60 protein-coding genes and 1 riboswitch (2 of these 61 cut by a window edge) are annotated in these 55,372 nt (G+C 59.7%); of the genes, 38 read left to right on the plus strand and 22 right to left on the minus strand.

The window, feature by feature from the left end; genetic code table 11:
- Positions 1-802, plus strand: the 3' portion of a protein-coding gene (locus tag PHF15_RS01200; RefSeq protein ID WP_300118089.1) for a DUF5723 family protein. 524 nt of this gene lie to the left of the window's left edge; 802 of the gene's 1,326 nt are visible here — the last part of the coding sequence; its start codon lies beyond the left edge, outside the window; the stop codon is at positions 800-802.
- A gap of 79 nt (positions 803-881) precedes the next feature.
- Here PHF15_RS01200 and PHF15_RS01205 read toward each other — a convergent pair whose 3' ends face one another.
- Positions 882-1,295 carry a DsrE family protein gene (locus PHF15_RS01205; RefSeq protein WP_300118091.1) on the minus strand — a complete coding sequence of 138 codons (414 nt, stop codon included), beginning with the start codon at positions 1,293-1,295 and terminating at the stop codon, positions 882-884.
- A gap of 236 nt (positions 1,296-1,531) precedes the next feature.
- Here PHF15_RS01205 and PHF15_RS01210 point away from each other — a divergent pair, with 236 nt between their 5' ends.
- The 15 genes from PHF15_RS01210 (at position 1,532) to PHF15_RS01280 (ending at position 13,770) form a co-directional block, all read left to right on the plus strand.
- Entirely contained in the window at positions 1,532-1,834 is a 303-nt protein-coding gene (locus tag PHF15_RS01210; RefSeq protein WP_300118093.1) for a c-type cytochrome, read from the plus strand.
- A gap of 10 nt (positions 1,835-1,844) precedes the next feature.
- Positions 1,845-3,137 (plus strand): NAD(P)/FAD-dependent oxidoreductase, encoded by a 1,293-nt coding sequence (locus PHF15_RS01215; RefSeq protein WP_300118095.1) that lies wholly within the window; start codon positions 1,845-1,847, stop codon positions 3,135-3,137.
- Between the two features lie 30 nt (positions 3,138-3,167).
- A complete protein-coding gene (locus PHF15_RS01220; RefSeq protein ID WP_366520568.1) occupies positions 3,168-4,118 on the plus strand; it encodes an MBL fold metallo-hydrolase in 951 nt (316 codons plus the stop codon).
- On the plus strand, positions 4,118-4,600 hold the full coding sequence (locus PHF15_RS01225) for a hypothetical protein (RefSeq protein WP_300118097.1): 483 nt from the start codon (positions 4,118-4,120) through the stop codon (positions 4,598-4,600). The genes PHF15_RS01220 and PHF15_RS01225 overlap by 1 nt, the downstream gene beginning before the upstream one ends.
- A 10-nt stretch (positions 4,601-4,610) precedes the next feature.
- Positions 4,611-5,315, plus strand: coding sequence for a Crp/Fnr family transcriptional regulator (locus PHF15_RS01230; protein WP_300118099.1), 705 nt, complete (start codon positions 4,611-4,613; stop codon positions 5,313-5,315).
- A gap of 49 nt (positions 5,316-5,364) precedes the next feature.
- Positions 5,365-5,682: a hypothetical protein gene (locus PHF15_RS01235; RefSeq protein WP_300118101.1), complete on the plus strand. Its 318-nt coding sequence runs from the start codon at positions 5,365-5,367 to the stop codon at positions 5,680-5,682.
- A gap of 186 nt (positions 5,683-5,868) precedes the next feature.
- Positions 5,869-7,221, plus strand: coding sequence for a sulfite dehydrogenase (gene soxC, locus PHF15_RS01240; protein WP_300118103.1), 1,353 nt, complete (start codon positions 5,869-5,871; stop codon positions 7,219-7,221).
- Positions 7,205-8,056 carry a cytochrome c gene (locus tag PHF15_RS01245; RefSeq protein ID WP_300118105.1) on the plus strand — a complete coding sequence of 284 codons (852 nt, stop codon included), beginning with the start codon at positions 7,205-7,207 and terminating at the stop codon, positions 8,054-8,056. The genes soxC and PHF15_RS01245 overlap by 17 nt, the downstream gene beginning before the upstream one ends.
- A 61-nt stretch (positions 8,057-8,117) precedes the next feature.
- Positions 8,118-8,573 (plus strand): thiosulfate oxidation carrier protein SoxY, encoded by a 456-nt coding sequence (gene soxY, locus PHF15_RS01250; protein WP_300118107.1) that lies wholly within the window; start codon positions 8,118-8,120, stop codon positions 8,571-8,573.
- A gap of 48 nt (positions 8,574-8,621) precedes the next feature.
- Complete coding sequence (soxZ, locus tag PHF15_RS01255) at positions 8,622-8,933, plus strand: thiosulfate oxidation carrier complex protein SoxZ (protein WP_300118109.1); 312 nt, start codon at positions 8,622-8,624, stop codon at positions 8,931-8,933.
- Positions 8,934-8,982: 49 nt separating this feature from the next.
- On the plus strand, positions 8,983-9,783 hold the full coding sequence (gene soxA / locus PHF15_RS01260; RefSeq protein WP_300118612.1) for a sulfur oxidation c-type cytochrome SoxA: 801 nt from the start codon (positions 8,983-8,985) through the stop codon (positions 9,781-9,783).
- A gap of 17 nt (positions 9,784-9,800) precedes the next feature.
- Positions 9,801-10,454: a sulfur oxidation c-type cytochrome SoxX gene (soxX, locus tag PHF15_RS01265; RefSeq protein WP_300118111.1), complete on the plus strand. Its 654-nt coding sequence runs from the start codon at positions 9,801-9,803 to the stop codon at positions 10,452-10,454.
- Positions 10,455-10,522: 68 nt separating this feature from the next.
- Positions 10,523-12,256: a thiosulfohydrolase SoxB gene (gene soxB, locus PHF15_RS01270; protein WP_300118113.1), complete on the plus strand. Its 1,734-nt coding sequence runs from the start codon at positions 10,523-10,525 to the stop codon at positions 12,254-12,256.
- A 24-nt stretch (positions 12,257-12,280) separates the two neighbouring features.
- The gene (locus PHF15_RS01275) at positions 12,281-13,258 is read left to right on the plus strand and encodes an MBL fold metallo-hydrolase (protein ID WP_300118115.1); all 978 of its coding nucleotides are present in this window, start codon (positions 12,281-12,283) and stop codon (positions 13,256-13,258) included.
- 179 nt (positions 13,259-13,437) lie between these two features.
- A complete protein-coding gene (locus tag PHF15_RS01280) occupies positions 13,438-13,770 on the plus strand; it encodes a hypothetical protein (RefSeq protein WP_300118117.1) in 333 nt (110 codons plus the stop codon).
- Here PHF15_RS01280 and PHF15_RS01285 read toward each other — a convergent pair.
- The 3 genes from PHF15_RS01285 to PHF15_RS01295 all read right to left on the minus strand — a co-directional run bounded on the left by PHF15_RS01285 (position 13,751) and on the right by PHF15_RS01295 (position 18,325).
- The gene (locus tag PHF15_RS01285; RefSeq protein ID WP_300118119.1) at positions 13,751-16,033 is read right to left on the minus strand and encodes a VWA domain-containing protein; all 2,283 of its coding nucleotides are present in this window, start codon (positions 16,031-16,033) and stop codon (positions 13,751-13,753) included. The genes PHF15_RS01280 and PHF15_RS01285 overlap by 20 nt on opposite strands.
- A 29-nt stretch (positions 16,034-16,062) precedes the next feature.
- On the minus strand, positions 16,063-16,869 hold the full coding sequence (locus PHF15_RS01290; RefSeq protein WP_300118121.1) for a CbbQ/NirQ/NorQ/GpvN family protein: 807 nt from the start codon (positions 16,867-16,869) through the stop codon (positions 16,063-16,065).
- Positions 16,870-16,945: 76 nt separating this feature from the next.
- Positions 16,946-18,325 (minus strand): ribulose-bisphosphate carboxylase, encoded by a 1,380-nt coding sequence (locus tag PHF15_RS01295; protein WP_300118122.1) that lies wholly within the window; start codon positions 18,323-18,325, stop codon positions 16,946-16,948.
- 206 nt (positions 18,326-18,531) lie between these two features.
- On the opposite strand from PHF15_RS01295, the gene PHF15_RS01300 reads away from it, so the two are divergent.
- Positions 18,532-19,299 (plus strand): ParA family protein, encoded by a 768-nt coding sequence (locus PHF15_RS01300; RefSeq protein WP_300118124.1) that lies wholly within the window; start codon positions 18,532-18,534, stop codon positions 19,297-19,299.
- Between the two features lie 73 nt (positions 19,300-19,372).
- Here the strand turns inward: PHF15_RS01300 and PHF15_RS01305 are convergent, their stop codons facing one another.
- Both PHF15_RS01305 and PHF15_RS01310 read right to left on the minus strand, forming a co-directional pair.
- Positions 19,373-20,212 carry a DUF3883 domain-containing protein gene (locus PHF15_RS01305; RefSeq protein WP_300118126.1) on the minus strand — a complete coding sequence of 280 codons (840 nt, stop codon included), beginning with the start codon at positions 20,210-20,212 and terminating at the stop codon, positions 19,373-19,375.
- A gap of 128 nt (positions 20,213-20,340) precedes the next feature.
- Positions 20,341-21,252, minus strand: coding sequence for a LysR family transcriptional regulator (locus tag PHF15_RS01310; RefSeq protein ID WP_300118128.1), 912 nt, complete (start codon positions 21,250-21,252; stop codon positions 20,341-20,343).
- A 120-nt stretch (positions 21,253-21,372) separates the two neighbouring features.
- On the opposite strand from PHF15_RS01310, the gene PHF15_RS01315 reads away from it, so the two are divergent.
- Genes PHF15_RS01315 through fba form a run of 8 tightly spaced genes read left to right on the plus strand, consistent with a single transcriptional unit; the run spans position 21,373 to position 29,986 of the window.
- Positions 21,373-22,110 (plus strand): HAD-IA family hydrolase, encoded by a 738-nt coding sequence (locus PHF15_RS01315; protein WP_300118130.1) that lies wholly within the window; start codon positions 21,373-21,375, stop codon positions 22,108-22,110.
- A gap of 55 nt (positions 22,111-22,165) precedes the next feature.
- A complete protein-coding gene (gene rpe, locus PHF15_RS01320; protein ID WP_300118132.1) occupies positions 22,166-22,864 on the plus strand; it encodes a ribulose-phosphate 3-epimerase in 699 nt (232 codons plus the stop codon).
- A gap of 45 nt (positions 22,865-22,909) precedes the next feature.
- Positions 22,910-24,013: a class 1 fructose-bisphosphatase gene (locus tag PHF15_RS01325; protein ID WP_300118134.1), complete on the plus strand. Its 1,104-nt coding sequence runs from the start codon at positions 22,910-22,912 to the stop codon at positions 24,011-24,013.
- Positions 24,014-24,047: 34 nt separating this feature from the next.
- The gene (locus PHF15_RS01330; protein ID WP_300118136.1) at positions 24,048-24,923 is read left to right on the plus strand and encodes a phosphoribulokinase; all 876 of its coding nucleotides are present in this window, start codon (positions 24,048-24,050) and stop codon (positions 24,921-24,923) included.
- Positions 24,924-24,925: 2 nt separating this feature from the next.
- Entirely contained in the window at positions 24,926-26,995 is a 2,070-nt protein-coding gene (gene tkt, locus PHF15_RS01335; protein WP_300118138.1) for a transketolase, read from the plus strand.
- A gap of 14 nt (positions 26,996-27,009) precedes the next feature.
- Positions 27,010-27,699, plus strand: coding sequence for an HAD family hydrolase (locus PHF15_RS01340; RefSeq protein WP_300118140.1), 690 nt, complete (start codon positions 27,010-27,012; stop codon positions 27,697-27,699).
- A gap of 29 nt (positions 27,700-27,728) precedes the next feature.
- Entirely contained in the window at positions 27,729-28,922 is a 1,194-nt protein-coding gene (locus tag PHF15_RS01345) for a phosphoglycerate kinase (protein ID WP_300118142.1), read from the plus strand.
- A gap of 26 nt (positions 28,923-28,948) precedes the next feature.
- Positions 28,949-29,986 (plus strand): class II fructose-bisphosphate aldolase, encoded by a 1,038-nt coding sequence (gene fba, locus PHF15_RS01350; protein WP_300118143.1) that lies wholly within the window; start codon positions 28,949-28,951, stop codon positions 29,984-29,986.
- A 278-nt stretch (positions 29,987-30,264) separates the two neighbouring features.
- On the opposite strand, the gene PHF15_RS01355 is transcribed toward fba, so the two are convergent.
- From PHF15_RS01355 to PHF15_RS01390, 8 genes are all read right to left on the minus strand, one after another.
- A complete protein-coding gene (locus PHF15_RS01355; RefSeq protein WP_300118145.1) occupies positions 30,265-30,975 on the minus strand; it encodes a hypothetical protein in 711 nt (236 codons plus the stop codon).
- Positions 30,976-31,047: 72 nt separating this feature from the next.
- Positions 31,048-31,617 carry a YfbU family protein gene (locus tag PHF15_RS01360; protein ID WP_300118147.1) on the minus strand — a complete coding sequence of 190 codons (570 nt, stop codon included), beginning with the start codon at positions 31,615-31,617 and terminating at the stop codon, positions 31,048-31,050.
- Between the two features lies 1 nt (position 31,618).
- Positions 31,619-32,128, minus strand: a complete 510-nt coding sequence (locus tag PHF15_RS01365) for a hypothetical protein (protein ID WP_300118149.1) — start codon at positions 32,126-32,128, stop codon at positions 31,619-31,621.
- Between the two features lie 29 nt (positions 32,129-32,157).
- Complete coding sequence (locus PHF15_RS01370) at positions 32,158-32,985, minus strand: hypothetical protein (RefSeq protein WP_300118151.1); 828 nt, start codon at positions 32,983-32,985, stop codon at positions 32,158-32,160.
- A gap of 425 nt (positions 32,986-33,410) precedes the next feature.
- Positions 33,411-34,187, minus strand: coding sequence for an NYN domain-containing protein (locus PHF15_RS01375; RefSeq protein ID WP_300118153.1), 777 nt, complete (start codon positions 34,185-34,187; stop codon positions 33,411-33,413).
- 8 nt (positions 34,188-34,195) lie between these two features.
- A complete protein-coding gene (locus PHF15_RS01380; RefSeq protein ID WP_300118155.1) occupies positions 34,196-34,630 on the minus strand; it encodes a DUF1499 domain-containing protein in 435 nt (144 codons plus the stop codon).
- Positions 34,630-35,019 carry a hypothetical protein gene (locus PHF15_RS01385; protein WP_300118157.1) on the minus strand — a complete coding sequence of 130 codons (390 nt, stop codon included), beginning with the start codon at positions 35,017-35,019 and terminating at the stop codon, positions 34,630-34,632. The genes PHF15_RS01380 and PHF15_RS01385 overlap by 1 nt, the downstream gene beginning before the upstream one ends.
- The gene (locus tag PHF15_RS01390) at positions 35,016-35,345 is read right to left on the minus strand and encodes a hypothetical protein (protein ID WP_300118159.1); all 330 of its coding nucleotides are present in this window, start codon (positions 35,343-35,345) and stop codon (positions 35,016-35,018) included. Before PHF15_RS01390 ends, PHF15_RS01385 begins: the two co-directional genes overlap by 4 nt.
- 126 nt (positions 35,346-35,471) lie before the next feature.
- Here PHF15_RS01390 and PHF15_RS01395 point away from each other — a divergent pair, with 126 nt between their 5' ends.
- The 4 genes from PHF15_RS01395 to PHF15_RS01410 are packed head-to-tail and all read left to right on the plus strand — an operon-like array spanning position 35,472 to position 38,339.
- Positions 35,472-36,032, plus strand: a complete 561-nt coding sequence (locus PHF15_RS01395) for a glycine zipper 2TM domain-containing protein (protein ID WP_300118161.1) — start codon at positions 35,472-35,474, stop codon at positions 36,030-36,032.
- A 60-nt stretch (positions 36,033-36,092) separates the two neighbouring features.
- Positions 36,093-36,329: a PepSY domain-containing protein gene (locus PHF15_RS01400; protein WP_300118163.1), complete on the plus strand. Its 237-nt coding sequence runs from the start codon at positions 36,093-36,095 to the stop codon at positions 36,327-36,329.
- A gap of 4 nt (positions 36,330-36,333) precedes the next feature.
- Positions 36,334-37,005, plus strand: a complete 672-nt coding sequence (locus tag PHF15_RS01405; RefSeq protein ID WP_300118165.1) for a response regulator transcription factor — start codon at positions 36,334-36,336, stop codon at positions 37,003-37,005.
- On the plus strand, positions 37,002-38,339 hold the full coding sequence (locus PHF15_RS01410; RefSeq protein WP_300118167.1) for an ATP-binding protein: 1,338 nt from the start codon (positions 37,002-37,004) through the stop codon (positions 38,337-38,339). The genes PHF15_RS01405 and PHF15_RS01410 overlap by 4 nt, the downstream gene beginning before the upstream one ends.
- A 107-nt stretch (positions 38,340-38,446) precedes the next feature.
- On the opposite strand, the gene PHF15_RS01415 is transcribed toward PHF15_RS01410, so the two are convergent.
- Complete coding sequence (locus PHF15_RS01415; RefSeq protein WP_300118169.1) at positions 38,447-38,692, minus strand: hypothetical protein; 246 nt, start codon at positions 38,690-38,692, stop codon at positions 38,447-38,449.
- 100 nt (positions 38,693-38,792) lie between these two features.
- Here PHF15_RS01415 and PHF15_RS01420 point away from each other — a divergent pair, with 100 nt between their 5' ends.
- Positions 38,793-40,076: a ChaN family lipoprotein gene (locus tag PHF15_RS01420; protein WP_300118171.1), complete on the plus strand. Its 1,284-nt coding sequence runs from the start codon at positions 38,793-38,795 to the stop codon at positions 40,074-40,076.
- Between the two features lie 38 nt (positions 40,077-40,114).
- Here PHF15_RS01420 and PHF15_RS01425 read toward each other — a convergent pair whose 3' ends face one another.
- Positions 40,115-40,726, minus strand: coding sequence for a methyltransferase domain-containing protein (locus PHF15_RS01425; protein ID WP_300118173.1), 612 nt, complete (start codon positions 40,724-40,726; stop codon positions 40,115-40,117).
- Positions 40,727-40,819: 93 nt separating this feature from the next.
- A riboswitch (TPP riboswitch) is annotated at positions 40,820-40,922 on the plus strand.
- Between the two features lie 69 nt (positions 40,923-40,991).
- Here PHF15_RS01425 and PHF15_RS01430 point away from each other — a divergent pair.
- Positions 40,992-43,154, plus strand: coding sequence for a TonB-dependent siderophore receptor (locus tag PHF15_RS01430; RefSeq protein ID WP_300118175.1), 2,163 nt, complete (start codon positions 40,992-40,994; stop codon positions 43,152-43,154).
- 71 nt (positions 43,155-43,225) lie between these two features.
- On the opposite strand, the gene rpmG is transcribed toward PHF15_RS01430, so the two are convergent.
- The 3 genes from rpmG to trxB all read right to left on the minus strand — a co-directional run bounded on the left by rpmG (position 43,226) and on the right by trxB (position 44,800).
- On the minus strand, positions 43,226-43,396 hold the full coding sequence (gene rpmG, locus PHF15_RS01435; RefSeq protein ID WP_182728949.1) for a 50S ribosomal protein L33: 171 nt from the start codon (positions 43,394-43,396) through the stop codon (positions 43,226-43,228).
- A 59-nt stretch (positions 43,397-43,455) separates the two neighbouring features.
- A complete protein-coding gene (gene rpmB / locus PHF15_RS01440) occupies positions 43,456-43,689 on the minus strand; it encodes a 50S ribosomal protein L28 (RefSeq protein ID WP_296543274.1) in 234 nt (77 codons plus the stop codon).
- Between the two features lie 160 nt (positions 43,690-43,849).
- Complete coding sequence (gene trxB / locus PHF15_RS01445) at positions 43,850-44,800, minus strand: thioredoxin-disulfide reductase (RefSeq protein ID WP_300118178.1); 951 nt, start codon at positions 44,798-44,800, stop codon at positions 43,850-43,852.
- 64 nt (positions 44,801-44,864) lie between these two features.
- Between trxB and PHF15_RS01450 the strand changes: the two genes are divergently transcribed.
- Together PHF15_RS01450 and lolA are read left to right on the plus strand one after the other, a co-directional pair.
- Positions 44,865-47,213: a DNA translocase FtsK gene (locus PHF15_RS01450; RefSeq protein ID WP_300118180.1), complete on the plus strand. Its 2,349-nt coding sequence runs from the start codon at positions 44,865-44,867 to the stop codon at positions 47,211-47,213.
- 81 nt (positions 47,214-47,294) lie between these two features.
- On the plus strand, positions 47,295-47,948 hold the full coding sequence (lolA, locus tag PHF15_RS01455; protein WP_300118182.1) for an outer membrane lipoprotein chaperone LolA: 654 nt from the start codon (positions 47,295-47,297) through the stop codon (positions 47,946-47,948).
- Between the two features lie 6 nt (positions 47,949-47,954).
- Here the strand turns inward: lolA and PHF15_RS01460 are convergent, their stop codons facing one another.
- The 3 genes from PHF15_RS01460 to PHF15_RS01470 are packed head-to-tail and all read right to left on the minus strand — an operon-like array spanning position 47,955 to position 50,194.
- On the minus strand, positions 47,955-48,398 hold the full coding sequence (locus tag PHF15_RS01460) for a universal stress protein (protein ID WP_300118184.1): 444 nt from the start codon (positions 48,396-48,398) through the stop codon (positions 47,955-47,957).
- 23 nt (positions 48,399-48,421) lie between these two features.
- The gene (locus tag PHF15_RS01465) at positions 48,422-49,738 is read right to left on the minus strand and encodes an SLC13 family permease (RefSeq protein WP_300118186.1); all 1,317 of its coding nucleotides are present in this window, start codon (positions 49,736-49,738) and stop codon (positions 48,422-48,424) included.
- A 24-nt stretch (positions 49,739-49,762) separates the two neighbouring features.
- Positions 49,763-50,194 (minus strand): universal stress protein, encoded by a 432-nt coding sequence (locus PHF15_RS01470; protein ID WP_300118187.1) that lies wholly within the window; start codon positions 50,192-50,194, stop codon positions 49,763-49,765.
- A 215-nt stretch (positions 50,195-50,409) separates the two neighbouring features.
- Here PHF15_RS01470 and PHF15_RS01475 point away from each other — a divergent pair, with 215 nt between their 5' ends.
- From PHF15_RS01475 to PHF15_RS01495, 5 genes are all read left to right on the plus strand, one after another.
- Positions 50,410-51,699 (plus strand): replication-associated recombination protein A, encoded by a 1,290-nt coding sequence (locus PHF15_RS01475; RefSeq protein ID WP_300118189.1) that lies wholly within the window; start codon positions 50,410-50,412, stop codon positions 51,697-51,699.
- A gap of 208 nt (positions 51,700-51,907) precedes the next feature.
- Positions 51,908-52,837, plus strand: a complete 930-nt coding sequence (locus PHF15_RS01480) for a branched-chain amino acid ABC transporter permease (RefSeq protein WP_300118191.1) — start codon at positions 51,908-51,910, stop codon at positions 52,835-52,837.
- A gap of 71 nt (positions 52,838-52,908) precedes the next feature.
- Positions 52,909-53,994 carry an ABC transporter ATP-binding protein gene (locus PHF15_RS01485; RefSeq protein WP_300118193.1) on the plus strand — a complete coding sequence of 362 codons (1,086 nt, stop codon included), beginning with the start codon at positions 52,909-52,911 and terminating at the stop codon, positions 53,992-53,994.
- A 70-nt stretch (positions 53,995-54,064) separates the two neighbouring features.
- Positions 54,065-54,835: an ABC transporter ATP-binding protein gene (locus PHF15_RS01490; protein WP_300118195.1), complete on the plus strand. Its 771-nt coding sequence runs from the start codon at positions 54,065-54,067 to the stop codon at positions 54,833-54,835.
- Position 54,836: 1 nt separating this feature from the next.
- Positions 54,837-55,372, plus strand: the 5' portion of a protein-coding gene (locus PHF15_RS01495; RefSeq protein WP_300118198.1) for an ABC transporter ATP-binding protein. 181 nt of this gene lie beyond the right edge of the window; only the first 536 of its 717 coding nucleotides appear in the window; its start codon is at positions 54,837-54,839; its stop codon lies beyond the right edge, outside the window.

Here is a 55,372-nt window from a genome sequence, read left to right on the forward strand (position 1 = left end):
GTCGTCACTGGACATGCGCATGGCAGCCTCTGGCGCGCAGTTAGCGGGGATGGTGACCGACGCCAGCGGCAATCTGGCGATGGCGCTAGGTCCTTTGTCAGGCGCCCCCTGGGCACGCATCGACTTTTCTGACGATAGCGACTTCTCTGGCGAGGCCAAGTCCACCGGCTTTGGTGCAGCCCTGGGGGCCACTTACAAGGTCAACAAGGATGTCATGATGGGTGCGTCCTACCAATTCAAGTCGTCACTGGGCGACATGGAAACGGGCAATGGTGACGCCAGTATTTCGGCGATCGGTGGTTTTATCGATCACGGCAAAATCACCGTGCTTGACTTCCAGATGCCTTCTGTCTTTGCGGTAGGTGCCAGTTGGCAAGCCAGTCCATCGCTTTTGTTGGCTGCCGATCTGAAATACCTTGGTTGGGCCGACGCCATGGAGAGTTTCAAGATGCGCTACGACAGTTCGGGAATGGGTGGCTCGGTGAGTTTCGCCATGCCCCAAAACTGGGAAAATCAAACCGTCCTGAATTTGGGCTTGGCCTGGAAGGCAAACCAGGCGCTCACCTTGCGTGCGGGTATGAATCTGGCGGACAACCCGATACCTGATGCCTATGTGAATCCCTTGTTCCCTGCCACCGTGAAAAATCACTACACGCTGGGTTTGGGTTACCAAGTCTCGCAAGCGGGTGACTTCAACATGTCGGTGACGATGGCGCCCGATGTCACGGTGACAACTCCTCAGGGAATCGAAATTTCGCACGGTCAGACGAACTGGCAGTTCATGTACAGCCACCGCTTCTAAAGTCGTTTTCCACCTGCCTGAGTCAGCAGGCTATGCAAAAAGTGGGCGCAGCCAGTCAATGGCAGCGTCCACAGCCTTTTCAGGGCTTGAGGTAAGCGAAACCCTCCTTGCTTTGCAGCCTGGCGGCTTCGGCCACGCCCGAGGGCACCAGCTTGGTTTCCATGAGCAATTTGTCGGGGTCGATGTTGCGTGACACCAGGGTGTTGTTGCAGACCCGAAATTCGACACCATTGCCCGCCAGGTCGCTGACCATGCCCGAAAACTCCCGGCCCTTGCTGTCTTTGGCATCGGCAATCAAGAAATCGATGCCTGGCCCGTTGGTCACTACCACGATTTTGGCTTTGGGGTCGGCGTTGAGGTGGTTTTGGATGTTGCTCATGGCCCCGGCGATGGTGTCAATGCCGGTGGTGATGTGATAGACCACCTTGGTCTCCTGGGCACTGGCAAGGGTGGCGCACAAGGTCAGGAAAAATGCGAGTAAAAATTTGACCACGGTTTGTCTCCTGTTGAAAAGTTTGAAATGGATAGCCCGGATTCTGTCGCCCGGCGACTTCTTTGGGTGCTCGTGCAGCAGCTTCTGAAAAATTGCACACACTGCGGGTTTCTACTGTAATGAGTTGTGACCAATGCTTCGTACCATTAACACATACAACGCAGTTGGTGAATTGGTTGTTGTGATACCCATGTTTTCGGTTGGGTTTTTATGGATAAACAATTAAAGGAGACAAAGTGAAGAAAGTTTACAGATTGTTTTCGGGCCTGGCGCTTGCAGGCCTTTGTTCCTGGGCCAGCGCTGATGCCCTGCAGGTGCGCAGCATGGCTGCAGGCTGTGCTGCCTGCCATGGCACCCATGGCGTGGCGGCACCGGGCATGGATGACCTGGCGGGCGCAAAAAAGGAAATTCTGCTTAAAAGGATGCAGGACTTCAAGTCGGGCAAGAGGTCGGCCACGGTGATGCATCAGCTCGCCAAGGGTTATTCCGACGAGCAGATTGATCAGCTCGCCAGTTACTTTGCCGCATTGAAGCATTAAGGAGAACAATATGTTACGTCGTCAATTTGTAAGAACATTGGGTGCCGGTTCAGCATTGGGCGCCTTGGGTTCCCTGGGGATGCTGTCAGGCTGCGCTTCCATGGGCGGTGGCAACGGCCCCAAAGTGGTGGTGGTGGGGGGTGGCTTCGGCGGTGCTACGGCCGCCAAGTATGTGCGCATGTGGTCTGACTACGGCATTTCTGTGACCTTGGTCGAGCCCAATGCAGCGTTCCTTTCATGCCCTCTGTCCAACCTGGTGCTCAGCGGAGTCAAAACCATGGACTTCATCACCACGCCCTATGACGGCTTGGTCAAGAACCACGGCGTGCAAGTGGTGCACGATAGCGTGACGGCCATCGATGCTGACAAACGCACCGTCAAGCTGGCCGGCGGCGGTGAGCTGGCATACGACCGTTTGATTCTGTCGCCTGGCATTGATTTCATGTGGGAGGCCCTGCCGGGTATGGCCGCCGCTGGCGCCAAAGACAAGGTGCTGCATGCCTGGAAAGCCGGTCCGCAAACCGTGGCCTTGCGCAAGCAGCTCGAAGCCATGCCCGATGGGGGTGTGTTCGCCATCTCGATTCCATTGGCACCCTACCGTTGCCCGCCCGGCCCGTATGAGCGCGCCTGCCAGGTGGCCAGCTATTTCAGCAAGGCCAAGCCAAAATCCAAGGTGTTGATTCTGGATGCCAATGACGACGTCACTTCCAAAGGCCCGCTGTTCAAAAAAGCCTGGGCGGAGCGCTACCAAGGCATGATTGAGTACCGTGGCAAACACGTCGTGTCCGATGTGGATGCGGCCACCAGCACCCTCAAGTTCGAGTTTCACGAAGACCTGAAAGCCAATGTGCTCAACGTGCTGCCGCCCATGCGTGCCGGCGCCATTGCAGTGCATAGCGGTTTGGCGACTGCCAACAAACGCTGGTGTGAGGTTGACTTTTTGACCTACGAGTCAAAGGCAGCCAAAAACATCCACTTGCTGGGTGATTCGATTCAAAGCGCGCCTGCCATGCCCAAGTCCGGGAGCATGGCCAACCAGCATGGCAAGACCTGTGCTGCAGCCGTGGTGGCCTTGTTGACGGGCAAAACCCCCAACCCCTCGCCGATCTACACCAACACGTGTTACAGCTTCGTCAGCAGCAACGCAGCTGTTCATGTGGCCAGCGTGCACACCTATGATCCGGCCAAGAAAACCATGGTGACCGTGGCGGGATCAGGCGGCGTGTCAACCGCTGCCAATGAAGTGGAAGGGGAGTATGCGCTGGCTTGGGCGCGTAACATTTGGGCCGATTCCCTTGTTTAGCCGTAGCGACAGTGCGCTGATGACAACGCCGTGAGGCAAACGATCGTCAGCGCACTGTGGCTTGTTTACCTGATGTTTGGTGTGTTGGCACCTGTTCAGGCTGAAGAAGCGCCACCGATGGTGCTGTACCAGGTGTCGCCGTCCGCCTGGTATGTGCAGGGGCTATCGGAGCTCGGCTCGCCTGCCAATCAAAACTTCATTTCGAACGCGGGCTTTGTTGTGACCCCGAAGGGCGTGGTGATGATTGATGCCCTGGGCTCGCCAGCTCTGGCCGAGCGCCTGGTGGCAGAAATCAAAAAAGTCACGCCGCTGCCCATCACCCACGTGCTGGTCACCCATTACCACGCCGACCACATTTATGGCCTGCAGGTTTTCAAGGCGCTGGGCGCCAAAATTGTGGCGCACCGCGCCACTCTGATTTACCTCAACAGCGACACGGCACGGCTGCGCATGGAGGCTTCGCGTGCGCAACTGTTTCCCTGGATCGATGACAAGACGTATCTGGTCGAGCCCGATACCTGGCTTGACGGTGACCAGGACCTGCTGCTTGGCGGCATGCTTTTTCAGGCCAGAATCGTTGGCCCGGCGCATACGCCAGAGGACATGGCTTTTTATTTGCCGTCCGAAAAAGTGCTTTTTGCGGGCGATCTGGTGTTCCGTAGCCGGATTCCGTTTGTCGGCCAGGCCGACAGCCGCCATTGGATCACGGCGCTTGACCAGTTGCTGACATTCGACACCCAAGTGATCGTGCCTGGCCACGGCCCGCTGTCGGGCGACGCGCGCCACGACATGCAGCAAACGCGAGAGTATCTGGTTTACCTGCGCACCGCCATGCAGCGTGCTGCCGAGGCCATGGAGCCGTTCGATGAGGCCTACAAAAACACCGACTGGTCGCGCTTTGAAAATCTGCCACTGTTCAAGGTGGCCAACCGCATGAACGCCTACAACACCTATTTGCTGCTGGAACAGGAAGCCAAATAATGAGCCCTCGTCATTTTTTCCTGACACGTCGCCACTGGTTGCTGGCGGCTGGTGCCGCCAGTTGGGTGGGGGCAGGGCGTGCCGCAGAGCAGGTTTTGCCCGTGCCCGCTTCACTCTCTGAGGCCTTGGCCAGGGCGCTGCAAAAGGGCAGCCCGCTGCTGGTCCTGGTGAGTCTGGACGGGTGTCCATTTTGCAAAATAGCCCGTGAAAATTATCTGGCTCCGCTGCAGGGCCAGGCGGGCCTGTCCATCGTGCAAATCGACATGCGCAACCGGCAGATGGTGCAGGATTTCGGCGGGGTCAGCCAAACCCAGGACCAGTTGATTCGCAGTTGGGGCATCAAGATCGCGCCGACCGTGTTGTTCTTTGGCCGCGGCGGGGTGGAGGTCGCAGAGCGTTTGGTGGGCGGCTACATTCCGGATTTCTACGGGGCTTACCTGGATGACCGGCTGCGCACCGCTCGTGCCGCCGTGGCTAACTGAAAGGCATCGGATGATCCCGATCAAAACCGAATCGGCCTGGCGTGGCACCTCCGACTGTCGCCAGTGCGGCATTCGCGACATGGTGCTGTTCGCTGATCTCAATGAATATGATTTCGCACACATTCATGCGCCAATCGATGATCTTGAATTCGCGCACGCGGTGGCTTTGTACGCTGAGGGCAGCCCGGTGCAGGGCATTTTCACCTTGCGCAGCGGCATGGTGAAACTGGTGCGCAACACGCTCGATGGCCGGCCGCGCATTGTGCGCGTGTTGCGCTCGGGGGATGTGATTGGTCTGGAGGCCCTGGCGGGGCCGCGCTATGACAGTGATGCCATTGCCTTGACCGCTGTCACCGTCTGCCGTATTCCACAGCGTGTCATTCAAAAGTTGGCCGCGAGCAGCCCGAGACTGCACACCCAGTTGATGCACAAATGGCAGCGCGCGCTCAAAGACGCCGACGACTGGCTGGCCGATATGAACTTTGGCACGGCGCGCCAGCGGGTGGCCAATCTGGTGTTGAAGATGCGCAACCCCAGCAGGCCTGATGTGGCCGTGCTTTTTTCACGCGAAGACATGGGGGCCATGCTGGACCTGAAGCTTGAAACCGTCAGCCGCGAGATCACCCGCCTGGTGCGCGATGGGATCATCGAGCAGATGGACAAACAGGGGCGTATTTACTTCGTGCGGCAACCGGAGCGTTTGTCGGTGGCGTGAGCGCGGCGCCATTTGACGGTTAGCTTTGATCAACAGGAGGCAGTCTGCAATGAAGCATCTCGTTTTTTCCGTATCGGCTTGGCTGACCACCGCAGCCATGGCACAGGAAGTTCCAGCCCTGTACCACGGCGCTGATTTGAAGCTGGGCGAAAAGCTGATGGCAGAGCACCAGTGCGACGCCTGTCACAGCCGTAAAGTGGGCGGCAACGGCCATGCCATTTATCGCCCGGACGGGCGGGTGAATTCCCTGGCGGCGCTGCGCGGTCAGGTGCAAGCCTGCAGCACGATGCTGAATTTAAGCTTGTTTCCGGAAGAGGTGACCTCGATCGCGGCGGTGCTCAATCGGGATCATTACCACTTCAAATAAGTGAAAACCCCAGTTACAAAACATCGCTTACACCGTACATTGACGCATTCGCATGTGCGGATTGAGGTAACAGGTGTCAGCCCACCCAATCATTTTTTTGTTGACGCTAAAGCGTGCCGTCAACATCACGGTCTCGTCAACGCCGGTGCGCGTCTCGGAACATTAGTTTTTTGAATGGGGAAAAGTATGAACTCGGGCAGGTTGATCCCGGCGCCTGAGCACTTTTTGTCGCCAGGCGGCATCAAAACCGTTTTTTCAGAAGCCAGACAAGGCCGGCGCGACTTTATTCGCCAGGCTTTTGCCGCGGCTGCCGTTGGCGCTGCGGCGCAAGGCGCGGTGGCGCAGGGCAAGCCGGTGCCTGCCGGGGCCGGCGACCCCAATATTTTGAATTTACCGGAACACAGCGTGGCATTGGGGCAGGGCGTGGCGCAAAACGACGGCTACGGCAAGCGCTCGCTTTTTGAGGCGGCGGTACAGCGCCGTCCAAGCCCGGGCTTGACGCAGACCGCGCAGGCGTCGGTGTCGTTTGCGCCCCTGCAATCGCTGTTCGGCATCGTCACCCCCAGCGGCTTGCACTTCGAGCGTCATCACCAGGGCTGGTGGGACATCGACCCTTCAAAACACCGGCTGATGATCAATGGCATGGTGAAGGCGGCCAAGGTGTTCAGGCTCGATGAGCTCATGCGCATGGCCCCGGTGTCGCGCTTCCACTTCATTGAATGCGGCGCCAACACGGCGGTGGAATGGGGCAACGTGGCCGTGCCCACGGTGCAATACACCCACGGCATGGTGTCATGCAGCGAATTTACCGGCGTGCCGCTGATCACCCTGCTGGAGCTGGCGGGCGCCGATCTCAAAAATGGCAGGTTCGTGCTGGCCGAAGGTGCGGATGGTTCGGCGCTGACGCGTACCATCCCGATGCATCTGATCAAGTCGGGCGAGGTGTTGGTGGCCTACGGGCAGAACGGCGAGATGCTGCGCCCCGAGAATGGCTATCCGTTGCGCCTGGTCGTGCCCGGCGTTCAGGGCGTGAGCTGGGTCAAATACCTGCGCCGTATCGAAGTCGGCGACATGCCCTACGCCAGCAAAGACGAAGCGATTCAGTACATCGACCTGCTGCCGAGCGGCCAGCACCGCCAGTACACGAGCCTGCAGGAGTGCAAAAGCGTGGTCACCACGCCGTCGGGCGGACAAGTGTTGTTGGACAAGGGTTTTTACAACGTCACCGGACTGGCGTGGAGCGGCAAGGGCAAGATCAAAAAAGTGGACGTTTCGGTGGATGGGGGCCGCAATTGGCATGGCGCCCGCCTGGAGTCACCGGTGCTGTCCAAGGCGCTGACGCGCTTCAACCTGGACTGGGTCTGGGATGGCAAGCCGGCCATCATTCAAAGCCGGGCCATGGATAGCACCGGCTTTGTGCAACCCACCTACAGGCAATTGCGCGCCGTTCGCGGGACACGGTCGGTCTATCACAACAACGCCATTCAGTCGTGGCTGGTGCGGGAAAACGGCGAGGTGAAAAATGTCCAGCTGTCGTAGCGCCCTCATCTGCCTGGCCTGGCTGGCGCTTGGCGGCTTGGCGGCAGCCCAGTCGGTCGCCAAAATGGCTGGTTTGGGGCGCGATGCGACACCTCTGGAAATGGCCGCTTGGGACATTGATGTGCGCCCCGATTTCAAAGGCTTGCCGGCAGGCTCGGGCAGCGTGGCGCAGGGCCAGGTGATATGGGAAGGCAAGTGTGCCAGCTGTCACGGTTTCTTTGGCGAATCAGGCGAGAAATTCAGTCCGGTGATTGGCGGTGTTAAGGACCAGGACCTGGCGACGGGGCATGTGGCCAACCTGACCACGCCCGACTATCCCTGGCGCACCACTTTCATGAAGGTGGCCACCATTTCGACCGTGTGGGACTTCATCAACCGCGCCATGCCTTGGATCGCCCCCAAGACCCTGTCAACCAACGAGGTCTATGCGGTGCTGACGTTCATGCTGAACCTGAGCCACATCGTGCCGGACGATTTCACGCTCGATGAAAAAACCATTCGCGATGTGCAGGCCCGCATGCCCAACCGCAATGGCATGACCACCGACCATGCGCTGTGGCCAGGCCAGGAGTTTGGCAGCGCCAAAAAGCCCGATACGCACAACGTCGCCTGCATGAAAAATTGCGCCGCCGAGCCCAGACTGAGCTCGGTGTTGCCAGACTTCACGCTCAACGCGGTTGTCAACACATATGCGGACCAGGCTGACGCCCTGGCCGCCAGGATCAAGTCTGGTGGTGCCGGCAATCGGGGCCTGACCCCCGAGCCAGCCCATACCTTGAGCGTTGCCGAGTCCAGCCCCCTGGCGGTCGGGCGGGCAGCGGAAGCGGGCAAGTAGCGCCCGGCAGAGTCAGATCGGTGTCATTTTTTTCAGCATGTACTTTAAGAAGGAGATTTCAATGCAAACTCGTCGCGAGACACTCAAACACAGCGCCATCGTGGCCGGCCTGCTGGCCACCACCGGCCTGTTTCCCCAATACGCGCTGGCCTACAACAAGCCGGCCTTCGAAGCCAAATCGATGGCCGATGCGCTTAAGGCGCTGGGCGCAGGTGCGCCAGCAGAAAGCAAGGATGTCATCATCGTTGGCCCGGACATTGCAGAAAACGGTGCGGTGGTGCCCTTCACGGCCAGCACCACCCTGGCCGGCGTCAAACACATCCTGCTGCTGGTCGAAAAAAACCCGGCGGCCCTGGTTGCCCTGTTCAACGTGACCGACAGCGTGGAGGCCAACTTTGCCACCCGTTCCAAGATGGGGCAGTCTTCGGACGTGTATGCCGTGGCCATCATGAACGACGGCAAAGCCCTGTTTGCCAAAAAAGAAGTCAAAGTTACCTTGGGCGGTTGCGGCGGCTGAAGCCGGTTTGCACGACCACTTGTTCAATCATTATTCAGGAGTTTAAAAATGGCAGATCCAATGCGCATCCGCGCCAAAGCAGAAGGCGGCAAAACCACCGTTCGCGTCTTGATGAGTCACGAGATGGAGTCCGGCCAGCGGAAAGATTCCGCTGGCAAACTGATTCCCGCGTGGCACATCAATGAAGTCTCGGCCAGCCACAACGGCAAAGTCGTGATGACCGCCGAATGGGGGCCGGCTGTCGCCAAAAATCCGTTCATGCAATTCAACATCAAAGGTGGCAAGGCCGGCGACAAGGTGGCGATCACCTGGAAAGACAACAAGGGTGACAGCCGCACCGACGAGGCCACGGTGTCCTGATTCAGGCCTGTCTGTTGGCATGTTCATCAACAATGAGGAGACCATGAAAATGAAAAGAATGATGTGCCTGTTGGCACTGGCAGGACTGGCGGGCACTGCCGCCCATGCCCAAAAATCGGCTGCGGTGCTGGCCATCGAGGAATACCGCGCCATGCTCGCCGACGGTAACCCGGCCGAACTGTTCGAGGCCAAAGGAGAGGACCTGTGGAAGCAAAAGCGCGGCCCCAAAAACGCGTCGCTGCAGCAATGTGACCTGGGTCAGGGTCCCGGTGTGGTCAAGGCTGTTTTTGTGACCTTGCCGCGCTACTTTGCCGACACCAACAAGGTGCAGGACCTGGAGTCGCGCCTGCTCAGCTGCATGGAAAACCTGCAGGGTTTTAATGCCGCAGAGATTGCCAAAACGCCGTTTGGCAAGGGTGAGCAAAATAATGTGACTGCGCTTGCGACCTGGATCGCCGCAGAATCGCGCGACATGACATTCAACCTGCCGCAAGCCCATGCCAAGGAGAAAATCGCCTACGAGGTCGGCAAGCGCCTGTTCTTCCAGCGTGGTGGCGCGCATGATTTTTCCTGTGCCTCGTGCCACGGCGCCGACAACTTGCGTATCCGTATGCAGGACCTGCCCAACCTGACGAAAAACCCTGGCGACGGCATCGGCTTTGCCGCCTGGCCGGCTTACCGTGTTTCCAATGGCCAGATGTGGGGCATGCAGTTGCGCCTGAACGATTGCTACCGTCAGCAGCGTTTCCCATACCCTGGTTTTGCCAGTGATGCCACGGTGGCTCTGGGCGTGTATCTGGGTGTCAACAGCCACGGCTCCAAGTCAGTTGCCCCGGCCCTCAAACGCTGATACCAAGGAACCCAATCATGAAACAACAACACAAAATGGCACTGTCACTAATGACCATCGCGTTGGCGGCAGGCTGCGCGTCGGTTCCTGGTTCGGCTGAACTTGATCAACTGACCGCTGCAATCGTCAAATCTTCCTTTAGCGATAAAGGCATCGTCAAGGCGTCCGTCCTTGACACCGACGAGGTTATTCAAGCCTGCAGCGCCGCCGATGTGGCGGGCAAGCCCCTGAATGAAGAAGTCGCCCTGAAACTGCAGGCGGCCCAGCTCAAAACCATCACCTGGCCGGCGGACGGGAACTACCTGGGCGACTGGAAGGCCGGTGAAAAACTGGCCCAAAGCGGTCGCGGCATGACCTGGACTGACACGGCCGATACCGCCAACGGCGGCAATTGCTACAACTGCCACCAGTTGGACCCGAAGGAGATTTCCTTTGGCACGATTGGCCCGACGCTGACGGGTTACGGCAAGACGCGCGGTGTGATTGCCGACCCCACCAGCCCGGCGTCCAAGGCCATCATCGAGTACACCTGGGGCAAGATCTGGAATGCCAAGGCCTACAACGCCTGCTCCATGATGCCGCGTGCGGTGCACAAGGGCATCATCACCGAGAAGCAGGCCAAAGACCTGATGGCCTTGCTGCTGGACCCCAAGTCGCCGGTCAACAACTAGGCTGATTTTTTTTCAACATGGCCCGGCCTGCCCGGGCTTTTTATTTTTTACATTTTGGCAGTCACACCATGAATTTGACCAAACGCGAGTTTTTCCAGGTGCTTGGCGCTGGCACCATGGCCGGCATGGGGCTGGGCGCCTACGCACAAGCGGACCTGGCGACGGCAGTCAACGGACTTTATGACGTCCCAAAATTCGGCAATGTGTCGTTTTTGCACATGACCGACTGCCACGCCCAGCTCAAGCCCATCCACTTCCGCGAGCCCAGCATCAACCTCGGTTTTGGCAACATGAAAGGCAGGTTGCCGCATCTGGTGGGCGAGCACTTGCTCAAGGCGTCCAACGTGCGCCCTGGCACTGCCGAGGCCCATGCGCTGACCTATCTGGACTATGAGCAAGCGGCCAAGCGCTACGGCAGGGTCGGTGGTTTTGCCCATTTGGCCACGCTGGTCAAACGCATGAAGGCGAGCCGCCCTGGCGCGCTGCTGCTCGACGGCGGCGACACCTGGCAGGGCTCGGGCACAGCCCTGTGGACCAACGGCCAGGACATGGTCGATGCCTGCAAGCTGCTCGGGGTGGACGTCATGACCGGCCACTGGGAATTTACCTTGGGGATGGCGCGCGTGCAGGAAATCATCGAGAAAGACTTTGCCGGAAAAGTTGACTTTGTCGCGCAAAACGTCAAGACCAACGACTTTGGCGACCCCGTCTTCAAGCCCTATGTGATCCGCGAGATCAACGGCGTGCCCTGCGCCATCATCGGCCAGGCGTTTCCCTATACCCCGATTGCCAACCCGCGCTACATGGTGGCCGACTGGGCCTTTGGCATCCAGGACGACAACATGCAGAAGATGGTCGATGAGTGCCGTGGCAAGGGCGCCCAGGTGGTGGTGGTGTTGAGCCACAACGGCATGGACGTCGACCTCAAGATGGCCAGCCGGGTCAGCGGCATCGATGCCATCATGGGCGGCCACACGCACGACGGCATGCCGGTGGCCAGCATCATCAGCAACAAGGGTGGCAAAACCATCGTCACCAACGCCGGCTCCAACAGCAAGTTCCTGGCCGTGCTTGACTTTGACGTCAAGGATAAAAAAGTCGCCGACTTCCGCTACAAGCTGCTGCCCGTTTTTGCCAACATGCTCCCCGCCGACAAGGAGATGGACGCGCTCATCACCAAGGTGCGCGCGCCCTATGAAGCCAAGCTCGCGGAAAAACTGGCCGTGACTGAGGGCACGCTGTACCGCCGTGGCAACTTCAACGGTACCGGCGACCAGTTGCTGGTGGATGCCTTGATGGACGTGCAGGGCGCCGACCTGGCGTTTTCACCCGGATTCCGCTGGGGCACCACGCTGTTGCCCGGCCAGGCCATCACCCGTGAATGGCTGATGGACATGACCGCCACCACCTATTCCTATGCCACCCTGACCGAAATGACCGGCGCCACCATCAAGGCCGTGCTCGAAGACGTGTGCGACAACCTGTTCAACCCCGACCCCTATTACCAGCAGGGCGGCGACATGGTGCGTGTGGGTGGTCTGGCCTACAGTTGCAGCCCGTTTGAGACCATGGGCAAACGCATCAGTGACATGCGTATCAATGGCAAGCTGATCGACGCCGACAAAAAATACAAGGTGGCGGGCTGGGCACCGGTGGCCGAAGAGGCCAGAAGCCAGGGCAACAAGCAGGTCTGGGAGGTGGTGGAAACCTGGCTGGCCGCGCGCGGCGGCAAGGTGGCCAAGCGCAAGCTCAACACGCCCAGGATCATCGGCGCGCTGCCCAATCCAGGCTACGCGGCATAACTCTGGAGAGCAACTGGCGCAATCATGTTGAGTCGTGCAAGCGTTTTCAAATCAGCCGTGCCGTGGCTGCAAATCTTTCTGGCGGCGTTGCTGTGGGCCAGTGCCACCGTGGCGCAGGCTGCCGAGCCCATTTTCAAAACCGTCAAGGTCACTGAACGCGTCTATGCGCTGGTGGGCGAGCTGACGCAACGCTCGCCTGCCAATTTGGGCAACAACATGACCAGCGGCTTCGTCATTGCCGACGATGGTGTGGTGGTGGTGGATTCTGGCGGCTCGGCCGAGGGCGCCAAGCTGATTCGGCAAGCCGTTCGCGCGGTCACTGACAAGCCCGTTCGCTGGGTGGTCAACAGCGGTGGCCAGGACCACCGCTGGTTTGGCAACGATTACTTTCAGCGCGTGGTCGGGGCCAGGGTGATTGCCTCCGAGCCGGGTGTGCTCGATATGAAAGCACGCGGCTTGCAGCAGTATGAAGCAGCCAAGGTCAACCTGGGCGAGAAGGTTGCCGGCACGGTGCTGGCGTATCCGGATGTGACGTTTTCCAAGCGCCACAAACTGGCGGTGAACGGGGTTGACATTGAACTGATCGAATCGGGCGGTGCCCACACCAGGGCTGATATTTTTGTTTGGCTGCCCAAAGAAAAACTGGTGTTCACAGGCGATGTTGTGTTTGTCGATCGGCTGCTGGGCATCCAGCCTGGCATGGGTTTGCTGTGGATAGCGGCGCTGAGCTACCTGCGCGATGAGCTGCGGCCCGTCACCGTGATCCCCGGCCACGGCGGGGTGGCCACCTTGGGCAAAGCCATGAAGGACAGCCTTGGCTACCTGACGCTGCTGCGCGACGGTGCCGCGCAGGCCTTTAAAGATGGCGCATTTGACCCGGTCGAGGCCTCGCAGGCCATTGATCAGACCCCGTTTTCCTACTTGGTGAACTTCACCGACGCCCGGTTTCGCAGCAACAACGCCATTCGCATGGCCGAAGAGGTGTTCGCCGGCATTCGTTAGCGTGAGCCTCGCGCGCCAATCACCACCCGGCTGCGCCAGCCCGGGCTCGGCGATCCTGCCGTAGGAACTTCGCAACTCTGGCGCGGCTACGTTATCCAGCGCACAGACCGGGGTTGAAGTCATTTGTATATTGGAGCGCAACTGGTGGGCAAAGTGCGCGCCTGTACTGGAACCCGGCGATGAATATCAATTTTCAAACATTCAAATTCTCAAATCTCGATCTGCCCGGTCACAAGTTGTCGCAACTTGATTTGCTGGAGGGATGGCCACGTTTATCGGCCTTGCTGAGCACGCAGAGCGGTCTGGCCGTTCTGGCGATCCTCATCACCTTGGGCCTGATGCTGGCATTTCACCAGATTGTGCTTGGCGCCGTCGAACAGGGAGAGTTGCTGCAGCAGGCCAGAGACCAGCAAAGCGAGGCTCTCCGGCGTTGTGGTACCTTGCGCGGACTCGAGGCGCGCGATAACTGTCGCTTACAAATTAATGGCGGTATCAGCGCGTCAGCGCCATGAACAGCCTGGGCAACTGCTCGGGTAACCGGGCAATGTTGTCGATCACCGTGTACTGGCGGCCGAAGATGTCGCTCACATAGGCATCGGCTCTGGCATCGAGGTTGATACAGTAGCTGAAGATGCCTTGCTGGTCGAGTTCACGCACCGCTGCTTTGGCATCTTCGATCAGCAGGCGTTCATCGTGCACGTCGATGTCGGAGGGTTGGCCGTCGGTCAGCACCAAAAGCAATTTTTTGTCAGCCCGCTGCGCGCTCAAAGTGTGTGCCGCGTGGCGCATGGCCGCGCCCATGCGGGTGCTGTAACCTGCCTGCATGGCGGCCAGCCGGGCCTTGACCTCGTCACCCCAGCGCTCGCCAAAACCCTTGAGGTGCAGGTAACGCACGTCATGCCGCGTGTTGCTATGAAACCCGGCAATGGCCAGCGGGTCGCCGAGTTGCTCTATCGCCCATGCCAGCAGCGACACCGCTTCCTGGCTCAGTTGCAGCACGGTTTGTTCGGAGCTGGGCGCTTTTTCGTTTAATGATGCTGACAGGTCCAGTAGCACTGTGACGGCGATGCTGCGGCCGTTGGTGGAGTGGCTCATGTTGATGCGCAGCTCGGGCTGGCTGCCCGCGCGCAGGTCGATCAGCGACCGGATGGCCACGTCCAGATCCAGTTCGCTGCCGTCTTCCTGGTAGCGCACGCGCACCTTGTCCTGCGGCTTGAGCAGGTCCAGCAGGCGCTTGAGGCGTTTGGCCAGCGCGCTGTGTTTGGCCAGCAGCGCATCGATGTCGGCGGCGTTGCCAGACGGGTGCAACCGTTCGTACAGGCTCACCCAGTCGGGCCGGAAGGTCTGGCTGCTGTAGTCCCACTCTGGATAATGGCGTGGCGGCAGGCTTTGAATTTCGTCAGTGGGCGGCGTCTGGCGCGGTTCGTCAAAACTTTCCTCGTCGTCGCTGAGCTCGTGAAAACGCCACAGATGGCGGTTGTCATCACGGTAGTCCACCACCGTGTCTTCAAACCAGGTGTCCGGCAACTGGTCGCTTTGCAGACGGGTCTTGCCCAGGTAGCTAAGCGCCAGGCTGGCGATCTCAGAAGTGCTGGAGGCGCCTTGCGCCAGCAGGGCATGAAAGCGCTGTACCCAGTCGCTGATCTGTACGTTCTGGAACCGTTGCGGTGGGTCGAACAGGGCGCGAGACAGCAGCGCGAGGCGATGGCGCAGGCAGGAATGCGTGGCCGGGTTGCAGGCACCTGCCACGGGATTCGGGTGCAGCGCCATGAAGATGCGGCGCAAGCCTGGGTATTCGCGCATGGCCAGCACCTCGACCCGGGCATCTTCAAACATTTCTATCGCCAGCCGCTGCGCCGGGCTGAAGTTGTCGGCAAAAACGGCTGAGCTCCAGCGCCGGTGCGCCGCGATGTGCGCCAGCGCGGCGCGATAGCGGTCCATGCCGCTGATGCCGGCGCGCTCGTCATACACGTCGGGCAGCCGGATGCCCATGGCATCAAAGTAGGGCATGGGCTGACGCTGTACCTCGAAAGCGGTGGCGTAGGGCACCAGTACATCGCCGTCTTGCCAGAGTGCGCGCAAATACAGGTCGAGCGCGCGGGTGTGGTCCATTAGCAGCGTGCCGTGGCGCTCGCGCTGCAGCACCGCACGGCTGTCGGCGCTTTGCAGGCTGAAATACTCGCGCTGCTGTTCCGGGTGGTGGCTGTAATTGCGGATGCCGTAGTCCACCCACTGGCTCAGACCCTGAAGACTCAGCAGCGCAAGCAGTTGGGGTGATTTTTCAAAAAAGAGCGCGAGGCTGGGGCTGGCGTAGGTTTTGTGGATGCCGTGGATCGAGCTGCTGGTGCGCTCCATCAGCAGCAGGCTCAGGTCCAGGTAATGCTGCAACTGGGTCTGGGTCGGCAGTCGCCGGGCTACCGCTGACAACACCTGCAGAAACGGCGCAATGGCCTTGCCATTGGGTGACTTATTGATCAGCTTGACGGCTGCCATCACCGGGCTCAGGGCGTCTTCGCCGACCCGTTGCGCCACCTGGGGCCATTCCTGCAGAAAGATCAGCACGGGCTCAACACCCCGGCCCATCTTGCCCAGAAACCGCGCTTGGGCCAGATAGTCGTCCAGCCCATCGGTGCTGAGCCGGGCCTGCGCGTCCATCATGCAGTCGGCAAAGACGTCGGCCACCTCGGTAAAACCGCTGTCGAGCTGCGTGCGCCAGGCTTGCAATTGATCAGCGCTTGGTGCCATTGCGATCGGCGTGTTGAACAGGCTTGTCATTGCGAGCGAAGCGCGGCAATCCATGTGCCTCAGCCGAACACTGCCTCAATCGCGTGATCGAGCGTGGCGCGAATGTCGGCGTCGTCGGTGATGGGCCGCACCAGCGCCATGCGGCAGGCGTCCAACGGCGCGACATCGCCCTGCATCAGCGTGGCCGCATAGACCAACAGGCGGGTGGAAATACCTTCATCCAGCCCATGTCCCTTGAGGGCGCGCGCTGCGGCGCCTACCTTGACCAGCCGCACCGCGTCGGCCAGCGCAATGCCAGTTTCGGTGGCAATGATGCTGGCTTCCAGCTCGGGTTGGGGATAGTCAAAATCAAACCCTACAAAGCGCTGTTTGGTGCTTTGTTTCAGGTCTTTCATCAGGCTCTGGTAGCCGGGGTTGTAGGAGATGACCAGTTGAAAGTCTGGGTGCGCCTGGATCAGCTCGCCTTTTTTGTCCAGCGGCAACTGGCGCCGGTGGTCGGTGAGCGGGTGAATCACCACCGTGGTGTCCTGGCGCGCCTCGACAATTTCATCCAGGTAACAAATGGCGCCGATGCGTGCCGCTGTGGCCAGCGGGCCGTCGAGCCAGCGCGTGCCATTGGCTTCCAGCAGGTAGCGGCCCACCAGGTCGGAGGCGGTCATGTCCTCGTTGCAGGCCACGGTGATGAGCGGTTTGCCGAGCTTCCAGGCCATGTACTCGACAAACCTGGATTTGCCGCAACCTGTGGGACCCTTGACCATCACGGGCAGTTTGGCCCTGTACACCGCTTCATACAGCGCGACCTCGTTGGCCTGCTGTTGGTAGAACGGCTCCTGGGTGACGCGGTAGGGTTCGGCAAGGTCAATCATGGTGTCTTCCTGGTTTAAACAAGAATGCCTCCGGGGTGCGGAGGCATTTCTTTAAAGGTCCGCTAGGTGCCAGAGCTTACTTGTGCACGCCCAACTTCTCGCGCCAACCCGGGAACAGCTTGTCGGCATCGCCAGGGAACGACTCGAAGGCGCGGGCAAATTCCTTGTGCTCCTTGGCAAACTCGATCGGGTCGGCGCCCGACTTCCAGCATTCATACGACTGGCGCAGCGACACAGCACCGGCGGCGGGCGAGTCGATGTGGCCGTAAGCGCCGCCACCGGCAGTATTGATCACGTTGCCGTGGCCCAGGTTCTTGAAGAAACCAGGCAGGCGCAATGCGTTCATGCCGCCCGAGATGATCGGGGTGGTGGGTTTCATGCCATACCATTTCTGGAAATAAACCGGGCCCTGGCACTCGTCGCGTTCGATCATGTAGGCGATGTTGCGGTCGTCGCCTTCACCTTCCATCTTGCCGTAGCCCATGGTGCCGACGTGGATGCCTGAGGCACCTTGCAAACGGCTCATTTTGGCCAGCACGAACGCGGTGTAGCCGCGCTTGGCGCTGGGTGACGTGATCATGCCGTGGCCGGCGCGGTGGTAGTGCAGGTACTGGCTGGGGTACTGGCGCCGTGCCGTGGTGATCATGCCGGGACCGCCGACAAAACCGTCCACCAAAAAGGCCAGCTTGTCGGCATCAGGGCCGAAGGTCTCCAGCGCAAAGTCGGCGCGGGCGCACATCTCGTAGTGGTCGTCGGCGGTGATGTTCATCGAGAACAGCTTGGCCTGGCCGGTTTCGTCCTGGGCGCGCTTGAGCGAGTCATAGACCAGCGGCAGCACTTTCTTGATGGGGGCGAACACCTGGTTGCCTTGCGGCTCGTCGTTTTTGATGAAGTCGCCACCCAACCAAAACTGGTAGGCAGCCTGGGCAAAAGGCTCGGGGCGCAGGCCCAGCTTGGGCTTGATGATGGTGCCGGCAATGTAGCCGCCGTCCTTCACCGGGCGGCCCAGAATGCGCCACAGGTCGGAAATGTCCTTGGCCGGGCCGTCGAACATCTGGATGACGCGCTCGGGCATGTAAAAGTCGTGAATCTTGGCATGCTTGATGTCGCCCATGCCCTGGTTGTTGCCGATCACCAGGGTCAGGAAAGACACCAGCATGAAACGGCCATCGGTCACATTGCGGTCGAACAGGTCGATCGGGTAGGCAATGCGCATGTCCTCGGTGGCTTCGTCGATGTAGTACACCAGCGCATCCACGCCACGGGTGAAATCGTCGGTGGTGCTCACCTCCACATTGGTGCCGGTGGAAGACTCGGCGGCAAAGTGCGCTGCTGCCTCCAGATAACCGTGGCCGGATTTTGGCGCCATCTTGTAGGCCACCAGAATGTGTTTGCCGCCGGCAATCAGGTCTTCTTCCTTGAGGCTCAGGTCAGCGTAACGGTTCGATTGATCCATGTGAAATCTCCTGTTAAGTGGGTTGTGCTGTCGATGGATTGAACTATAGGCAGGCTCATTCATCATGAAAATTCAAATAAATTGATTTTTTAATCAGTTTTTCTTGATGAATTACCTGATGCACCAGTTTTGAGGCGAGAAGCCAAAGTCACGGACAATGGAGGCCATTCACATTGACTGTTCAGTTGCTTCAAAGGAGTTGATTCATGCCCATTGTTGTGTTCAATCAAAAAGGCGGGGTGGGCAAGTCCACCATTACCTGCAATCTGGCGGCCATCAGTGCCAGCCAGGGTCTGCGCACCCTGGTCATCGACCTGGACCCGCAGGGCAACTCCACCAGCTACTTGCTGGGCGACACCGCCAGCGACGAGCAACCCAGCGTGGCAGGGTTTTTCGAGCAAACCCTGAGCTACAGTTTCCGCACCGTGCCACCCACCGACTACGTGGTGGAAACGCCGTTTGAAAACCTCGATGTGATGCCCTCCAGCCCGGCGCTCAACGAACTGCTGGTCAAGCTCGAGTCGCGCCAGAAAATCTACAAACTGCGCGAAGCCCTGGTGCAACTGGCAGAGACTTACGACCGCATCTACATCGACACGCCCCCGGCGCTGAACTTCTTCACCCGGGCCGCGCTGATTGGTGCCACCGGCTGCCTGATTCCGTTCGACTGCGACAGTTTTTCACGCCAGGCGCTCTATGCGCTGCTGGAAAACGTGCAGGAGATTCGCGCCGACCACAACCCCGAGCTCCAGATCGACGGCATCGTGGTGAACCAGTTCCAGTCCCGTGCCAACCTTCCCCAGCGCATGGTGGCCGAACTCATCGAGGAAGGCCTGCCGGTGTTGCAGCCGTACCTGCCGTCATCCGTGCGCATTCGCGAGTCGCACGAGCAGTCCCTGCCCATGATCCACCTGGACCCGAATCACAAAATTACCCTGGCGCTGGTGGAATTGCATGACGGGTTGCGGGCGTAAGGTAGGTCAGCAGATTGGACAGAACCGAGCGGTTGTTACTGTACAAGGACTGGTGGTCGATCGGGATGTCTGTTCAGCTAAAGCTTGCTCTGTAAGTCACAGGATCCAAAACGCAATGTTGATCAAGTGCGCCGGGCAGGTCAAACATCCGGGGTGATTTTCTGAACTCAAACAAGCGGTAAAGGTGAAATTGATCTTTGGCCCCATGGGACAGAGTCAATTCGCCGCGTGAAACGAAAAACGGTGTCTCACGACCAAAAGTTGTGGTCTTGACTTCTATCAGGCGCTCCCTGCCATCGGTCTCAAATGATAAAACGTCGTAGCCAAGGCCATCCCCCTTGGATCGAGAAACGTGCTCTACGTTGTCAGCCAGCCGATGCAGGCCAAGTTCGATCAGACGCCAATGTTCAAACAAGACGATGAATTCCTCTCCAGCAAGACCCAGTGAACGGTTTTTGGCTTCGCGTTCGAGATAGTCGCGCTTGACAACTTTGAACGCCAAAGGGTTGCGCGGCTCACTCAACGCTCGTTGGTCATTCTTTGATGGTGCCGCGGCTATCACCTTCGTGAAGTCGGTTTGTGTCGGCGTGATCGCTGGCTGTTGGACGGCAGCGAGCGCTGCTTGATCCAGGGATGCAGCGCCGTTTACCTGCTCTTCCGCGATGACCCCCAGAAGCGCTTGGTAGTTCGATCGTGGTTGATAGCCACGAATGTAGGGAAATCCGAGATCAATCATGGCCGCGCTGATGTTGCAGTGTTTGAACTCGATTGAAGCATCGGTTCGACCACCAAGCTTGGTTCGAAGGTTTTTTCGATGTTCGGTCTTGTTGTAACTTTGACCTGCCAGTTCCAGCGTGAGCATCATTAGGTAGTCCGCCACAATGGCCTCTACTTCTTCCCGTGTCCAATCCATGTGCGACCCTAACAACTAATGTTGATTTGCCTTGAGGATACCTCACCACCTGTCGTGGGCCATGTCACAGGATGGATGAATGCGCCGGCGCGTTCCGGCTTGATCGTCTTTTTTCAGGGCATCAATCATCAACTCCACGTATCCATCAACGCCCCGCCTTGCTCGATCAGAAATTCCTTGAACGCGAGCGCGGCGGGGGATAGCTTTTTTTCGCTCAGGTGGGTCACATACCAGTGGTTGATCTGCGGCAGGCCCTGCACATCGAGCAGCGCCAGATGACCGCTGGCAAGTTCGTGGCGCACCGTGCGCATCGACAAAAAGCTCAGTCCCATGCCGGCCATCACGGCTTGTTTGATGGTTTCGTTACTGGGCATGGCCATCACGACTTGGAGCGGTGTCTTGTTTTCCTCGAACAGCCGCTGCATGGCGGCGCGGGTGCCGGAGCCTTCCTCGCGCACCACAAATTTGTAATCGGCCAGGGCGCTGAATGGCAGGTTTTTGCGCCGCACCAGCGGGTGGTCGGGGGCGGCGACCATCGCCAGCGGGTTGGTGGCAAACGCCGTGGCCTGGCAATTGAGGTGGCTGGGCGAGCGGCCCATGATGACCAGGTCGGCCTCGCTGCGCGCCAGCAAGCCCAGCACGTTTTCGCGGTTGTCGATGCTGAGCTGGACATGAATGGCGGGGTTGAGCCTGCCAAAGCGCACCAGCAGCATGGGCACAAAATATTTGGCTGTGCTGACCACCGCCAGATCAATGCGGCCTTGTTTCAGGCCGACATGCTCGGCCATCTGGGCTTCCAGGTCCTTGAACTGGCTCATGGCTGCGGTGGCGTGGGTCAAAAAAATTTCACCCGCGTGGGTGAGCTTGATGTTGCGCCCCGTTGGCTCGATCAGCGCCAGGCCAAAGGCTTCTTCAAGCTGGCGGATTTGCATCGACACTGCGGGTTGGGTGACAAACAGGCGTTCGGCCGCCTTGGAAACCGAGCGCTGGCGCGCCACTTCCAGAAAGGTTTGAATCTGCTTGAAGGTGTAGGGACGCATAAATAAGTTAAATCTGATGATTTTTTAATAAAACGTGATTAGAGTTTATGGGTTGGGGCGATTAAAGTAAATCCATGCCGCAAAAGTGGCCAATGCAAGCCCATCTTACGAAAGTCGCCCATGTCCCTGTCTTCGACGTCCAAGCTGAAAGCGCTCATTTTTGATGTGGATGGCACCCTGGCCGACACCGAGCGCGTGCATCTGGCCGCTTTCAACCATGCCTTCAAGGAAATGGGCATGGACTGGGTTTGGGACGAGGCGCTTTACACCGAGCTGCTTGAAATTTCGGGTGGCAAGGAGAGGATCCTGCATTACTGGAAGCAGGTGAACCCCGACATCAAGGCGCTCAATGCGCAAGACCTGAACGACCGCATCGGCCGCATCCATGAACTCAAGACCGCCGCCTATGAAAACGCCGTCAACAACGGCGAAGTCAGCCTGCGCCCCGGTGTGCTCAGGCTGATGGATGAGGCGCTTGCCGCCGGATTGCAGTTGGCCATTGCCACCACCACCTCGCCGGTCAACATTTCCGCGCTGCTGCGCCACGCCATCGGCCCCGACTGGCGCCTGAATTTCACGGCCATTGGCGATGCTTCCACGGCGCCCATCAAGAAGCCGCACCCGCAGGTGTACTTGCAGATGCTCGATGCCCTGCAGTTGCCCGCCGCGCAGTGCCTGGCGTTCGAAGATTCGAGCAACGGCTTGCGTTCGGCCACCGCTGCGGGTTTGGCGACCATCGTCACGCCCAACGCGTTTACCGCCCACCATGATTTCACCGGTGCGCTCAAGGTGGTGCCTGATTTGAGTCAGGTCAAGCTGCTGCAATTGCGCCAGTGGCACGCGGCGCGGGCGAAGTAAAAAAGCGCTGAACTGCATTACCCTCAAGAATTTCAAACTTTACAGAAAGCCGCCCATGAACACTTCCCCCGTTTTGCGTTTGGCCCCGAGCATTTTGTCGGCTGACTTTGCCCGTCTGGGTGAAGAAGTGCGCGCCATCGAGGCCGCTGGTTGCGACCTGGTGCACTTTGACGTGATGGACAACCATTACGTGCCCAACCTGACCATCGGCCCGCTGGTGTGCGAGGCGATTCGCCCGCATGTGAGCATTCCGATCGACGTTCATTTGATGGTCGAGCCGGTCGATTCGATCATTCCGCTGTTTGCCAAGGCGGGTGCCAACATCATCACCTTTCACCCCGAGGCCTCCAAGCATGTGGACCGCAGCCTGTCGATGATTCGCGAGCTGGGCTGTAAGGCCGGCCTGGTGCTCAATCCGGCAACTCCCGTGGACTGGCTCGATCACGTCATGGACAAGCTCGACATGATTTTGCTGATGAGCGTCAACCCCGGCTTTGGCGGCCAGAAGTTCATCCCCAGCACCTTGGCCAAGTTGCGCCTGGTGCGGGAAAAAATTGACGCGCATGTGGCCGCTGGCGGCCAGCCGATCTGGCTCGAAGTGGACGGCGGCGTCAAGACCGACAACATCCGCGAGATCGTGGCTGCCGGTGCCGACACCTGCGTGGCCGGTAGCGCCGTGTTCGGTGCGCCAGATGCCGATGGCGGCTACAAGGGCGTGATGCAGGCGCTGCGCCGCGCGGCGCACCCGGCTTGACGCTGCGCGCCTTCGATTCATAAATTTAAAACATCTGGAGATACCATGCCTTTGACCATCCGATCCAACCGCTCGACCCTGACGCAGTTCCTGATTGAGGAGCGGCGTCGCTACCCGAGTGCCAGCGGTGACTTCAACGCCCTGATTCTGGACGTGGCGCTGGCCTGCAAAGGCATCGCCAAGGCGGTCGCCTATGGCGAGCTGGCCGGCATGACCGGAAATTTTGCCGCAGAGGAGGGTGGCTCGGTCAATGTGCAGGGCGAAACGCAAAAGAAGCTGGACGTGATGTCCAACGATGTCTTCATGCAGCGCACCGAATGGGCCGGCAACCTGGCGGGCATGGCCTCTGAAGAAATGGAAACCCCGTACCAGATCCCGGCGCAGTTTCCGCGTGGCAAATACCTGATCGTGTTCGACCCGCTGGACGGCTCCAGCAACATCGATGTGAATGTGTCTGTGGGCAGCATTTTCAGCATCCTGCGCGCGCCGCAAGACGTGATCGACTCGGGCCGCGACGTGGTCGATGCCGACTTTTTCCAGCCCGGCGCCAAGCAAATGGCTGCCGGTTATGCGCTGTATGGCCCCACCACCATGCTGGTGCTGACCGTGGGTACCGGCGTCAATGGCTTCACGCTCGACCCGACGCTGGGCGAGTTCATGCTGACGCACCCCATGATGCAGATTCCGGAGGATACGCAGGAGTTTGCCATCAACGCGTCCAATGCCCGCTTTTGGGAGGCGCCGGTCAAGCGCTATGTCGATGAGTGCCTGGCTGGCAAAACTGGTGCCCGCGGCAAGGACTTCAACATGCGCTGGATTGCCAGCATGGTGGCCGAGGCGCACCGCATCCTGATGCGCGGCGGCGTCTTCATGTACCCGCGCGACACCAAAGATCCGTCCAAGCCCGGCCGCCTGCGCCTGCTGTACGAGGCCAACCCGGTCGGCATGATCATGGAGCAGGCCGGCGGCCGCGCCTCCACTGGCGAGTTGCCGATGCTGGATGTGCAGCCCACCAATCTGCACCAGCGCATTGGTTTTGTCTTCGGCTCCAAAAACGAGGTCGAGCGCATCGAGCGCTACCACCGCGAGCCGGTTCAGGTTGAGCTGACCAACCCGCTGTTTGCCGAGCGCAGCCTGTTCCGGGATTGATTTTTGTAAATTTCATATTTGAGGAGTTTTCACCATGTCCATACGCCACCCCATCATTGCCATCACCGGCTCCAGCGGTGCAGGCACCACCTCGGTGACGCGCACCTTCGAGAACATTTTCCGCCGTGAGAATGTCACTGCTGCCGTGATCGAAGGCGACAGCTTTCACCGCTTTGACCGCAAGGCCATGAAGATCAAGGCCGCCGAAGCCGAGGCGGCAGGCAACAAGAACTTCAGCCACTTCGGCCCCGAGAACAACCTGTTTACCGAACTTGAAGCCCTGTTTCGCGACTACGCCGCCACGGGTGTCGGCAAGCGCCGCAAATACCTGCACGATGCTGAAGAAGCTGCACCTTACAAGCAGGACCCCGGCACCTTCACACCCTGGGAGGACGTGCCCGCCAAAACTGACCTGTTGTTCTACGAGGGCCTGCACGGCGCCGTGGTCACGCCCGAGGTCAACATCGCCCAGCACCCTGATTTGCTGATCGGCGTGGTGCCGGTGATCAACCTGGAGTGGATCCAAAAACTCTACCGCGACAAAAAACAGCGCGGTTACAGCACCGAAGCCGTCACTGACACCATCCTGCGCCGCATGCCCGACTACGTGAACTACATCTGCCCGCAGTTCATGCACACCCACGTCAACTTCCAGCGTGTGCCGATGGTCGACACCAGCAACCCGTTCATCGCCCGTGAAGTACCCAGCCCGGACGAGAGCATGGTGGTGATTCGTTTCAGCAACCCCAAGGGCATCGACTTCCAGTACCTGCGCAGCATGATCAACGACAGTTTCATGAGCCGCGCCAACACCATCGTGGTGCCCGGCGGCAAAATGGAACTGGCCATGCAACTCATCTTTACGCCCTTTGTCTGGCGCATGATGGAACGGCAAAAGAAAGCAAACTAATCATGAATACACCCACCCCCGAATTCGCCAAACAGATGGCCAATGCCATCCGCATGCTGGCTGTGGATGCCGTTGAAAAAGCCAAGTCCGGCCACCCCGGCGCACCCATGGGCATGGCCGACATCGCCGAAGTGCTGTGGAACCGGCACCTGAGCCACAATCCGGCCAACCCGCAATGGGCCAACCGCGACCGTTTTGTGCTCTCCAACGGCCACGGCTCGATGCTGATCTATGCGCTGCTGCACCTCACGGGCTATGACTTGCCAATGGAAGAACTCAAGAACTTCCGCCAGTTGCACAGCAAAACCGCCGGTCACCCTGAAGTGGGTGTCACGCCGGGCGTGGAAACCACCACCGGCCCGCTGGGCCAGGGCATCAGCAACGCGGTCGGCATGGCGCTGGCCGAGAAGCTGCTGGCGGCAGAATTCAACCAAGCCGATGCAACAATTGTTGACCACTTCACCTATGCCTTCATGGGCGACGGCTGCCTGATGGAAGGCATCAGCCACGAGGTCTGCTCGCTGGCCGGCACCTTGCGCCTGTCCAAGCTGGTGGCGTTTTACGACGACAACGGCATCTCGATCGACGGCCATGTCGAAGGCTGGTTCACCGACGACACGCCCAAGCGCTTCGAGGCCTATGGCTGGAACGTGATTCCTGCCGTTGACGGCCACAACCCTGCGGCGCTCGACGCCGCTGTGCGCGCCGCCAAGGCGCAGGCGGTGCTGCCAACAGGCAAGCCGACGCTGATCTGCTGCAAGACCATCATCGGCCTGGGTTCGCCCAACAAGGCCGGCACCCATGACGTGCATGGCGCGGCGCTGGGCGCGGCTGAAGTGGCCGCCACCCGTGAAGCGCTGGGATGGACCTCGGCGCCGTTTGAAATTCCGGTGGAGATTGCCACCGCCTGGAACGCCGTGGCCCGTGGTGCGGCGGCTGAGCGCAACTGGCGCACCGCTTTTGAGGCCTATCGCGCCAAGTACCCGCAACAGGCCGCCGAGTTCGAGCGCCGCATGGCCGGTGACTTGCTGCCCGCTTTCGCTGAAAAGCTGCCTGCCGTCCTTGAAACCATCGCCGCCAACACAGTAGCGTTTGCCACGCGCAAATCAAGCCAGAACGCGCTGGACGTGCTGGCGCCCTTGCTGCCTGAATTCTTTGGCGGTAGCGCCGACCTGACCGGCTCCAACCTGACCAATTTCAAGGGCTGTGTGAAGGCGGGCCGCGACAAATGGGGCAACCACATGAGCTACGGTGTGCGTGAATTCGGCATGGCCGCCATCATGAACGGCATCGCGCTGCATGGCGGCTACATCCCCTACGGCGGCACTTTCCTGACATTCAGCGACTACAGCCGCAATGCGATCCGCATGGCCGCGCTGATGAAGATTCGTGTCATCCACGTCTTTACCCACGACAGCATTGGCCTGGGCGAAGACGGCCCCACGCACCAGAGCGTTGAGCACATTCCCAGCCTGCGCATCATTCCCGGGCTGGACGTGTGGCGCCCGGCAGATGGCCTCGAAACCGCCGTGGCTTGGGCTTGCGCAGTGGAGCGCAAGGACGGCCCCAGCGCCTTGTGCCTGTCACGGCAAAACCTGCCGCGCCTGAGCGACATCAGTCAGGCCGACAAGATCCGCAAGGGCGGCTACATCCTGTCCGACATGGACGGCGCGCAAGCGGCTATTTTGTCCACCGGCTCGGAACTGGAACTGGCCATGAAGGCGCAAGCCGAATTGGCCACGCAGGGCATAGCGACTCGTGTGGTGTCCATGCCGTGCAGCAATGTGTTTGACCGCCAAAGCGATGCCTACCAGGAAATGGTGTTGCCGCTGAGCATGCCCGCGGTGGCCATCGAGGCCGCCCACCCTGACTTCTGGCGCAAATACGTCGGCCGCACCGGCGTGGTGATTGGCATGCCGACTTTCGGTGAGTCAGCCCCCGCTCCCAAGCTCTATGCGCACTTTGGCATCACGGCCGAACGTGTGGTGTCGGCAGTGAAGACGCTGGCCCACCGTGCCGCGCACCGCAATGCCCAGCCGCTGCCCGACACCGTGGTGCCGTCCAGTAACTAAGGCTTGAGTTCATCATGTCTGTGCGCGCTTTCGACCTGATCCTGTTTGACCTGGATGGCACGCTGGTGGAGACAGCGCCTGAGATCATGGACGCGGTCAACGACACCCTGGGCCGGTTTAAATTGACCGGGGTAACGCAGCAGCAGGTGAACGACTGGATCGGCCACGGCACGCTTGAACTGCTGGTGCAGGCTTTGGCCGACCGCAGCGGCATGACGACCGAGCAAGTGCGCAGCAGCGACCTGCTGCGCCAGATGGTGCCGGTTTATGACGGCCATTACCAGCAGCGCTGCGGCACCCGCAGCCAGCTTTACCCGCATGTGCGCGAAACCCTGCAAGCTTTGCGCGCCCAAGGCGTCAAGCTGGCGGTGGTGACCAACAAGGAAAGGCGCTACACCCAGGTGGTGATGAACGTGCATCAGCTTGTGCCCCTTTTCGATGCCGTGGTCAGTGGCGATACCCTGGCCACCAAAAAGCCCAATCCGGCGGGCGTGCTGCACTGCCTGGCGCAGTTTGGCATGGCCAGGGAGCGCACCCTGTTTGTCGGTGACTCCAGCATCGATGCCGCCACGGCGCGCAACGCGGGCGTGGCGGTGTGGCTGCTGCCCTATGGCTATAACATGGGTCAGCCCATCGCGTCCTGTGCGCCTGACCGGGTGATTGCGGACTTTTCATCGCTGTTGAGCCCATCGTTTCCAGATTGAAAATAACCACCCAACAAGGAGTGAAAACCATGAAAGTATTACGTTTTGCCGATGTGATTGCCAGCGGATTCGCCAAGGGAAAGCGGGTGTTCATCCGCGCCGACCTCAATGTGCCGCAGGACGACGCGGGCAACATCACCGAAGACACCCGCATCCGCGCCAGTGTGCCCTGCATCCAGATGGCGCTGGACGCCGGTGCCGCCGTGATGGTCACCAGCCACCTGGGTCGCCCCACGGAGGGCGCCTTCAAACCGTCTGACTCATTGGCCCCGGTGGCCAAACGACTGAGTGAACTGCTGGGCCGCGAGGTGCCGCTGGTCGCCAACTGGGTCGATGGCGTGGATGTCAAGCCCGGCCAGATCGTGCTGCTGGAAAACTGCCGCGTGAATGTGGGCGAAAAGAAAAACGCTCCTGAACTCGCCAAAAAACTCGCCGCCCTGTGCGACGTGTTCGTGCACGATGCCTTCGGTACCGCGCACCGCGCCGAAGGCACCACCTACGGCATTGCGCAATACGCGCCCATCGCCTGTGCTGGCCCCTTGCTGGCGGCCGAGATCGATGCCATCAACAAAGCCCTGGCCAACCCCAAACGCCCGCTGGTGGCCATCGTGGCGGGCTCGAAGGTGTCGAGCAAGCTGACCATTTTGCAGGCGCTGGCGAAAAACGTGGACCAACTCATTGTGGGCGGCGGCATTGCCAACACCTTCATGCTGGCCTCGGGTTTGAAGATTGGAAAAAGTTTGGCCGAACCTGGCTTGGTGGGTGATGCCAAAGCCGTGATCGAGGCCATGAAGGCACGCGGCGCCGAAGTGCCGATACCCACCGATGTGGTCACCGCCAAAACCTTCGCCGCCGATGCAGTGGCCACCGTCAAGGCCGCCACTGACGTGGCAGAAGATGATTTGATTCTGGACATCGGCCCGGTCACGGCGGCCAAACTGGCCGAACAACTCAAACAGGCTGGCACCATCGTCTGGAACGGCCCGGTGGGCGTGTTCGAGTTTGCCGCGTTCGAGAATGGCACCAAGGTCATTGCGCACGCCATTGCCGAGTCCTCAGCCTTCAGCATTGCCGGCGGCGGCGACACGCTGGCAGCCATTGCCAAGTACGGCATCGAAAAGGACGTGGGCTACATCAGCACTGGCGGCGGCGCCTTTCTGGAAGTGCTGGAGGGCAAAACCCTGCCCGCCTTCGAGATTCTGCAAAAGCGCGCGGCGGGCTAATTCTTTATCACTAACAGGAGACTCTCATGGCTTTCGTATCCCTTCGTCAAATGCTCGACCACGCTGCTGAACACAACTACGGTGTGCCCGCCTTCAACGTCAACAACCTGGAGCAGATCCAGGCCATCATGGAAGCCGCTGCTGCCACCGACAGCCCGGTCATCCTGCAGGCCAGTGCTGGCGCGCGCAAGTACGCCGGCGAGGCCTACCTGCGCCATATGGTGCTGGCAGCAGTGGAGTCTTTTCCAGACATTCCCGTGGTGCTGCACCAGGACCACGGCGCCACGCCTGCGGTGTGCATGCAGTCGATCCGCTCGGGGTTCACCAGCGTGATGATGGACGGCTCTTTGCGCGAAGACGCCAAAACTCCCGCCAGCTACGAATACAACGTGGATGTGACGCGCCGCGTCTGCGAAATGGCGCATGCCGTGGGCGTGTCGGTCGAGGGTGAACTGGGCTGCCTGGGCTCACTGGAAACCGGTGAAGCCGGTGAAGAAGACGGCGTCGGTGCCGAAGGCAAACTCAGCCACGACCAGATGCTGACCGACCCGGTGCAGGCCAAGGACTTTGTTGAAAAAACCGGGGTCGATGCGCTGGCCATTGCCATTGGCACCAGCCACGGTGCCTACAAGTTCACGCGCAAGCCCACCGGCGACATTCTGGCCATCGACCGCATCGCGCAAATCCATGCGCAAATTCCCAACACCCATCTGGTGATGCACGGCTCCAGCAGCGTGCCGCAGGAGTGGCTGGCCATCATTCGCCAGTACGGCGGCGACCTCAAGGAAACCTACGGCGTGCCGGTCGAAGAAATCCAGCGTGGCATCAAGAGCGGTGTGCGCAAGGTCAACATCGACACCGACATCCGTCTGGCCATGACCGGCGCCATGCGCCAGAGCTTTGCCCAAAACCCAAGTGAGTTCGACCCGCGGAAGAGTCTGATCGCAGCGCGCAAAGCTGCCGCAGGCATCTGCAAACTGCGCTTCGAGGCCTTTGGCTGCGCCGGTCACGGGTCAAAAATCAAGCCGATCCACCTGGATGTGATGGCTGCGCGCTACGTTTGAGTGAGTCAACCGCCTTCACTTGGAAAAGGGCATGGCGACTTGTTTTTTTACGAGTATCGGACCGGTGCGTCACTGAGTTTGTCAATGGCACTTGTTTGCCTTTTGAGACCAGCCGCCGGTGCGTTCGGTGTCTTTCCATTTAGATGGCTCCTGAAGACCCGAAGCCGACAGCCAAATTTCCAGACAGCGGTCATCCAAATCATCTGATTTGGTGCATTAACGTACCGCTTCAGCGGGCTGCGAAATGGGTAGAATTTTGACGATCCGCCGCAAGCAAGTTAAGCATTTGTTCTCACGACGCCAAGTTCTTCAAGTGCTTCAAATATGTTCTTGAAAGCCACGACAAGCCTCTGGTCCAAGTTCTCTCGTTGAAGGGCAAACATGAGTATCTGTGTTGTTGTATTGAAGCACGCCCACGCATTTGAGAACCTATATGCAGAGAATTTCCAGTCAACTGCAACTTCCAGACCGGGGTGCGAATGCGCATTCTTGAGCTCGAGAGTCGGATGCACGGCCATGTCGCGGAACTTGATAATGTCAGTAATGGCCTTTTTAAATTCCTTAACGTGCTTTTTCTCCGGTTTCAGTACTCGCCTGACTACCTCAAAAATCTGGGCGCCACGTCCCGTTCGGTTTGCCTTCCACCGATTGATGTCATCTTCGGATAGCTTTGCGTACGGACGCAGCATGTCATAGATCGAATCAAGAGCAATGCCGCAGGAAACGATGACTTCCATTGAGGGAGCCAATTCGGCTATGAGCAGTGCCTTTTGGTGATCGGCGTCATCATCCCAGTTCGAAGCAATATCCTCGGATGCGCGCTTGGCGTCCTTCAGTCTATCTCTGGCGATTCTCAACCAAAGCGGAATCACGTTATAGGCTGTTGAAAGGATAAGTTTGGACGCCAACTGCCCAGACTCGTCCATGGAGATGACCAAGTCGCCGGGCAGTATCCCGACGCTCATGCCCTTGAAGATCAGAACTCCCATTTCAATGATTGCTTTAAACGAGGTCGGCCTGATGTCTGAATTCACCGGACTTGCGCGGCTTTATGCGCAAGATCAGGTGGAATGACGGGCTTCCCTATTGCTCGGGTCGATTTGCTCATGCAGAATGGTCAGGAGTTGATCAGCTGACAACTCGGCCGAAGTGAATTTCCTGCGCAGCTGCTCGAAAGCGGAGAGCATCCGGCGGTGCATGTCAATGGAGGGATAATGACAGTTGAATCCGCGGCCTTTGAACTCCACGAAGCGCTCTAATTCATTCACCAAAAATAGCGCGGTGCCAACGTATTCACTTTCGTTGTTGCCGTCAAAGCCCTGGAAACGGGGCGAATCGCCGAGCACACCCAAGCATTGCTTGATTGACTCTTTTCCGGAGGAGTCAAGACGAGCGTAAGAGCGCTCGATGCAACTCCACATGTCCAAGATGTCAAGAACCTCTCTGACAATCTCCGGATCCTCAGCATCGGAGAACGGAATCCCGCTGTACTTCCATCGAATGCCCCACAGCATGTCGTTGAAGATAGCTGACCTGAGGAAGTCTGGCTCCATTTCGCTATCGACCTGGAGTTTCTGGTGCAACTCCGTCAACATCAGAATGATGATCTTCTCGCCGTCTGAAAGTTTCATCTTACCTCCCGTCTAGTGATTTCGGTGTTTGCTCGCGCTGGCCGTCCGCAACTTTCTTCGCAATTGGCATGAAGGCTGAAATGCTGTAGTAAATACTTTTTCCTGCAGCCTTTTTCTCCTCTGGAGTGTTCGCATCCGCAAGAGCCTCGATGTCCGGCTTCAGTCGCTCGCAAAGAGCTCGGGCTTCATTTCCGAAGAAGTCGGAGAAATGGCCAGTCTGTTCAGATAGCAGCCGCGCGTATTCTTCAATTTGCTTGGCAAGCTTGGCCGTGTCGACCCCGCGTAGCAGCTTGGCGTTCGTACTGGGCCCAACCTCCGAAGCAATGGCTAGGATTCTTTTGATGTCTGTATACACTTGAGATACCTCAATCAGCCGGCGACGCTGGATGATCTCGTCTCTCATGGCTGCGGCACGCGTTGCTGCCTGCGCGGCCTTCTTGGCTTCTATGAAAGCCCAGATTGCCGCACCTATCGAGGCAACTGATCCGAGGATTGAAAGGGGGCTGTCCATGGAGCGCCAAGTGGTGGTGTTTGGGAAGCCTAACCTGAAAGTGAGCAGCCGGCGCGGCTTGTCGCGCAGGTCCGCTCGACTGCAAGGTTATCCATCGCTGTGGCCCCACTCTGCTGGCACTTGGCAAGCTTTAGGAGGACCATCGTCTGATAAGCAGCATTGACCTTCTTGGGCACAACTCTGACGCCGGAATCCTTGTCCGGATATCCCACGCCAGCGATGTTGAACAAGCCCATTTCGTCGTGCCTCCAAGTGACTCCTAGGTCAACGCCGCATTGCACTTGAATGTCGTGAAGAAGACTACATAAAGAGTAAAGAATGCCGCGTAGATGTTTGCTGCGATGCTCTTCACTGTCCAGAGGACCGGGACCATATAAACACAAGTCATTCGGGTCATTCGCCGATGAGCACATGAAAAACGTCGCTGCGACGTTTGCGTGGCTCTTTGTTGACAGGACTTGATAAAGATTGTCCCGCAGCTCTTTACCATCCTGCGAAACTTCCTTCCTTATCCATGCAGGCGACCCAAAGGTATCCTTGTATCGCTTTTCTGCGACTTCCATCGACGTGTCGGACGGAACCAAGGTGAGCCATTCCCATGATTTCGTAGCACTGCGCCGCAAGACCAAAGATAGCCAGCCTGTTTCGAGCCCAACTCTCGCAGAGTTGTAGGACTCCACGAAGAAGCCACTCATGCAAAGTGATACAGCCGCAGAAAATGAATTGCACGACCGTACCAAGAGCATGTACTGCGCGGTTGCGCTTGGAGAAGCGAAAGGCTTAACAGTTGACGCGAATTGAACGTATCTTTCGATAACGGAAAGCAGCTCGACACGGATATCGGCGTTGCTATTCATTGGTCCAGCGATGCGCGATGAGTGATGCAACGTGATGTAGATCGTCGGATGTCCTGGGCCCCAGGACATCCGACGGGACACACCCGAATTTCACTTGCTGATGCCGAAGTCCCAACGAGTGGTAAGGCACATGCCGCCAGGGTTCGTAGTAAATTTCACAAAAAGTTGAAGTCATTTCCATCCCTTTTAACCTTGTCGCCTATCCTGGTGAAATTTGGATAATGTCGAACTCACATCTTACGATGTTTCATCTGTTAGAACTATAGCTCAGTGGGCCACGCGCCTGAATGTCGGCTCCCGCTGCACACGAGTCGGCTTCTGGCTGGGCCTGATCTCCCGAACTGAACGATGGCTGTTGAGATTTCGGTTCGGTGAATGACTGTGGTGAAGCAGCAATGACGGGAGTGCTCAAGGCGCGTCTTGATTCAGGCCGGCAAATAGCGCACTTGGTTCGGCTGCATCACCGGCGTCAGCTCAAACCGTCGCGAAAACTTCTTGAAGAGCTTGGTCGACGTGGCGTTTTTTCCAATCAGCTTGGCGCTGTGCAATTGTTTGACGACATCGCCCAGGGGCTGCATCTGACCCAGGCGCAACGCGGGAGCCGCAGACAGAATTTGCTCCAGGGTGACGTCGGCCTTTGTCGTCTCGTCAGTAGCAGTCGGTGCTTTTTTCTTCACCGCAACTTTTTTTGCAGGTACTGCGTCAAGTGCGCTTTTTGCAGCGACTTTCTTTGCGGGCGCTTTTGCTGACGGCGCGGTGGCCGACTTTTTCGCTTTTACCGCTGGCTGCGCCTTGCCCACAAAAAGCACAGAATCGTAGGCGTGCGCTGCCTCAGAGGCCATTTTGCTGGGCTCGGACACGCAGATCATGCGGATGCCGTGTTCCCTGAGCCTGACCACCAGCGGGACAAAATCGGCATCTCCTGAGCCAATTGCCATGGCGGTCGGCCTGGGTGTCTGGCAGGCCAGCGCCATGGCGTCGACCGCAAGCGCAACGTCCGTGGTGTTTTTCGACAGCGACAGATTCACAAAGGGACGAATGGACCAGGCCAGCATGGTCTGAGCCAGCCCCTTGAGGTTTTCCGCACTACCGTAAGCCCTGCGCACCGCCATGCTTCCTTCGGCGGCTTCCAGGCTGCTGCACGCCTCCTCGATCCAGGCGGAAGACGAGAGGTTGTCGGCATCGATGAGAAAAACGAGCATGGGATGATTTACCTTAAAAGGTCAAAGCGCTCCGAGAACGCTGTCATGCGCGCGCGGTTCTTGCCAAAATCATAACGACCTAACAGGGATTGCGAGCGGAAATCGATCCGGCCAGACTCGGCACCCAGCACAAAATCGACCTGGTCCCTGAAGCCCAGTGGCGTGGTGAAGATGACCTCCAGCCAGACCGGATCGCTGCGCACAATGGCCGCTTCAGGGTGGCTGGCCAGGGCGGCGCGCAGCAAGGCCATGCCCTGCGCGGTATTGCCGGCATAACGCAGCGCCGGCATGCCGCTGCCGCCCAGAGAATTCACGCAGTTGCTGCTGCGCGGGCAACTCAGGTCGGTGGGATGGACATTGGCCGCAAGCCTGATTTCCGGGCCGGCTTCCTGCGCCGCGCAACCGGCGAGCAGGAGCGCGATCAGCACGGTGGTTGTCTTCATCAAGAGCTCGAACCGGCTTGGCATGGATAGGCGTGTGCCAGCGCGTTGGTCATGACCAGGGCCACCGGCATGTCGGCCTCGTAGATGCCCGCGCTACGCCGGCGCTCGGCGTCATACAAGTGCCGGGCCATGTGCGGCTCCAGGCGGCGACCTTTGAGGCAGATGACGGCTTTGGCGCCGTTGCGCACAGCCTGCAGGTGCGCCTCCAGCGCGCCTTCCATCACGCCGACCAGATAGTAGTTGGTGTAGTTTTCGCCCTGCTGGTCGGTCATACCCAGCGCCTGCAATTCGCGCAGGCTCATGGCGCTGGCCTGACTGGCCAACAAGGCGCCTGCCAGTGCAAGCGCTGCAGTTCGTGCAAAGATGCTCGGGGCGGATGTGGTTTTCATGGGTAACGTTTACGCAGGCTGCGCGAATTCAGCATCAAGCCGGCCAGCAGGGTGACCAAGGCGACGGTGCCCAGAATGAGGGTGGCCGTGGTCCATGGCCGGCCGACTTGTTGCCTCATCTGGACCAGCAGCACCACGGCCAGAATCCAATTCAACGTGGCGCCGTAGGCGGCCAGTTGCAGCAGCATCAGGCTCCACCGCCTTCTGTACAAAAACAGCAGCGGTGTTGCCAGGCTAAAAGCCATCAGGCCATAGCTTTCCGTCCTTAAAAAATGGGCAGCCGTGAGCGCGGTGGCGATAAGGAAAAGAACAATTCGCAAAGCCATCAAAGTCATCCGGAAATCAAGCAATGGCTTCCATTTTTGCATTGTTTCAACTATTTCGCTTCTGTTCAGCCTGGGTTCATGCAGGCACGCGCAAACTGCATGCCATATCAACCCAAGGAGCTTTCCATGAAACGTATCGTCATCACCAGTTTGTTCGCCGCCGCCTTGTTCGGCGCCCAGGCCGCCACGTTCACCGACCACGCGTTGGTTCGCAGCGCCGAGCCACAGTATGAAAACATCAACGTGCCGCGCAACGAATGCAGTAGCCACTGGGTCAACGAAGGCCCCGACCGCGTGACTTCAGCACCTCAAAATACTCAGTCCCGCCAGTATGGCGGCGCCATTGTGGGCGGCCTGGCGGGTGGCGTTCTGGGACACCAGGTGGGTGGCGGCAGAGGTAAGGACGCAGCCACCGTCGTGGGTGCGGTGCTGGGCGCCATCGCCGGCGATCACCTTGAAAACCGCAATGCACCCGCCCAATACAACTATGGTCAGCATGACAACGGGCGTTACGAAACAGCGCAACGGGAAGTCCAGCGTTGCCGCACCGTGTATGAGGTGCAAAGTCGCATCTCCGGCTACCGCGTGATCTATGACTACCGTGGTCAGCAGTACACCACGCTCACGCGCAACAACCCTGGCAACCGCCTGCCGGTGCGTGTCAGCGTGGACCCGATTGAACAATAATCAGCTGGCCATGGACGGTAGTACCATTGCAGTCACTGCCGCCCAAGACGACCCCAAGCCATGAAGTTTTTGACTACCTTGATCACTGTCCTGATGCTCTCGCTGTCGCCGCCGGCCCAGGCCGATGTCAACCGCGATGCCGCCGCCGCCATGGTGCAGAAAGCCACCGGCGGGCGCGTGCTGGCGGTGGAGCAGGCCGAGCAGGGCGGTCGCCCGGTCTGGCGGGTCAAGGTGCTCACGCCGCAGGGGGAAGTTGTTGTGGTGCTGATCGACGCCGCCAGCGGGCGCAGGCTTTAGCGGTATGCGCCTGCTGCTGGTTGAAGACGATGCGGTGTTGCGGCTGGGCCTGAAGCGCCAGCTCGAAGCCGAGGGTTACCGTGTCGATATGGCCGCCGACGGCGCCGATGGCTTGTTTCAGGCCCGCGAGTACCCACTGGACCTGGCAATAGTCGATTTGGGGCTGCCCAAGCTGAACGGACTGACGCTGGTGCAGACCCTGCGCGCCGAGGGCCGCACCCTGCCGATCCTGATTCTGACCGCGCGCGGCAGCTGGCAGGACAAGGTGCTGGGGCTGGAGGCGGGCGCCGACGACTATCTGGTCAAACCATTCGAGTACCCCGAGCTGGCGGCGCGCGTCAAGGCGCTGTTGCGGCGTGCCATCCAGGCGACCTCGGAGGTGCTTACGCTGGGTGCCCTGAGCATCGACTTTTCTGCCCAGAGCGCCCGGCTCAATGGCGCGGCGCTCGACCTGACCACGTTCGAGTACCGGCTGCTGGAATACCTGGTGCGCGAGCGCGCAAGGGTGGTGAGCAAGCAGGAACTGTCGGACTACCTGTACCCGCACGACGAAGACCGTGACAGCAATGTGTTGGAGGTGCTGATTGGCCGTTTGCGGCGCAAGCTCGATCCGGATGGCCTGCTGGCCCCCATTGAAACGCTGCGCGGTCGCGGCTACCGCTTCGTGTTGCAGTGAAGCCACCACTGTCCATTCGTGCGCGCTTGGTCTGGGCTGCTTTTGCCGTGTTGCTGGTCTTTTTGGCCGGCGCCGGTTGGGCCGTGCAGCAGGCTTACACGGACAGCGTGCGCAGCCAGCGCTTTGCCCGCCTGCAAACCACCATTTACCTGTTGATGGCCGGCGCCGAACTCAACGCTCGGGGCACGCTGGTCATGCCCGCCGCGCTGGCCGAACCCCGGCTGTCCTTGCCCGACTCGGGGCTGTACGCCAACATTGCCAATCCGGAAAAAAATGAAGAATGGCAGTCGTCGTCCACGCTCGGCCTCGATCTCCCTTTTGTGCGCCAGTTGGCACCCGGTCAGTGGCGCTTTGAAACCGTCAGCGCAGAAAAAACAGGTCGGGCGTTTCTGGCTGCGAGCTATGCGGTCAAGTGGTCGGTGAACGACCGGGCGGCTCCGCTGGTTTTTTCGGTGCTCGAAGACATGGCCGCGTTCGACAAGGAGTTGCAAGCCTTCGAGCGCACGCTGTGGCGCTGGCTGGGTGGCGCCGGGCTGTTGTTGTTGATCACGCAAACTTTGCTGCTGCGCTGGGGGCTGGCGCCGCTGGGGCGCGTGGCGCGGGAAATCCAGCGCATTGAAAAAGGTGAGCAGGCCAGGGTGGAAGGCAGTTATCCGCGCGAGCTCGCCGGGCTCACGCACAACCTCAATGGTTTGATGGACCAGGAGCGGGCCCGGCAAACGCGCTACAAAGACGCGCTGGACGATCTGGCCCACAGCCTCAAGACGCCGCTGGCGGCCTTGCGTGCCTCACTGGATGCGCCCGGCGAACTCGCCGCCATGGTGGCGCAACAAGTGGCCCGCATGGACGACATCGTGGTGCACCAGTTGGGTCGGGCCGGCGCCAGCGGCGCTGCGCGTTTTGCGCCGCAGCTGGCGCTGGCGCCCGTCCTGAACCGCATACGCGACACACTGGCCAAGGTCTATCTGGACAAACACCTGGTATTTGCGCTGGACTGCCCGGCTGACTTGAGCTGGCGTATCGACGAAGGCGACGCCTTCGAGATGCTGGGCAACGTGCTCGACAACGCGGCCAAGTGGGCGCGGCACACGGTGTCAGCGCGGCTCTGGGTGGACGGTAAGCGCTTGTGTATCCGCGTTTGTGATGACGGCCCGGGTTTTGCCGACCCGCAGGCGGTATTGGCCAGGCGCGTGCGGCTCGACGAGCAGGTGCCAGGTCATGGTATCGGTCTGGCCGTGGTCAAAGACCTGGTGGCCAGCCATCAGGGCGAGTTGACTGTTTGCCGGGCTGATCTGGGCGGCGCGCAAATCGACATTGCTTTGCATGCGGCGTAATCCAAACTCTTTTCATGAATAACCCTGTCATTGCGAACGCAGTGAAGCAATCCATGGCCCCGACTGCATGGATTGCCGCGCTTCGCTCGCAGTGACGAAAAGAGGCGTCATTGACCTTCGACCCCAGGGCGCTGCTGTTGCATTGCTGCATCGATCGACTGCTTGACCTGCTGGCCAAGTTGTTCGCTTTGCTGCCGGGGTGTCGCACCAGGTGTCGTTTGTGGGACGGCCACCTGCAGCCCGTCCTGGGGCTGGGCTTTGATGCCGGAAACATCAGTGAGCTGTTTCTTGGCAAGAAAGCCCACCAGGGCCACCACCACCAGAAGACCCAGGATGCTGAAAATTGCGCGCATAGGCTTGTCTCATAAAAAAGTTGCAGGATGGAACTTTAACTGCAGTGCCGTTTCCTATCTTCGGTATCCTGCTTCGGCCATCACATTCAAGGCTCACCCCATGACAATGAATTTACGATCTCTGTCCGCCCTGGCCGCACTGGTTATGGGTGCCGCGCTCTTGGGCGGCTGCACCACCGCAAAAGTTCCTGCGGATGGCAACGGCCTGACGCCTTACCGGCTCAGCAAAAGCCTGAAGGCAGGCGACATCATCCACTTGCCGACCGGCACCACCATGGACTTCGAGCAGGCCATCGGCATGATCGCCGCAGCCCGGGTCATCTACATCGGCGAGATGCACACCAACCTGCAGGCGCATGAGGCGCAGCGGCGCGTCATCGAGGCGCTGGAGCAGCGTTTTCCGGGCCAGATCGCCATCGGCATGGAGATGTTTCGGGAGCCGCAGCAGAGCGCGCTCGACCGCTGGGCGCGCGGCGAACTCGACGAACTGCAATTTCTCAAGGTGTCGAAGTGGTACGACAACTGGGGCTCTGACTTCGGCCACTACCGCGGCATTTTGAACTTTGCCCGCGAACACCGCCAAGACGTGCTGGCGCTCAACCCCTCCAAGGAAATCCAGCAGCAGTTTGCCCAGGCCGGTGCCGGGCCGCTGCCGTCTGAACTCGCCGCCAGGGTGCCGCAGACCGACTTCTCCGATCCCTTTCAGCGTGCCTTGCTCGAAGCTGTTTTCAAGGGTCATTCGGTGGGCGGCAAACCCTCTGCCCTGAGCGCCGAGGCCACAGCCAAAATGTTCGACCGCTTCTACCGCACCCAGATCCTCTGGGAGGAGTCGATGGCCAGCCGCATTGTTGACTACCTGAACAGCCCCGCTGGCGCCGGCAAAAAGATGGTGGTCATCGCCGGCTCTTTTCACGTCCGCCATGCGCTCGGCGTGCCGCGCAAGGTCTTGCGCCGCGCCGCCTGGCCCTACGTGATCGTGCTGCCCACGGAAATTTCGATCCCCGAGGAGCACAAGGAGGAACTGATGATGGACGTCGATACGCCTGAAATCCCGCTCATTGCCGGGGACTTCGCCTGGCTGATTCCCTACGAGAACATCAAGACCCAGAAGGCGCAATTGGGTGTGCTGATGCGGCTGGATTCAGGCACCGTGGTCATCGACAAGGTGGTGCCGGGCTCACCCGCAGCGCAGGTCGGCCTCATGCCCGGCGATATCTTCGTTTCGCTCGATAACTTTCCCGTGACTGAACAGGGCGATGTGAGCATCGTGATCGGCGGCAAGAGGCCGGGCGACGGGGTCACGGCGAAAGTGCACCGCGCCGGCCGGGAGATGGTCTTTGAGCCGCGGCTTGGCGCCCCGACAGCGCACCCGGTCAAGCCCTAGTCGTCCCGTCAATCCCTGGTTGAGTGCCGCTCAGGCGCTCAACGGCGCACCAGACGCACCGCAAGTTCGTGTGACAGGTTGGGATGTGTCACCTTGGCGTAGGGCGGCTTGGGCCAGACCCAGGCCTTCTTGGTGAACAAGGCGCGCATGGCATTGATGTCGCAGTGGTAGGGCGGGCCGTGGATGACACCCTGCTCGCTGGCGGCCGGGCGCAGCATCTGCATGTAAAGCACCCACAGGCTGCCCTCGGGATTGAGCCACCGGTGCAGTTGCTGCGCGTAGTCCAGCCAGTGCTCTGGGTGAATGGCGCACAGACAGGTTTGCTCGTAAATGGCGTCGAAGGTGTGCTGCGGCTGGTAGCTCAGCACATCGGCCTGAACCACGTCCGCGACGAGTCCCTGCGCCTGCAGCAGCGCGCGCGTTTTGGCCACTGCGGCGGCGGTGTAGTCGATGCCGGTGACGTCGAAGCCGCGCCGGGCCAGTTCCGCCACTTCCCAGCCCGTGCCGCAACCTGGCACCGCGATGCGGCAGGGCAGCAATTCACCGCTGTCGAGCCAGGCCAGCAACTGCGGGCTGGGGCTGCCCCGGTCCCAGCCGGTTTCATTGTTGTCAAAACGCTGCTGCCAAAAATCGTTGGTCGGGCCTGCCATCGGAGTTGCTTTCTGAGGGGTGAAAAGTCAGAGTATGTCCCAAGCCATGGCGGTCGTTTACAATTTGTTCATCAGGCCGGTGCAAACCAGTCCTGTACACGCTAGGGGTGCTGGTTTTCGCAAGAGGATCGGCTGAGATAACACCCTGGAACTTGATCAAGGTAATACTTGCGCAGGGAAGCGTCGCTGAACTCAGCCTGACATTCTGTTCGGGCCGAACGTGCACTACCCTGCCGTCGATAAAGGAAATTCGATGGCATTCTGTTTGAAACTCTCCCCCCTCGCGCTGGCGCTTGCCGCAAGCGCTTCCCTCCCTGCCTTTGCCCAGACCGTGCCGCAGAACCTGCAGCCTGTCACCGTGACCGGCAAAACCGCGCCGATGCTCGATATCGAGCTCGCGGATGTCTCCGGCTTTGGCGTGCCGCTGGCCAAATCGCCCCAAAGCGTGACGGTGCTGAGTGCAGACTTGCTCACCGCCAGCGCCGCGCAAACGTTGTCACAGGTGATCAAGCTCGACGCCTCACTGGCTGACAGCTACAACACCACCGGCTACATCGAGAGCGTGTCGATTCGCGGGTTTTTGCTTGATCAGGGCGGCAATTTCAGTCGCAATGGCCTGATCACCTCGAACGACGCACCGATCGCGCTGGAAAACAAGGAGCGGATCGAAGTGCTCAAGGGCGTGGCCGGCCTGCAGTCGGGCGTGTCGGCGCCGGGCGGTCTGGTGAACTATGTCACCAAGGCGCCCATGAAGGACAACTTCGTCACGGCGGAGCTTTCCGCCAATGACAGCGGCGGCGCCAAACTGCAGCTCGATGTCAACCAGAAACTGGGTGCGGTCGGCGTGCGCCTTAACCTGGTCGATGAAGCCCTGCGCACGCAGTATGACCAGGCCGACGGCTCGCGCCAGTTGCTCAGCCTGGCGCTGGCCACCGAATTGAGTCCGGCCACTTCGGTGTCGGCCAATCTGGAATACCACCGCAAGCGCCAACCCTCGGTGCCCGGTCTGGGCTTGCTCGACAGCAACGTTGACGGTGTCGGTGACACGCTGCCACGCAGCATCAATCCACGCCTGAACCTGAACAACCAGACCTGGTCGCAGCCGTTCGAGGCCAGCAGCACCACGGCTGAAGTGGCGCTCAACCATTCGATAGATGCTAGCTGGCGCACCCGCGTTGCGTTTAACACGCAGCGCCTGGACATCGATGACCGGCTCGCATTCCCGGACGGCTGTAGCAGCGCTGCGAACTATGTTTATCCCGGCTTGTGCGCCAATGGCGATGTCGATATCTATGACTACCGCAGCGAAGGCGAGCGGCGCAAGCTGTGGAGTTGGGACGCCCGCCTGGACGGCAAGTTCAAGGCGCTCGGCCTGCAGCACGCAACCCGGCTTGGTTTGAACGGGCGCAGCGCCAGCGCCGACCTGGCGCCGATGCAGGCCTACAACTGGGTCGGCATTACCAATATTTACACGCCGGTTGCGCTGCCCGCCGATGCCACGCTGACGAGCCTCAACACCAACAGCCGTGAACGTGCGCTGGCGGGCTATGCCACACTGACGTCGGATTGGCGCCAGAACGTGCAGTCGTTCGTGGGCCTGCGCATCACCCGCGTGAAGCGCAGCAGCGAGCGCAGTGATGGCTCGCGCGCCGAGTCGTTCGAGCAGACGGTGAATACGCCGTGGGCGGGGCTCGCCTGGTCGCCCAGCGCAGCCACGATGCTGTACGCATCTTGGGGTCAGGGTGTTGAGCTTGAAGTGGTGCCCAATCGGCCGGATAGATTTGTCAACTCGGGGCAGGTGCTGCCGGCGCTCAAAAGCGAGCAAACAGAGATTGGCCTCAAGTGGCAGGCCAATCCGCGCCTGCTGCTGACGGCCGCGGCCTTCAGTGTTGACAAGCCCTATGCCGACGATGTGCCCGCAGCAGATCCGGCCAACTTGCCGACCCAGGTGGCCGGCGCCAAGACTGCGCGCCACCGTGGCTTGGAACTGGCCGCCAGCGGGCGCGTGGATGCGGCGCTGTCCTTGCAAGCGAGCCTGATGGCGCTCAATGCCAAGTACACCCAGGCGGTTGATTCAACGCTGGTGGGGCAGCGCGTGACCAACCTGCCGCGCCTGAAGGCGTCCCTGTTTGCCGATTACAAACTCGCGGCTCTGCCTGGTTTGTCGCTCAATGGACTGGCTACCTTTGAGAACGGCAAGACGGTGATGGCGGATGGCAGTGTGGAGTTACCCACTGCTTGGCAACTTGATGCCGGGTTAAGCTACCTGCAGCGCATTGCGGGCAAGGAAACGCTGTGGCGCTTCAACGTCGAGAACCTGACCAACCGTACCTATTGGCGCGAAGCGCCCACCACCTATTGGGGCGGTGTGTACCTGTTTGCCGCAGCGCCGCGCACACTGCGGGCCAGCGTCACGGCGGACTTCTAAAACGTAAGTGCGACTTTCAACGGCGTAAAAAAGCCCGCGTTGAGCGGGCATTTTTTGAACTCAAAACTGAATTACTTCAGTTTCATTTCCTTGTAATCCACGTGCTTGCGAGCTTTGGGATCAAATTTCTTGATCAGCAACTTCTCGGGAGTGGTCTTCTTGTTTTTGTCAGTCGTGTAGAAGTGACCGGTGCCGGCTGTCGATTCCAGCTTGATTTTTTCGCGTCCGCCTTTGCTTGCCATGATGGTTCCTTTGTGCTTAATTAGTTGAGGACAGAGCTAAAGATCTGTCCCGCAAGGTTTCAGGCTTGACCACGGGCGCGCAAATCTGCGAGCACGGCGTCGATGCCATTTTTGTCGATCAAACGCAGACCGGCGTTGGAGATGCGCAGGCGCACCCAGCGGTTTTCTGACTCGACCCAAAAACGGCGGTATTGCAGATTCGGCAGGAACCGGCGCTTGGTTCTGTTGTTGGCGTGGGAAACCTTGTTCCCGACCATGGGGCCTTTGCCCGTGACTTCACATACGCGTGCCATGTGGACACTCCGATACTTTTAAACGGCCCCGACTGACGCCAGGGGCCTCACCTCGCCAAGAATAGGGTGGCGGTAACCCGATTGCCGCCAGAATCCCTCACGGGATAAGCAGCAAAGCCCGGCATTATAGCCCGGCCTTTCGGCGTGGCGCTGGCCGTGTTTATGCTTGTTCCAGAAAGCGCTGTGCGTCCAGCGCCGCCATGCAACCCGTGCCCGCGCTGGTGATAGCCTGGCGATAGACGTGATCCTGCACGTCGCCGGCGGCAAAAATGCCGGGCACGCTGGTCTGGGTGGCAAAGCCCAGGCTGCCGCCCTTGGTGATGAGGTAGCCGCCGGTCATCTCCAACTGGCCCTGGAAAATCTCGGTGTTGGGCGCATGGCCGATGGCGATAAAGCAGCCCTTGAGCGTGAGGTTTTCGGTGGCGCCAGTGTTGACATTCTTGAGGCGCACGCCGGTCACGCCGCTGGCGTCGCCCAGCACCTCGTCCAGGGTGCTGAAGGTCTTGAGTTCAATCTTGCCGGCGGCGACCTTCTCCATCAGTTTGTCGATCATGATGGGCTCGGCTCGGAACTTGTCGCGGCGGTGAACCAGATAAACCTTGGCGGCAATGTTGGACAAATACAGCGCTTCTTCCACGGCCGTGTTGCCGCCACCGACCACGCAGACGTCTTCGTCCCGGTAGAAAAAACCGTCGCAGGTGGCGCAGCCCGAGACGCCCCGGCCCATGAAGGCTTCTTCGGAGGGCAGGCCCAAGTATTTGGCCGAGGCGCCGGTGGCCAGGATGAGCGCGTCGCAGGTATAGCTGCCGCTGTCGCCGGTCAGGGTAAACGGCCGTTTGGAAAAATCGACCTTGCTGATGTGGTCGAACACGATCTCGGTCTTGAAGCGCTCGGCGTGCGCCAAAAAGCGCTGCATCAGGTCGGGGCCTTGCACGCCATCGACATCGGCGGGCCAGTTGTCCACCTCGGTGGTGGTCATGAGCTGACCGCCCTGGGCGATGCCGGTGATCAGCAGCGGCTTGAGGTTGGCGCGCGCGGCGTAAATGGCGGCAGTGTAGCCGGCCGGGCCGGAGCCCAGAATCAAAACCTGGGCGTGTCGGGTATCTGTCATGTTAAAACCTTGAGTTGTGGGGCTTGCGCCGTGTATATTAGGCCCGAGTTTAAAGAAAACAGAAATGACTTATTCACTCAATACTTTTAATCCTTCCTCGTCAGAGGAGGGTCTGGCGCGCACCGGCCTGGTCCGTTTTGCCAATGAAATCGCCTTGATCCTGGGTTTTGTGGCATTGGCGCTGTGGATCATGGCGCTACTCACCTACTCCCCGCAGGATCCTGCCTGGTCCACCTCGGGCACGGTGGCGGCACCGCTCAATCTGGCCGGGCAACTGGGCGCCTGGATCGCCGATGCCAGCTATTACCTTTTTGGTTTCTCGGTTTGGTGGTGCGTGGCGGCCGGTGTGCGGGTCTGGCTGAGTGCCTTGGCGCGCTGGCTGCGTGGTCATGGGCAGTGGACCATTGATGCGTCAGCGAATGCTGCTGCGAACGAGGCACGCTTGCGCTGGCATGTCGCCTTCTGGAGTGGTTTGGCTTTGCTGCTGGGCGGCAGCGTGATGCTGGAATGGGCGCGTTTTTACAGCCTGGAGGCGCAGTTGCCCGGTCATGTCGGCGGCATGCTGGGATTCTGGCTGGGACCTTTGGGCGTGCATTGGCTCGGTTTCGTGGGCTCGGCGCTGGTGGCCATTGTGGCCGGTGTGCTGGGTTCGGCGCTGGTGTTCAGGTTTTCCTGGGGCCAATTGGCGGAGCGGCTGGGTGCCTGGCTCTATTCAAAAATTGAAAACCGGCGTGAACAGCGTGAGCTGGAGCAGGACTTCTCACTGGGTCAGGAAGCCGCGCGGGCACGCGAAGAAGTGCTGGTGGAGGAACGCCAGGAGCGCCAGGAGCACCCTGTCAAAACGGTGCTGATTGAGCCGGTGATGGCGGATGCGCCAAAAAGCGTACGCGTGGCCAAGGAGCGCCAAAAACCTTTGTTCCACGAAATGCCAGATACCAAATTGCCCCAGGTGGAACTGCTCGATGGTGCCCTGTTGCGTCAGGAAACCGTGGCCCCCGAGACCCTGGAGATGACCAGCCGCCTGATCGAGAAAAAGCTCAAGGACTTTGGCGTCACGGTCACCGTGGTGCTGGCACAGCCCGGCCCGGTCATCACACGCTATGAAATCGAGCCCGCCACTGGAATCAAGGGTTCTCAGATTGTCGGTCTGGCCAAGGATTTGGCGCGCAGTTTGAGCCTGGTGTCGATCCGGGTAGTGGAAACCATTCCTGGCAAGAACTACATGGCTTTGGAATTGCCCAATGCCAAGCGGCAAACGATCAAGTTGTCAGAAATTCTGGGCTCCAACGTCTACCACGAGGCCAAGTCGCTGCTGACCATGGGTCTGGGCAAGGACATCGTGGGTAACCCGGTGGTGGCCGACTTGGCCAAAATGCCCCACGTGCTGGTGGCCGGCACCACGGGTTCTGGCAAATCGGTGGGCATCAACGCCATGATTTTGAGCCTGCTCTACAAGGCCGAGGCGCATGACGTGCGCCTGTTGATGATTGACCCCAAGATGCTGGAAATGTCGGTCTATGAAGGCATTCCGCATCTGCTGTGCCCGGTGGTCACCGACATGCGCCAGGCCGCCAATGGGCTGACCTGGTGCGTCGCCGAGATGGAGCGTCGCTACAAACTGATGAGCAAAATGGGGGTACGCAACCTGGCGGGCTTCAATGCCAAAATGGACGAGGCCAAGGCGCGTGGCGAGTTCATTGGCAACCCGTTCAGCCTGACACCGGAAGAACCCGAGCCACTGGACCGCCTGCCGCACATCGTGGTGGTGATCGACGAGCTGGCCGACCTGTTGATGGTGGTGGGCAAGAAAATCGAAGAACTCATTGCCCGGCTGGCCCAAAAAGCCCGCGCTGCCGGCATTCACCTGATTCTGGCCACCCAGCGCCCCAGCGTCGACGTGATCACCGGACTGATCAAGGCCAATATTCCCACCCGCATCGCGTTTCAGGTCAGCAGCAAGATCGACAGCCGCACCATTCTGGACCAGATGGGTGCCGAGGCGCTGCTGGGCATGGGCGACATGCTTTACATGCCCAGCGGTACCGGGCTGCCGATTCGCGTGCACGGCGCCTTTGTCAGCGACGAAGAAGTTCACCGGGTGGTGACCTATCTGAAGAGTCAGGGTGAGCCCAATTACATTGAGGGTATTCTGGAAGGTGGTACTGTCGACGGCGACGACGACTCCATGGGTGAGGGCGGCAGCGGCGGCGGTGAGAAAGACCCGCTGTATGACCAAGCTGTCGAAGTGGTACTGAAAAACCGCAAGGCCAGCATATCGCTGGTGCAGCGCCACCTGAAAATCGGCTACAACCGCGCCGCGCGACTGGTGGAAGACATGGAAAACGCCGGACTGGTCAGTTCCATGAGCAACAGCGGCCAGCGTGAAATTCTGGTGCCGGCCCGTAACGATTGACCGTTGGATGTATTGTCATTGCGGGCCAGACCCGCAATCAGTGCATTTGCGTTTACCTAATCAACCAGCAAAAGGTCAGCATTGAAACGATTTTTATTGACAGCATTTTTAATGATGACGTGCGCTGCCGGCGCCGGCGGCTTGAGCAGCCTGGAGACTTTTGTCAGGACAGTCAAAACCGGCCAGGCAACTTTTACCCAGGTCGTGACTTCACCCGCCCGAGAAGGGCAGGCGCCACGGGTGAAAACCTCCAGCGGTCAGTTTGAATTTGCCCGGCCCAACCGGTTCCGCTTCGACTATGCCAAACCCTTCGTGCAAACCATCGTCGCCGACGGCCACACGCTGTGGTTGCATGACGTGGACCTGAACCAGGTCACGGCGCGCAAGCAGGCTGCCGTGTTGGACTCCACGCCGGCCGCCCTGATCGCCTCGGCGGCGGACGTGCAGGCCTTGCAGGCTGATTTTGTGCTGGCGGATGCGCCCGACAAGGACGGTTTGCAATGGGTGCTGGCCACGCCCAAATCCAAGGACGGGCAACTGCAGTCGGTGCGGGTCGGTTTCAGGGCGGCTGGTGAAGTTGCCAGGCAGACGGTCATGTTGGAGGTGCTGGAAATTCTGGACAATTTTGGCCAGCGTTCGGTGCTGACCTTCAAAGGCTTCAAGGTCAACCCGTCATTGCCGGCGAGCAGTTTCCAGTTCAGTACCCCAAAGGGCGCAGACTTGATCCGGCAGTGAGCCGCGTTAGCGGTGCACCAGCACGGGAATTTTTGCCTGGGTGAGCACCTTTTGGGTTTCGCTGCCAAGAATGAATGCGGTCACCCCCTTCAAGCCATGTGAGGACATGAAGATCAGGTCACATTTTTGCCTGGTGGCCACCTGGAGGATGCTTTCGGCAGGGAAATCGCCCGTCAGTGTGATGCACTGGCAAGGTACGCCCTGCGCTTTGGCGACTTTCTCGATCAACCCGAGATGACGTGCCGCCGCGCGTTCGATCATGGCGGCGTGCTCTTCGGGTGGCATGTAACCGACCGGAATGATGCCCTTGTAAATGAGAGGCGTGGGCGACGGCGCCACAAACAGGCCGGTTACTTTGGCGCCGACAGATTTGGCCAGGTCAATGCCGGCCTTGATGGCGCGGGACGACAGTTTCGAGCCGTCCGTCGGGATCAGGATATTTTTGTACATGGCAAATCCGATCAATCAATGCGTCACTTGGCAAAAGGAAGTACCCAGATCAGCATGCCGATCACGTAGCAGACCAGGGTGGAGATCAGGACAAATGGAATGCTCCAGGAAAGAAATTCGCGCAGGGAGATTTTGCGCTGTTCTTCGCCCTGGCAGATGTTCAGGGCAACATAGAGCGCTGGTGCGCCCGCAACGGTCAGGTTGCTGCCGAGCGTGCCCGACCACAGCAGCATCCACCACAGCGGCCAGTGCGGAACCAGGTTTCCATCCAGATCCTTGATCGTGTGCAGGAAGGTCAGGATGTAGGCGTCGTGTTCGACGATGCCGACGATCGGCACCGTGACCCAGTACAGCAGGGTGGCACCCAGCGCATAGTTTTCGACGAAGATCGGCCGGATCAAGTTTGCCAGGGACTCCAGCAGATGGGCTTTTTCCAGACTGCCGACCAGGGCAAACAGGGCGATGTAGAAGAAAACAGCACGCCAGTCGAGTTCGGCCAGAACCTCTTCAAAAGCTGGCGCCTGGGCGCGCTTGCCGAGCAGTTCGAGCAGCAGCACCAGCGAGATGGCGCCGGTCATGGCAATGAAGCCAAGCTGGACGCCCAGCATTTGCCGCATGGCCATGCCCACTACCGTGAGCAGAAACCAGACGATGACCACGGTGGCAAACAGCGGACTGGGAATTCGGGCCTCGATGCCGAGCTGGTCGATGTCGAGTTGCTGGCGCCCACGCGACCGGAAGCCGTAGGCATACATGGCCGCCAGGGTGATTGCAAAGGTGATGGTCAGGATGGGAAAAGAGGACGGCCGGCCGGAATGGTAGAAAAAGTCCATGAACTCGGCACCGGCCACGCTGTGCAGCATCTGCGGCGGCAAGTCGCCTAGCAGCATGGCAGAGCCCATGAAATTGGCAGAAAAACCGATCATCAGGATCAAGGGGGTGGCCGGCATCTTGAGCGCCCTGGCCAACGGCAGCGCCACCGGTGCCAGCATCAGGATCACGACCACGTTGTCAACAAACAGGGAAATGGCGCCTGCCAGTGTGGAGAGAATCATGACCAGCAAGCCGGCGCGTCCGCCCGAAAGACGCAGTGCCTGAACGGCCAGCCAGCTGGGGATGCCGGTTTTGCCGAAGTAAGTGGCAATGATCCAGATGCTGATCAGGATCGCCATCACGTTCCAGTCGACCAATCCGAACGCTTCGGTCTCTGTCATGACGCCCATCCAGACCATGGTGACAACACCCAGCAGGGCGGCCACCGTGCTGTCGATCACATTGATGATGATCAGGAAAATGGTGACCGCAAAGACAGCGGCCGCCATCCAGCTGAGTGCGTCCATCCGGTTTGGCTTTCGGCGCCGTCTTTACTTGACCAGCACGACCGGAAGTTTTGACAGATGGACGATTTTCATGGCGATCGATCCGACCAGGAATTCCTTGAGGGCGCCGCGCCCATGCGTCCCCATGACGATCTCGTCGCAGCGCAACGCGTCGGCCAGGTCGGTGATGGTTTCCGCGACTTTGCCAACCTCAAGATGGCAGGTGTACCCGGCGCCGGCTGCATCAAGCAGTCTGCGCGCCTCCTGTAACTGCTTTTCGCTTTCCTCACGATGAAAGCGGGCGATTTGGTCCTGGCTGACAAAGTGGCTGATGTCGTGGGTGAAAGGCGCCTGGACATTGACCAGATGAATGATCAAATTGTCCGGATTCGCATAGCGGGCGCGCTTGGCGATCACCCAATTGACGCTCCGCAGCGAGCATTCCGAGCCGTCAACGGGGATGAGTATGGTTTTCATGTTGGGCGTTTCATGGGTGGTTTTGAGCGATTATGTTGGCTTCGTCATGCCGGGAACAAGTCGTGTTCCCTACAGTTTGTGTGGGAATGACTGCCTGCGTTTATAGAATGCGACATGGCCGCAGCATTACCAAACTTCCCGCAAACAAGCCTGAGTGGCATCGCCTTGTCTGCTGACCTGCCCAGGTTTGGGTTGGCGCAGGTACAGGGGATCGCTTGAACCCCGTGCCGTCCGGCCACCCGCCGCTGGCTGAGCGCCTGCGCCCCAAAACCCTCGACGAGGTGGTGGGGCAGCAGCATTTGTTGGGCGAGGGCATGGCGTTGCGACTGGCGTTTGAATCGGGTCAGCCGCACAGTTGTATTTTTTGGGGTCCGCCGGGCACCGGCAAGACCACCATTGCGCGGCTCATGGCCAATGCCTTCGACGCCCAGTTCATCACCATCAGCGCGGTGCTGGGCGGCGTCAAGGACATCCGCGAAGCGGTGGAAAAAGCACAACTCGCGCAGCAGCAGGGGCGACGCACGCTGGTGTTTGTCGATGAGGTGCACCGTTTCAACAAAAGCCAGCAGGACGCGTTTTTGCCGCATGTGGAAAGTGGTCTGTTCACCTTTATCGGGGCCACCACCGAAAACCCTTCGTTCGAGGTGAATTCGGCCCTGCTGTCGCGTGCCACTGTCTATGTGCTGCAGCCCTTGACGCCCGAAGATTTAAGGCAGATCGTGGCTTCGGCCCAGTCCCTGCAAGCATTGCCCGCGATCGAACCCAAGGCAATCGAACGCTTGGTGGCCTATGCCGATGGCGATGCGCGCCGCCTGCTCAACACGCTGGAAACGCTGGCGGTATCGGCACAGCAGGAAAAGCGCGCAGAGATCACTGACGTCTGGCTGCTCAAGGTACTGGGCGAACGCATGCGCCGTTATGACAAGGGCGGCGAACAGTTTTACGACACCATTTCGGCGCTGCACAAAAGCGTGCGCGGCTCCGATCCCGACGCCGCCCTGTATTGGCTGGTGCGCATGCTCGACGGCGGTGCCGACCCGCGCTACCTGGCGCGCCGCATGATCCGCATGGCCAGTGAAGACATCGGACTGGCCGACCCGCGTGCATTGCGTCTGGCGCTCGATGCAGCGGAGGTTTATGAGCGCCTGGGAACACCGGAGGGCGAGCTCGCGCTGGCCGAGTGCGTGGTCTATCTGGCGGTGGCGCCCAAGTCCAACGCGGTGTACAAAGCGTTCAATGCAGCCAAGGCGTTTGTCAAGCAGGATGGCACGCGCCCGGTGCCCATGCACCTGCGCAATGCGCCCACCAAACTGATGAAAGAGCTGGATTACGGCAAGGACTACCGCTACGCGCATGACGAAGCCGACGCCTTTGCCGCTGGCGAGCGCTATTTGCCTGAAGGCATGGCTGCGCCGGGTTTTTACCAGCCGGTGCCGCGCGGGCTGGAGATCAAGATCGCCGACAAACTGCGTGCCCTGCAAGAGCGCAATGCGCAAGCGCGCTGAAGTGGCATCGGTCTTGCATGCAAGCTCTCTTGCAAGGGTAAACCCGGGCCAATGATGCACTATGGTGGTGAATACGCATGGCTACAATCCTGCCACTCAAACACGTCGTTGGCAGGCTGGCTGCCGACACACCGGCAAGGCTCATAAGGCTGCACAACGGGTCAGCATAAGTGTTGACACATCAACCGGCCAAAAATCGGAGAAAAATATGGAAACCTTGATCCAGCAGATCATCAATGGTCTGGTGTTGGGCAGCATGTATGCCTTGGTCGCGTTGGGCTACACCATGGTGTACGGCATCATCGGCCTCATCAACTTCGCCCACGGTGAGGTACTGATGGTGGGGGCCCTGACCAGCTGGACCATCATTGGCTGGATGCAGGAGGCCATGCCGGGCGCTCCAGGCTGGATCATTCTGCTGATCGCTCTGGTGATTGCCTGCATCGTGGCGGCCACGCTCAATTTCACGATTGAAAAAGTGGCCTACCGGCCGTTGCGCAACAGCCCGCGGCTGGCGCCCTTGATCACCGCCATCGGCATGTCGATTTTCCTGCAAACGCTGGCCATGATCATCTGGAAGCCCAATTACAAACCGTATCCGAACCTGATTGGCGGCACCCCGTACGAGATCGGCGGTGCGGTCATTTCGGTCACGCAGGTGCTGATTCTGGGCGTCACGGCGCTGTCGCTGGCCACGCTGATGTACCTGGTCAACTACACCAAACTGGGGCGTGCGATGCGCGCCACCGCAGAAAATCCGCGCGTGGCTGCACTCATGGGGGTCAAGCCCGACCTGGTGATTTCGGCCACCTTTGTCATTGGTGCCGTGCTGGCGGCCATTGCCGGCATCATGTGGGCCGCCAATTACGGCACGGTGCAGCACACCATGGGCTTTTTGCCAGGCCTGAAAGCCTTTACCGCAGCCGTTTTCGGCGGCATCGGCAATCTGGCTGGCGCCGTGGTGGGCGGCATTTTGCTGGGCCTGATCGAGTCGCTCGGGGCCGGCTATATAGGCAAGCTCACGGGCGGTGTGCTGGGTAGCCACTACTCGGACATTTTTGCATTTGTGGTGCTGATCATCGTGCTCACGCTGCGGCCCTCGGGCCTGCTGGGTGAGCGGGTGGCGGATCGTGCTTGAAGCCTTGTGGGAAAGACCGCAGCGACGCGATAGCCGAGCCAGATCTGTCCCCAACTGATTAGGATGTATTCATGACACAACAAAAAAAGATCATCGTTTTTCTGCTGGCAGCCGTGGGCTTGCTGGTGCTGCCGCTGGTGTTGCAGGGTTTTGGCAACGCCTGGGTGCGCATTGCCGACATGGCGCTGCTGTACGTGTTGTTGGCGCTCGGGCTGAACATCGTGGTGGGCTACGCGGGTTTGCTCGACCTCGGCTACGTGGCATTTTTTGCCATTGGTGCCTACATGTACGCGCTGCTGGCCTCGCCCCACCTGATCGAGACCTTTCCGGCCATTGCTGCCATGTTCCCCGATGGCCTGCATTTGCCGATCTGGCTGGTGATCCCGGTGGCGGCTGGCCTGGCAGGCCTGTTCGGGGTGTTGCTGGGGGCGCCCACCTTGCGCTTGCGGGGTGACTATCTGGCCATCGTGACGCTGGGTTTTGGTGAAATCATTCGCGTTTTCATGAATAACCTGGACCAGCCCGTCAACATCACCAACGGCCCCAAGGGCTTGGGCCAAATTGACTCCTTGAGTTTCTTCGGTCTGAGCATGGGCAAGAAAGTGGTAGTGGCAGGTTTTGAGGTGGCCTCGGTCTCGCTTTACTACTACCTGTTTCTGGCGCTGGTGGTGTTCAGTGTGATCATTTCGCACCGCTTGCAGTTGTCACGGGTAGGCCGCGCCTGGATGGCCATTCGCGAAGACGAAATTGCCGCCAAGGCGATGGGCATCAATACCCGCAACATGAAGTTGTTGGCGTTTGGCATGGGCGCCACTTTTGGTGGTGTTTCGGGCGCCATGTTCGCGTCGTTCCAGGGCTTCATCTCGCCCGAGTCCTTCAGTTTGATGGAGTCCATCATGATTGTGGCGATGGTGGTGCTGGGCGGTATTGGCCATCTGCCGGGGGTGGTGCTGGGTGCGGTGGCGCTGTCGGCCTTGCCAGAAGTGCTGCGCTATGTGGCGGGCCCATTGCAGAACCTGACCGATGGGCGGCTCGATGCCTCCATCCTGCGTCAGTTGTTGATTGCGCTGGCCATGATCATCGTGATGTTGCTGCGTCCGCGTGGCTTGTGGCCGTCGCCTGAACACGGCAAATCCCTGCAAACGACCAAGCCCTGACGTGCTGCTATTACCGAACAACGCACGCCAAGGGCACGCCCGGGCGGGGCACTACTGAAGAAGGATTCACATGACAGACACCGTACTCAATGTGGCCGGCGTTTCCAAGCGCTTTGGCGGCCTGCAGGCCTTGAGCGATGTGGGTATTTTGATCAAGCGCGGCCAGGTCTATGGCCTGATCGGTCCCAACGGCGCCGGAAAAACCACTTTTTTCAACGTGCTCACCGGCTTGTACACGCCCGATACCGGAACCTTCGAGCTGGCCGGCAAGCCCTATCGGCCCACCGCCGTGCATGAAGTGGCCAAGGCCGGCATTGCCCGCACCTTTCAGAACATCCGCCTGTTTGCCGAAATGACGGCCCTTGAGAACGTCATGGTGGGCCGCCATGTGCGCACTCACTCCGGCTTGCTGGGCGCGGTGTTTCGCACCCCCGGTTTCAAGGTAGAAGAAGCCGCCATTACCGAGCGCGCGCAAGAGCTGCTGGACTACGTCGGCATTGGCAAACTGGCCGACTTCAAAGCCCGCACCCTGAGCTATGGCGACCAGCGCCGCCTGGAGATCGCGCGCGCCCTGGCGACCGACCCGCAATTGATCGCACTCGATGAGCCCGCCGCCGGAATGAACAGCACCGAGAAGGTGATGCTGCGCGAGTTGATCGACAAAATTCGCAACGACAACCGCACCATCCTGCTGATCGAGCACGACGTGAAACTGGTGATGGGCCTGTGCGACCGTGTCACCGTGCTCGACTACGGCAAGCAAATTGCCGAGGGTACGCCGGCCGATGTGCAGCGCAACGACAAAGTGATTGAAGCCTACCTTGGCACCGGAGGACACTGACATGGCCGAAGTTTTATTGAAAGTCAAAGGCCTCAAAGTGGCCTATGGCGGCATCCAGGCCGTCAAAGGGGTCGATTTTGAGGTGCGCTCGGGGGAACTCGTGTCCTTGATCGGCTCCAATGGCGCTGGCAAAACCACCACCATGAAAGCCATTACCGGATCGCTGCCCATTAACGATGGCGACATCGAGTACCTGGGCAAGAGCATCCGTGGCCAGGGTCCCTGGGATCTGGTCAAGCAGGGCCTGGCCATGGTGCCCGAAGGCCGGGGCGTCTTCACCCGCATGACGATCATCGAAAACCTGCAGATGGGCGCTTACATTCGTAATGACAAAGCCGAGATTTTGCAGGACGTTGACAAGGTGTTCACCATCTTCCCGCGCCTCAAGGAGCGCAAGGACCAGTTGGCCGGCACCATGAGCGGTGGCGAGCAGCAAATGCTGGCCATGGGCCGCGCCCTGATGAGTCGCCCCAAGGTGCTGCTGCTTGATGAGCCTTCCATGGGTCTGGCACCCATCATGGTGGACAAGATTTTTGA

It is taken from the genome of Rhodoferax sp. (genome assembly GCF_028689295.1).
Classification (GTDB): domain Bacteria; phylum Pseudomonadota; class Gammaproteobacteria; order Burkholderiales; family Burkholderiaceae_C; genus Rhodoferax.

Bases quoted from the DNA above. Each gene is read 5' to 3' on its own strand.
- PHF15_RS01215 (WP_300118095.1), top strand. From the start codon at position 1,845: ATGTTACGTCGTCAATTTGTAAGAACATTGGGTGCCGGTTCAGCATTG.
- PHF15_RS01225 (WP_300118097.1), top strand. From the start codon at position 4,118: ATGAGCCCTCGTCATTTTTTCCTGACACGTCGCCACTGGTTGCTGGCG.
- PHF15_RS01230 (WP_300118099.1), top strand. From the start codon at position 4,611: ATGATCCCGATCAAAACCGAATCGGCCTGGCGTGGCACCTCCGACTGT.
- PHF15_RS01235 (WP_300118101.1), top strand. From the start codon at position 5,365: ATGAAGCATCTCGTTTTTTCCGTATCGGCTTGGCTGACCACCGCAGCC.
- soxC (WP_300118103.1), top strand. From the start codon at position 5,869: ATGAACTCGGGCAGGTTGATCCCGGCGCCTGAGCACTTTTTGTCGCCA.
- PHF15_RS01245 (WP_300118105.1), top strand. From the start codon at position 7,205: ATGTCCAGCTGTCGTAGCGCCCTCATCTGCCTGGCCTGGCTGGCGCTT.
- soxY (WP_300118107.1), top strand. From the start codon at position 8,118: ATGCAAACTCGTCGCGAGACACTCAAACACAGCGCCATCGTGGCCGGC.
- soxZ (WP_300118109.1), top strand. From the start codon at position 8,622: ATGGCAGATCCAATGCGCATCCGCGCCAAAGCAGAAGGCGGCAAAACC.
- soxA (WP_300118612.1), top strand. From the start codon at position 8,983: ATGAAAAGAATGATGTGCCTGTTGGCACTGGCAGGACTGGCGGGCACT.
- soxX (WP_300118111.1), top strand. From the start codon at position 9,801: ATGAAACAACAACACAAAATGGCACTGTCACTAATGACCATCGCGTTG.
- soxB (WP_300118113.1), top strand. From the start codon at position 10,523: ATGAATTTGACCAAACGCGAGTTTTTCCAGGTGCTTGGCGCTGGCACC.
- PHF15_RS01275 (WP_300118115.1), top strand. From the start codon at position 12,281: ATGTTGAGTCGTGCAAGCGTTTTCAAATCAGCCGTGCCGTGGCTGCAA.
- PHF15_RS01280 (WP_300118117.1), top strand. From the start codon at position 13,438: ATGAATATCAATTTTCAAACATTCAAATTCTCAAATCTCGATCTGCCC.
- PHF15_RS01285 (WP_300118119.1), bottom strand. From the start codon at position 16,033: ATGACAAGCCTGTTCAACACGCCGATCGCAATGGCACCAAGCGCTGAT.
- PHF15_RS01290 (WP_300118121.1), bottom strand. From the start codon at position 16,869: ATGATTGACCTTGCCGAACCCTACCGCGTCACCCAGGAGCCGTTCTAC.
- PHF15_RS01295 (WP_300118122.1), bottom strand. From the start codon at position 18,325: ATGGATCAATCGAACCGTTACGCTGACCTGAGCCTCAAGGAAGAAGAC.
- PHF15_RS01300 (WP_300118124.1), top strand. From the start codon at position 18,532: ATGCCCATTGTTGTGTTCAATCAAAAAGGCGGGGTGGGCAAGTCCACC.
- PHF15_RS01305 (WP_300118126.1), bottom strand. From the start codon at position 20,212: ATGGATTGGACACGGGAAGAAGTAGAGGCCATTGTGGCGGACTACCTA.
- PHF15_RS01310 (WP_300118128.1), bottom strand. From the start codon at position 21,252: ATGCGTCCCTACACCTTCAAGCAGATTCAAACCTTTCTGGAAGTGGCG.
- PHF15_RS01315 (WP_300118130.1), top strand. From the start codon at position 21,373: ATGTCCCTGTCTTCGACGTCCAAGCTGAAAGCGCTCATTTTTGATGTG.
- rpe (WP_300118132.1), top strand. From the start codon at position 22,166: ATGAACACTTCCCCCGTTTTGCGTTTGGCCCCGAGCATTTTGTCGGCT.
- PHF15_RS01325 (WP_300118134.1), top strand. From the start codon at position 22,910: ATGCCTTTGACCATCCGATCCAACCGCTCGACCCTGACGCAGTTCCTG.
- PHF15_RS01330 (WP_300118136.1), top strand. From the start codon at position 24,048: ATGTCCATACGCCACCCCATCATTGCCATCACCGGCTCCAGCGGTGCA.
- tkt (WP_300118138.1), top strand. From the start codon at position 24,926: ATGAATACACCCACCCCCGAATTCGCCAAACAGATGGCCAATGCCATC.
- PHF15_RS01340 (WP_300118140.1), top strand. From the start codon at position 27,010: ATGTCTGTGCGCGCTTTCGACCTGATCCTGTTTGACCTGGATGGCACG.
- PHF15_RS01345 (WP_300118142.1), top strand. From the start codon at position 27,729: ATGAAAGTATTACGTTTTGCCGATGTGATTGCCAGCGGATTCGCCAAG.
- fba (WP_300118143.1), top strand. From the start codon at position 28,949: ATGGCTTTCGTATCCCTTCGTCAAATGCTCGACCACGCTGCTGAACAC.
- PHF15_RS01355 (WP_300118145.1), bottom strand. From the start codon at position 30,975: ATGGGAGTTCTGATCTTCAAGGGCATGAGCGTCGGGATACTGCCCGGC.
- PHF15_RS01360 (WP_300118147.1), bottom strand. From the start codon at position 31,617: ATGAAACTTTCAGACGGCGAGAAGATCATCATTCTGATGTTGACGGAG.
- PHF15_RS01365 (WP_300118149.1), bottom strand. From the start codon at position 32,128: ATGGACAGCCCCCTTTCAATCCTCGGATCAGTTGCCTCGATAGGTGCG.
- PHF15_RS01370 (WP_300118151.1), bottom strand. From the start codon at position 32,985: ATGAATAGCAACGCCGATATCCGTGTCGAGCTGCTTTCCGTTATCGAA.
- PHF15_RS01375 (WP_300118153.1), bottom strand. From the start codon at position 34,187: ATGCTCGTTTTTCTCATCGATGCCGACAACCTCTCGTCTTCCGCCTGG.
- PHF15_RS01380 (WP_300118155.1), bottom strand. From the start codon at position 34,630: ATGAAGACAACCACCGTGCTGATCGCGCTCCTGCTCGCCGGTTGCGCG.
- PHF15_RS01385 (WP_300118157.1), bottom strand. From the start codon at position 35,019: ATGAAAACCACATCCGCCCCGAGCATCTTTGCACGAACTGCAGCGCTT.
- PHF15_RS01390 (WP_300118159.1), bottom strand. From the start codon at position 35,345: ATGGCTTTGCGAATTGTTCTTTTCCTTATCGCCACCGCGCTCACGGCT.
- PHF15_RS01395 (WP_300118161.1), top strand. From the start codon at position 35,472: ATGAAACGTATCGTCATCACCAGTTTGTTCGCCGCCGCCTTGTTCGGC.
- PHF15_RS01400 (WP_300118163.1), top strand. From the start codon at position 36,093: ATGAAGTTTTTGACTACCTTGATCACTGTCCTGATGCTCTCGCTGTCG.
- PHF15_RS01405 (WP_300118165.1), top strand. From the start codon at position 36,334: ATGCGCCTGCTGCTGGTTGAAGACGATGCGGTGTTGCGGCTGGGCCTG.
- PHF15_RS01415 (WP_300118169.1), bottom strand. From the start codon at position 38,692: ATGCGCGCAATTTTCAGCATCCTGGGTCTTCTGGTGGTGGTGGCCCTG.
- PHF15_RS01420 (WP_300118171.1), top strand. From the start codon at position 38,793: ATGACAATGAATTTACGATCTCTGTCCGCCCTGGCCGCACTGGTTATG.
- PHF15_RS01425 (WP_300118173.1), bottom strand. From the start codon at position 40,726: ATGGCAGGCCCGACCAACGATTTTTGGCAGCAGCGTTTTGACAACAAT.
- rpmG (WP_182728949.1), bottom strand. From the start codon at position 43,396: ATGGCAAGCAAAGGCGGACGCGAAAAAATCAAGCTGGAATCGACAGCC.
- rpmB (WP_296543274.1), bottom strand. From the start codon at position 43,689: ATGGCACGCGTATGTGAAGTCACGGGCAAAGGCCCCATGGTCGGGAAC.
- trxB (WP_300118178.1), bottom strand. From the start codon at position 44,800: ATGACAGATACCCGACACGCCCAGGTTTTGATTCTGGGCTCCGGCCCG.
- PHF15_RS01450 (WP_300118180.1), top strand. From the start codon at position 44,865: ATGACTTATTCACTCAATACTTTTAATCCTTCCTCGTCAGAGGAGGGT.
- PHF15_RS01460 (WP_300118184.1), bottom strand. From the start codon at position 48,398: ATGTACAAAAATATCCTGATCCCGACGGACGGCTCGAAACTGTCGTCC.
- PHF15_RS01465 (WP_300118186.1), bottom strand. From the start codon at position 49,738: ATGGACGCACTCAGCTGGATGGCGGCCGCTGTCTTTGCGGTCACCATT.
- PHF15_RS01470 (WP_300118187.1), bottom strand. From the start codon at position 50,194: ATGAAAACCATACTCATCCCCGTTGACGGCTCGGAATGCTCGCTGCGG.
- PHF15_RS01480 (WP_300118191.1), top strand. From the start codon at position 51,908: ATGGAAACCTTGATCCAGCAGATCATCAATGGTCTGGTGTTGGGCAGC.
- PHF15_RS01485 (WP_300118193.1), top strand. From the start codon at position 52,909: ATGACACAACAAAAAAAGATCATCGTTTTTCTGCTGGCAGCCGTGGGC.
- PHF15_RS01490 (WP_300118195.1), top strand. From the start codon at position 54,065: ATGACAGACACCGTACTCAATGTGGCCGGCGTTTCCAAGCGCTTTGGC.